Genomic DNA, 57,671 nt, shown 5'->3' with positions numbered 1-57,671 from the left:
TCGGTCGCGGTCAACCTGATCGCGGTGGGCGGGGCCGCGCCGACCGCGTGGCGGTGGCGGTTCGCACCGGTGACCCGCTGGGTGATCGCGGGGCTGGGCGTCGGCGTGCTGCTGGCGTGGGCGGGGCTGTTGCTGTTCTGACCCGGCCGGTCGGTCAGGACACCCGGTCGCGGCCGCGCAGCCAGCGCAGCAGACCGCGTTTGCCGTTGTCCTCGGCCCGCGGTTCCGGGATGAACTCGGGCCTGGGCGCCTCGCCCTTCGGGAACAGCGAGAAGCCGCACACCTCGATCAGGTCGGCGGTCAGGTCGTCCTCGGAAGCCTTGCCGCGATAGCGGAATCCGAGCCACTCCTGATTGGCGGCGTCGGCGAAATCGGGCGGATCGAAGGGCAGCAGCTGCGGATCGGGCAGTTCACCGGGCGCGAGTTCGATGGGATGCTCGCCCGCCCAGTACGTGAGCTCCCATACCCGCGGCATGCCCTCGTCCTCGAGGATATTGACCCGGGTGGCGCTGAAGGAGCGCCGGAATTCGCCGCGCTCCCATTCCGCGAACGCGCCCCAGCCCAGGGACAGGTCGTAGGAGACCAGGTAGGTGTGCTCGGAGGCGAGCGGGCGCACCAGCAACTCCGGCAGTTTGGTGGGGCGCGGCAGCGCGGCCTGATTCGAGCAGACGACGGTGACGCCGGGATAGCAGCCGATATAGACGGATTCGGGGTCGGGCCCGGCCCACACCTTCATGGTGCCCGAGGCCGCGGGCACCACGTCGCGATCCGGGTTGAGCTGTTTGGCCAGCGCGAAGGCGGCATCCGGATCGGGTCCGGGATGTTCGCGCAGCACCGCCACCGGATCGGGGGCGTCGACGTACCAGAGGGATGATACCGTGGACGGCACCGACGTCACCTCCCTAGTCATTGCACACAAGTCAGCTAATAATGAGCAATACTCGGCGGCCGAACGTCGGCGTCGACGCTGATCGGCCCGGCAATGACCGCCACCAGATAATGAATCTACCCCCGAGGCGGTCGAAATGTCGCTGTTGCCAACACCGTTTCCCGGCGTGCCGGAATGCGGAACGCCAGCGGGCCTAGCAACCCTCTAGCATCCTCGAAAATCGAGCGCCGGTCAGTGCGGCCAGAGAACTACTCAGTGACCTGAGCTGCGGACCCCCAGCAGCACGTCCTCCCAGGACGGCATCGGAGCCTTGCCGCCGCGCTTGGCCCGATTCGGCTTCTGCGCGTTCGGCTTCGCGGCGGGCTGCGCCGGGGCGGGTTCCGCGGCGGTCTCGGCGGCCGGTGCCTCCGGAGCGGGCGCGGGCGTCGCGGGGGCCGGAAGCGCCGGAGCGGCCTGCTCTTTCGCGGCCGGAGCCGGGGCGGGCGCGGGAGCGGCGGCCGTCACCGCGGGCACGGTGCCGTCACCGACCGCGGCGCGCTGCTCGAAGTAGTCCTCCGAACCGGCCTGCTTGGCGACCCGCGCGGGCGCGGAATCGTATTCGACACGCTCCTCGCGGGGTGCGGGCGCGGGGGCCGGGGCCTCCTCCACCGCGATGTCGTTCTGGTCCGGCAGGATGGTCGCCAGGCCGCGCAGGGCCCGGCCGAAGTCGGGATCGATGAGGTCCGAGGCCGGATCGTCGAGCGGCACCACCGAGCCGCCGTGTGCGTCGGGCTGGTAGCGCCAGTGCGCGGCGATCACCGAACGGCCCGCCTGCCACTGCAATTGGGCCACCCAGTAGCCCTTCTCGTCCTTCCAGGCGTCCCACTCGGCGACCTCGATATTGTGGCCGCGCTCGGCGAATGCGGCCGACACGATCTCGATCAGGGTCTCCACGGCCGGACCGTCATTGCGGACCGGGTGCGCCTTCTGCGCCAGCTCGGCGGCCCGGGCACGTTCCAGCAGAACGGGATACGCGAACCGCTCGACCCGCGAGAGCGGCATGCCGGATTCCTCGGTGACCTGCTCCACCGAAGCACCCGCGCGAATGCGGGCCTGGATATCGCGAGGACGCATCGTGGCTTCCGTTTCGATCTCGATTTGGCCGAATCGGGCAAGATCTCCGCGGGCAGCGGCGCGCAGTTTGTCATCGGCGGCGAGCCGATACTTCTGGCCGCTCTCGGTATCGATGCACACGATGTGCGTGGAGTCGGGCGTCAACCCGATTACTCGAAGTTCACGCACCGTTACCTCCTGTTCGCTGCGCAACTCACAGCTATAGCTAGGCTCGCGACACCGCCCACTTCTGGAACAGTAGTGCACTTCTGTTAATCATGGGGCAAGACACGCGGCGCGGAAGTCTGTTCACAGACCGCCGCGCCGCATACTCTTACCTGTTTTCGGTGTCGCCCGACACCGTTTTTCGGATCAGCCCAGCTGTCCGACAACCCAATCGATGCAGCGGGTCAGCTGCGAGACATCCTCGGGGTCGATGGCCGGGAACATGCCGATGCGCAACTGGTTACGGCCCAGCTTCCGGTACGGCTCGGTGTCAACGATGCCATTGGCGCGCAGCACCTTCGCGACCTGCGCCGCGTCCACCGAATCGGCGAAGTCGATGGTGCCGACCACCTGCGAGCGCAGCGCCGGGTTCTGCACGAAAGGCGTGGCGAATTCGCTGGTCTCGGCCCACGAGTACAGGCGCGAGGAGGAATCCGCGGTGCGCTTCACGGCCCAGTCCAGTCCGCCGTTGCCATTCAGCCATTCGATCTGGTTGGCGAACAGCAACAGGGTGGCGAGCGCCGGCGTGTTGTAGGTCTGGTCCTTGGTGGAGTTGTCGATCGCGATCGGCAGCGAAAGGAATTCGGGGGTCCAGCGACCCGAGTTCTTGATCTCCTCCACGCGCTCCAGGGCCTTGGGGCTCATCAGCGCGATCCACAGGCCGCCGTCGGAGGCGAAGCACTTCTGCGGGGCGAAGTAGTAGACGTCCGAGTCGGCGACATTCACCGGCAGACCGCCGGCGCCGGAGGTGGCGTCGATGGCGATCAGCGCGTGCTCGGAACCGGCCGGGCGCGAAACCGGAATGGCGACACCGGTGGAGGTCTCGTTGTGGGCCCAGCCGATCAGGTCGACCGACGGGTCGGAGGTCGGCTCGGGGGCGTCGCCCGGCTCCGACTTCACCACGATCGGGTCACCGATGAACGGGTTGCCCTTGGCGACCGAGGCGAACTTCGAGGAGAACTCGCCATTGCTCAGGTGCAGCGACTTCTCGCGGATCAGGCCGAAGGCGGCGGCATCCCAGAACGCGGTGGTGCCACCGTTGCCCAGCACGACCTCGTAACCGTCGGGCAGGGAGAACAATTCGCGCAGACCGGAGCGCACCCGGGCCACCACGTCCTTGACCGGCTTCTGCCGGTGGGAGGTGCCGAACACCGAAGCGCCGGTATTCACCAGGGACTGCAGCTGCTCGGGGCGGACCTTGGAAGGGCCGCAACCGAACCGTCCGTCGGCGGGCTTGAGATCGTCGGGGATGGTCGGGAACGCAGAGGTCATGGCGACAAGGGTAAAGGTGCTATCACCCGAGTTTGCAGGTGGGTCCGGGCCCGCAAAACCTTCCGACCCCCCACGTTTCGCGAACCTCGTTTTGCGATTCCGCAAACCGCGCGTATCGCTGTGGCACGAACCACACAAGCATTACGGTTTACCGCCATGGATATGGCCGCACACGAGCGACCGAACACCACCGGAGACCAGCCGCCCGCTGCCGCCTCCTCCACTCCCCCGGCAGCGTCGAATTCCGGACGGCCGCAACCTCGGCAAGCCCCCTTGCCACGCCTCGGCCTGCTGGCCCGCCTGTCCTCCCAATTCGGCTCCCGCGGCCTCACCCGCCGCGGCCCCGCCCTCGACGACGCCGCCCGCCGCGAGCTACTCCTACACGGCACCGAGGGCACCGCCACCATCCTCGGCATCACGACCGAGCCCGGACCGGAGTTCTGGGTGCGGGTTCAGCTCGAGGATCGGCATGCCTTCGAGACGCGGGTCGCGCAGCGGGTCAATGCCGCCGACCTGGAGTGGATGCAGCCGGGCGACATCGTGTGCTGCCGGGTCGATCCCGGGGACCACGATCGCGTCGTGCTGTATCTGCCCGCACCGGAGGAGACTTCGCGCACCGGCATCGCCAAGATCCTGGCCGACGGGCGGCGGGCCCGCGCCACCGTGCTGGCCGCCACGCCGGTCGCGGCCGACTACACCGGCCGCGACGATCCGGTCCTGCGACTGGATCTGGAGTTGCACGCGTGGGACGAGCCCGGGCCGTGGCGGGTCCGGGTGGTGCAGCCGGTTCCGCTGTCCGCCCTGGAGTTGGTCGATCTGGGCCGCCACCTCGAGGTCGCCTTCTTCACCGTCGATCGTGGCGAGTCGGTCGCCGTGGACTGGCTCGCGTCACGAGAGCTGTGAGCTCGAAACGCCGACGGTGATCTCGAAAAGCAGCGATCTCGAAAAGCTATGGCAGGTGCACGAATTGGAAGCCGTTGGACTTCAGGGCGGGGAGGGCGGCGAGCATGCCCGCGCCGGTTCCGGACTTGGGGCGGTGCATGTGGGCCAGGGAGATGCCGCCGGGTTTGGCGGCGGACATGGCCTGCTGGACCTGGGTGGCGGAGGCGGTCGCGCCGAAGTCGGCGTTGACCGAGTAGCCGAGCGGGGTTTCGCCAAGTTCCTTGACGATGGCCACGGCCACGTCGTCGTAGTGGGCGGTGCCGGGGCGGAAGAAACGCGGGGCGTGCCCGGTGAGGGCGGTGATGCGCTGGTGGTTGCCCCAGATCTCGTCCGCCGCGGCCTGCGCCGAGCCGGCGCCCTTGATCTCGTAGGCGGCGCGGCCGGTCACCGACAGCGGGCAGTGCGCGGTGCCGTGATTGCCGATCTCGAAGAGCGGATTGCCGGCCAGCTGGGTGGCGCGGGCCGGATTGGCGTCGATCCAGCGCGTGTTCAGGAACAGGGTGGCCGGGATCTGCTGGGCCTGCAGGAAGGCCAGCAGGTTCTCGTCGATGTCATTGTTGCCCGGACCGCCGCAGGCGTCGAAGGTGACCGCGAACTGCTTTCCGCCGGCATTGAATCCGGTCACGATCCCGTCCAGGTCCACACCCCAGCCCTGCGGCTGCCGACCGGCGAACTTGGCGGCCACCGCGTCGGGATCGACCCCCGACAGGGGTAACCGGGCGGGCGCGGTGCCCGGCTCCGCGGAACCGCGCGGCGGCTCCAGAATGCGGTCGGAGGAATTGCCGTTCGCCACACCGCATCCGGCGGTGAGGAGGCTCGCGGCCAGCGCCGCGCCCGCGGCGAAGAGGCCGCGCCTGGTCAGTCCTGCGTGGAGCACCGGTGCAGGTTATGTGAATCTGATCTCAACTGCCAGGACCTGAATCGGGATTACTTCAACCGTCGCGGTCTGGCAACCAGTTCGCCACCGCAGTTGGGGCAGACGTAATCCATTGTTCGACCGCAGGATTCACAGAAGCTGCACTCGTAGGAGCAGATCAGGGCGGCCCCGTCGGCGGGCAATTCCGCTACCTCGCAGCGCTCACAGCGGGTCCGCATCTCCCACGCCATCGCTACCTCCGTTTTCGCACCGTACCGATTTCGGGTTCATGCCACCGGCCGGATTGCCCCAGACTGTAGCCTGCCCGACCGAAACAACCCTGTTTGCAAGGAAGCACTTTGACATACCCGAACAACCCGTACCCGCAGCAGCAGCCCGGATACGGCTACCCGCCCGCAGATCAGCCCGCCCCGGGCTACGGCGCTCCGCAACCCGGCTACGGCGCGCCGCAGCAGCCCGCCTACGGCGCACCCCAACCTGCTTACGGCGCACCACAACCCGCGTATGACGCGCCCAAACCGGGGTACGACGCCCAGTCGCCCTACGGCGCGCCCCAGCAGCCCGTATACGGCGCACCACAGCCCGCATACGGCGCGCCCCAATCGCCCTACGGCGCACCGCAACCCGGCTACGGCGCACCCCAGCCCGGCTACGCTCCGTTCGGGGGATACGGAGCGGAGTACGCGAGCTGGGGCGCACGGGTGGGCGCGAGCCTGATCGACGGCCTGGTGATCTTCCTGCCCTTCACGCTGCTGTACGTCATCGCCTTCACCGCGGGCACGTCCGAGCCGACCTGCACGACCAGCGGGTACTACACCTCGTGCGATTCCGGCACCATGAACGCGCTGGGCGCGATCTGCATGCTGCTCGCCTTCGTGCTCATGGTCGGCGCCGGTCTGTTCTTCGCCTACCAGGAGGGCTCCACCGGCCAGACGCTCGGCAAGCGGGTGGTGGGCATCCGGGTGATCCGCGAGACCACCGGCCAGCCAATCGGTTTCGGCATGGCGATCGTGCGCAAGCTCGCCGAGTCGGTGAACAGCTTCGCCTGCTACCTGGGCTGGCTGTGGCCGCTGTGGGACGAGAAGAAGCAGACCCTGGGCGACAAGATCATGGGGACGATCGTCGTCAAAGCCTGATCTGTAAAGCAATGGCCCGTCGCGGTTTCCGCGACGGGCCATTGTTGTTTCGAGCGATCTACTTGTGCGACAGCAGATCCCAGCCCGGCACCGCCTCCGGCTGGCGCGGGGCCGGGCCGGTGTAGATGGCGGCCGGGCGGACCAGCTTGCCCAGCTTCTTCTGCTCCAGGATGTGCGCACACCAGCCGGCGGTGCGGCCGCAGGTGAACATGGCGGGCATCATGTGCGCCGGGACCTCGGCGAAGTCCAGGATCACCGCGGCCCAGAACTCGACATTGGTCTCGATGGCACGGTCGGGGCGGCGCTCGCGCAGCTCGGCCAGGGCGGCCTGCTCCAGCGCGGCGGCGACCTCGTAGCGCGGGGCGCCCAGGCGCTTGGCGGTGGCGCGCAGCACGCGGGCGCGGGGGTCCTCGGCGCGGTAGACGCGGTGCCCGAAGCCCATCAGCTTTTCCTTGCGGTCCAGGATGCCCTTGACCAGAGCCCGTGCGTCGCCGTCCTTTTCGACCGCCTCGATCATGGGCAGCACGCGGGCCGGGGCGCCGCCGTGCAGCGGGCCGGACATGGCGCCGATGGCGCCGGACAGCGAGGCCGCCACGTCCGCGCCGGTGGAGGCGATGACGCGGGCGGTGAAGGTGGAGGCGTTCATGCCGTGCTCGGCGGCGGACACCCAGTAGGCATCGATGGCCTCGACGTGGCGCGGGTCCGGGTCGCCCTTCCAGCGGGTCATGAACCGCTCGGTAATGGTGGCGGCCTCGTCGATCTTGGCCTGCGGCACGGCGGGCTGGTAGATGCCGCGGGCCGACTGGGCGACGTAGGACAGCGCCATGACCGAGGCGCGCGCGAGGTTCTCGCGGGCGGTGTCGTCGTCGATGTCCAGCAGCGGCTGGTAGCCCCAGATCGGGGCCAGCATGGCCAGGCCCGCCTGCACGTCGACGCGCACGTCGCCGGTGTGGATGGGCAGCGGGAACGGCTCGGCGGGCGGTAGGCCGCGGCCGAATTCGCCGTCCACGAGCAGGGCCCACACGTCGCCGAAGGTGACCCGGTTGGCGACCAGGTCCTCGATATCGACGCCGCGGTACCGGAGCGCACCGCCGTCCTTGTCGGGTTCGGCGATATCGGTGGTGAAGGCCACCACGCCCTCGAGACCGCTCACGAAGCCGTCGGGGACGACATTGGGTACCGCAGCGCTGGCAGTCATGTTGTGACTCTCCTTGCAAATCGGGCTGCCCGATCCCTGGGCGGCCACGCCGATCAATCTGGCGCTTAACGCGAGCATTACCGCGGAGTAACGTCTGCCCCATGGTTGACCAGGAGAAATTCGCCACTGCCGATGTCGACATCGCGGCCCTTCGGATCGAGTACGGAGTCGATCAGGGCGACAACCATCCGGGACCGGAAACCGACCTGGACGCGGACTGGCTGGGCGATGGCTGGGAGCCGTTGCTGCGCAATTGGATCGAGGACGCCACCAGCGCGGGCCTGCCCGACCCCAACGCCATGGTGCTGAGCACGGTCGAGATCACCGAGACCGGTCCGCGCCCCTCCTCGCGAACGGTCCTGTGCAAGGGGCTTTCTCCCGAAGGTGTGACTTTTTACACCAATTACGAATCGTTCAAGGGCCGCCAGCTCACCCAAACCCCCTACGCCTCGGCCACTTTCGTCTGGCCCGCGATGGGGCGGCAGGTGACGGTGCGCGGCCCGGTGCACCGCCTGCCGGCCCAGGCCACCGAGGTGTACTGGCAGTCCCGCCCGCGCGGGTCGCGCCTGGGCGCGTGGGCCTCGGAGCAGTCGCGGCCCGTCGCCTCCCGTGCCGACCTGGACCGGCAGATGGACGCGACGACCGCTCGCTTCGCCGACGTGGACGACGTTCCGGTGCCCCCGTTCTGGGGCGGCTTCCAGATCCAGCCGGAGACCGTCGAGTTCTGGCAGGGCCGCCGCAGCCGCATGCACAACCGCATCAAGGTGACCCTGGAACCCGGCAACACCGACGTCTCGGCCATGAAAGTCGAACGCCTGCAACCCTGATCGCGCTGTGGTGCTGAAAGGGGTTTCAGGGGAAGCCCCTGAGAGCTACGAGAGTTGGATATCTCACGTTCAAATGGTGGGATGATCCGCCCAAAACTCCTAGCCAAGCGCTGTTTCGCCTCGCTAATGTCAGATCGGTGAAGCTGCTCGCCGATATAACTCCATTGCGGGATCCTGACTACCGCCGGTTGTGGACCACCGGCATCGTCACCGTGATCGGCGCGCAGCTGTCCGTCGTAGCCGTCCCCAAACAGCTTTACGACATCACCCACAGCTCTTCGTATGTCGGCCTGGCCGGACTCTTCGGCCTGATCCCGCTCATCGTGTTCGGCCTGTGGGGCGGCGCGCTCGCCGACGCCATGGACCGCCGCAAGCTGCTGCTCATCACCAGCGCGGGCACCGGCCTGACCGCCCTCGCGTTCTGGGCCCAGGCCGCCGCCGGGCTGAACAATGTCTGGCTGGTGCTGATCCTGTTCTCGCTGCAGCAGGCGTTCTTCGCCATGAACCAGCCCGCCCGCAGCGCCATCTACCCGCGCCTGCTGCCGCCCGAGCAGCTCCCGGCCGCGCACTCGCTGTCCATGACCGTCATGCAGTTCGGCGCGATCGCCGGACCGGTCCTGGCGGGCATGCTGATTTCGCTCGCCGGTCTGTCCACGCTGTATCTGCTGGACTCGATCGCCCTGCTGGCCACCCTGTGGGCGGTCTGGAAGCTGCCGCCCATCCCGCCGCACGGCGAGACCGGCCGCGCTGGCCTGCGCGAGATGTTCGACGGTTTCGCCTATCTGGCCACCCAGAAGATCCTGCTGGCCTCCTTCGCGGTGGACGTGGTGGCCATGGTGTTCGGCATGCCGCGCGCCTTGTTCCCACAGATCGCCCAGGACAGCTTCGGCGACTCCGCTTCCGGCGGAACGGCTTTGGGCCTGCTGTTCGCGGCCATGTCGGTGGGCGCGGTGGTCGGCGGGGTGTTCTCGGGCTGGCTGTCGCGGGTGCGGCGGCAGGGCCTGGCCGTGGTGGTGTGCATCGTGCTGTGGGGCCTGGGCATGATCGGCTTCGGCCTGGCGGTGGGCCTGGTCGGGCACGGGCTGGGCATGACGCTCGCGCTCTGGATCGCCCTGGCCTGCCTGGCCTTCGGCGGCGCGGTGGACATGTTCTCCGCGGCCCTGCGCACCACCATGCTGCAGTCGGTGGCGACCGATGAGATGCGCGGGCGACTTCAGGGCGTGTTCATCGTCGTCGTGGCGGGTGGACCCCGCATCGGTGATGTTGCGCACGGTTTCGCGGCCGCCGCGGTGGGTACCGCTGTGGCAGCGGCGGGCGGTGGTTTCCTGGTCGTGATCGGCATGATGATCGCGGCCGTCGCGTTTCCGGCCTTCGTGCGCTACCGGGTGTCTCGCGCGCATTCGGAGGTGCAGCTCGCCTAGCCTTTTCGAGGTTGATGCACATAGCACATGACCGCCGCTCTCCTCACCTGCGAACGATGTGACTGTGAGGTAGCAAAGAGACACCCTCATTAGTCGGGCGTAGTGGACAGCGGCTAGCGTTGACTCAAGCGCATCGCGCGCCGACCGCGTCCGGTGCCTACGGTTACAAGCCTGAGAGGGATCCTTCCGTGCCCGCTGAGAACATCATCAACGTCGACGACGACGCCAAGCCGGTACTGCAATACCCGGGCGGCGAGTACCCGATGACCGTCGCCAAGGCCGTCGAGGGCAATGACGGGATCGACCTGGGCAAGCTGCTGGCCAGCACCGGGTACGTCACCTACGACCCCGGCTTCATGAACACGGCTTCGACCAAGTCGGCCATCACCTACATCGACGGTGAGGCGGGCATCCTGCGTTACCGCGGGATCCCGATCGAGCAGCTGGCGGGCAAGTCGACCTTCATCGAGGTCAGCTACCTGCTCATCTACGGCGAGCTGCCGACCCAGGCCCAGCTCGACGACTTCACCGACCGGATCCGCCGCCACACCCTGCTGCACGAGGACCTGAAGCGGTTCTTCGACGGCTTCCCGCGCAACGCGCACCCGATGCCGGTGCTGTCCTCCGCGGTCAACGCCCTCTCGGCCTACTACCAGGACTCGCTGGACCCGCGCGATCCCGAGCAGGTCGAGCTGTCCACCATCCGACTACTGGCCAAGCTGCCCACCATCGCGGCCTACGCCTACAAGAAGTCGGTCGGTCAGCCGTTCCTCTACCCGGACAACTCGCTGTCGCTGGTGGAGAACTTCCTGCGGATGACCTTCGGCTTCCCGGCCGAGCCCTACGAGGTCGACCCGGAGATCGCCGCCGCGCTGGACATGCTGCTCATCCTGCACGCCGACCACGAGCAGAACTGCTCGACTTCGACCGTGCGCCTGGTGGGTTCGTCGGACGCCAACCTGTTCACCTCCGTCTCCGGCGGCATCGACGCGCTGTGGGGCCCGCTGCACGGCGGCGCCAACCAGGCCGTGCTGGAGATGCTGGACGAGATCAAGGCCTCCGGCGGCGACGTCAAGGAGTTCGTCCGCAAGGTCAAGAACAAGGAAGACGGCGTGAAGCTGATGGGCTTCGGGCACCGCGTCTACCGCAACTACGACCCGCGCGCCACCCTGGTCAAGCAGGTCGCCGACGGCATCCTGGCCAAGATCGGCGGCGACGACCAACTGCTCGACATCGCCAAGGCCCTCGAAGAGGCCGCGCTCACCGATGATTACTTCATCGAGCGTCGCCTGTACCCGAACGTCGATTTCTACACCGGCGTCATCTACCGGGCCATGGGCTTCCCGACCCGCATGTTCACCGTGCTCTTCGCCATGGGCCGGCTCCCGGGCTGGATCGCGCACTGGCGCGAGATGCACCGCGAGCCACTGAAGATCGGCCGTCCGCGCCAGATCTACACCGGCTACGGCGAGCGCGACTACATCGAGATCACCGGTCGCTGACCGCCTTTCGGATCACCCCGCCGCAACGCATCGTTGCGGCGGGGTTTTTCGTTTACAAGGACTTGTTAAGGATCTTGCTGGGGTGAGGCGGCAATCTTGTTCCGGTAAGCGAGAAACGATCTCACCGAAACCGAAAGAGCATGTGCGACAGGCACATACGAGTTATCGAGGGGATCCGAACTCCGGGTGTCACCTGCCGCGGCGGGGGCGGCAGGTGACACCCGGAGAAAATCGGATGCGGCGGGCGGAAATTCGTGGGATGTTCGAGTCATGGCATCGACGAATGGTTTCACCGTGCGTTCGGCGCGAGCGGAGGAGCGAGCCGAGATCATCCGGCTGTCGGAGATCGCCTTCGGCATGCGGGTCAATCCGGCCGATACCGAATACGGCACCCAGGTCTTTCCCACCGACCGGGCACTGGTCGCGGTCGACGGCGATCAGATCGTCGGGCACGCGAACGACCGGGTCATGACCGTCACGGTTCCCGGCGAGCGCACCATCCAGGCCAGCGGCGTCACCAGCGTCGTGGTCGCGCCCACCCATCGGCGACGCGGCATACTGCGCGCGCTCTACACCGAACTGCATCGGCGCTCCGAATCCGAGGGGCTGCCGCTCACCATCTTCACCGCCAGCGAGGGCACCATCTACGGCCGCTTCGGCTACGGCCCGACCGTGGTGGCGAACGAAGTCTCGATTCGCGGCCGGAAGGCCGAATTCCGTTCCACCACACCGGATCCCGGCGGCGTCCGGATGGCCACCCGGGAACAGGCCGAGGCCGTGCTGCCCGAAATCTACGACCGCTGGCGGCGACTCGTCCCCGGCGCGCAGATCCGGCCGGAAGCTCGCTGGCAGCAGCGGGTTTTCGCCGATGCCGTGCAGAGCGAGGGCGGCTCACCACTGTTCTTCCTGGTCCATCCCGACGGTTACGCGGTCTTCCGTCGCGCCTGGAGCGACGAGGGCAAGAACACCGCGAGCATCCACGAATTGCGGGCCGTCACGCCGGAGGCGCACATCGCACTGTGGCGAGTGCTGCTGAGCATGGACCTGGTCGACAGCATCGAGGCCGAGCTCACCGACCACGATCCGCTCCCCTACCTGGTGACGAATCCGCGCCTGGTCAAGACCACCGGCCGCCACGACGCCCTGTGGGCCCGAATCATGGACGTCCCGGCCGCCCTGACGGCCCGCACCTACCAGCGGGACCTGGATGTCGTGCTGTCCGTGGACGATCCGTTCCGGGACGCGGGCGGCAGCTTCGCGCTGCGAATCCGCGACGGCATCGCCGAGTGCGAGCGCACCGACCGCACCCCCGACCTCGCACTCGGGATCGACGTGCTCGGCAGCATCTACTTCGGCGCGTACCGGGCCCGGGTCTTCGCCGCCGCCAACCGCGTCCAGGTCAAGGACCCGGCGGGCCTGCGCGCCTTCGACGAGGCCTTCGCCTCGGATCGGGATGCGGAACTGGGCTGTTTCTTCTGAGCCGAACGGGAACCCTGACCTCGAAAGTCAGGGTTTTCCCGGTGTTCGCGGCCGCGGACCGCTGGCATGCTGGGAGATGTGAAACCCATCCAGTTGATACTCAACGTCCTGTGGCTCGTGCTGGTCGGATTCTGGATGGCCATCGGCTACGTGATCGCCGGACTGATCTGCTGCGTGCTGATCGTGACCATCCCGTGGGGCATCGCGTCCTTCCGGATCGCCAACTTCGTGCTGTGGCCGTTCGGTCGCGAGGCCGTGGAGAAGCCGGACGCGGGCGTCGGCTCCATGCTCGGCAATATCGTCTGGATCATCGTGGCGGGCTGGTGGCTGGCGCTGGGTCACCTGATGACGAGCATCGCGCTCGCCCTCACCATCATCGGAATCCCGTTCGCCTGGGCCAATCTCAAGCTCATCCCGGTCTCCCTGCTCCCGCTGGGCCGCGAAATCGTCGACGCGGACCGGCGTTTCGGGTATTGACGGCTATTCGGACTCGTCCACGATCTGCTTCATGATGCCGACGGCCTCTTTGAGCACGGTGATCTGATCGGGCGTGAGCCCCGAGAGCTGATCGGTCATCCACGCCTCGCGGGCCTGGTTCTCATCGGCGACCAGGGCCCGCCCGGCGGTGGAGAGCGACACGATGATCTGCCGCCCGTCGGTCGGGTGCGGATTGCGTTCCACCAGATCCAGTTCCGACAGCGAGGCGATGACCCGCGTCATGGACGGCGGCTGCACCCGCTCCTTGGCGGCGAGCGCGCCCGGGGTCATGGCGCCTTCCCGATTCAGCGTGGCGAGTGCGGACAGCTGGGTCAGCGAAATCTGGGCATCGGCCCGGCGGCCCCGCAGATGCCGAGTCAAGCGCACCACCGCCAGCGAGAGTTCACCGGCAAGCGCTCGAATGTCGGAAGGCGTTGTCACAGAGGCAAACGATACGGGACCGCTCGCGTGGGAGTCGGCTGTTCGGGTGCCTAGCCACCGACGGCCCCGGCGCGCCACCCGAACCGCCCGCAGCCCTTAGTCTGGTTCGGTGACCACTCCCGTGCCGGAGATTCCCCCGCGCTTCACCGACCCGCGGCCCGTGCTGGCCGTGGGCACCATCGGATTCCTGATCGCGACCATCGCGGTATGGGCGAACGACGCCTGGGCCACCGCACGCCCGGTTTGTCTGATGGGCCTCGGGGTAGGACTGCTCGGCTACACCATCTTCGCGATTCAGCGGCGGGGCGCACGGCGCGGCGACAAAGGCGCGCAACTCGGCCTGGAATAGCGGACCAAACGACTGGTCAAGCGTCCAGGGAAGTCTCACGAAACGAACTTGCGGAGCGTGCGAATTGACTGCACGCGTCGCGGACGCTTAACTCCCTGGAGTGTCCTCCCGATTGAGCGTCGAAGAACGACGGGCCCACCTTATCGAGGCGGCCATCGGCCTTGCCGAAAAGAAGGGCGTGGCAGGAGTTACCACGCGCGATGTTGCCCAGGCAGCCGGTGTTTCCCTCGGTGTGGTGCATTACTGTTTCGAAAACAAAGATCAGCTGATGACCGAGCTGGTCAAGGCGCTCTCGATGGAATTGCGTGATTCCGTCGACGCCAACGAAACCGTATGGCAGGACGTCGGAACCGGAAAAGAAGCGCTTCAGAAATTGGTGCGCGCGGGTCTGGAACTCATGTGGCTCAACATAGAAGCCACACCCGAGCGCCAGCTACTCACCTACGAAACCACCACCTACGCCCTGCGCGAAGGTGAGCAGACGCCTGCCAAACTCGCCATCGCCCGCGAGCAGTACACCTTCAACGACTCCACCGTCGCCGATATCTGCGAGCACGCGCGCGAGGCCACCGGCACCCAGTGGACCGTTCCCGTCGGCACGCTGTCGCGCTTCATCCTCGCCACCATAGACGGCGTCGTGCTGCGCTGGCTGGTGGACAACGACAGTGCCGCCGTCCGTGACCAACTGGACGTTCTCGCCACCACCGTGGCAGCCCATTCGGCCTGACCCGGGCCCTCCCCCTTTCCGGCGCGGACACTCGAGGTGTCCGCGCCGGACCTGATTTCGCCCCCGGCCGGGCCGATGCTCAGCGGCGCGAGAGGTTCTGGGGCTGCGCCTGCACGTGGGTGACGCCGTCCTCGTGCCACCAGGCGACCTCGACGGTGGCCTCGTAGGCGCCGGTGAGCCGCACCCGCAGTTGGTCGTGGACCACGAGTTCCCCTGCGGGCGTGGTGAAATCGAACTGCATGCGCAGCAGGACGCCGAGCGGTTCGGCCGCCCAGGAGGTTTCGCGGCCCGCGCTCACCACCTCCGCGGTCACCGCCTCCGAGGCCAGCGGCAGATCCAGCAGGGTGGCAAGGGATTTCGCGGTGGCGATGTCTCCGACCACCAGGCGGTCCACCGGCAGCGCCGGGCCGAACCAGGAGCGATCCAGCACCAGGCCGTCCGCGGCCGGGATCACCTCGCCCGACAGCGCCCGCACCTGACCCGGCAGCACCACTTCCTCGAGATCCAGGCGGCCGGACTCCAGCGCCTCGGCCAGCAGCCGGTAGGTCTGCGAAATCGACTCGGGGGTGGGCCTTCTCGCCGGATCAGCGAGCGCGTCGAGCAGTTCCTCGGCCAGGGCGGTGGTCAGCACCTCCGGGTCGGCGAGGACACCGCGCAGCACCGCCAGATCCTCGGCGTCGAAGCCGGGCAGCTGCGGGAGCAGGCCCGCGAACAGGGTGTCGTCCGGGTGCCGGAGCAGGCCCAGCGGGATGCCGTCGAGGTGCGCGTGCCGGTGCAGCCACCAGGCGGTGTAGCCGTCGCGGTCGGCGAGCAGGGCGCGGGTGGAGCGGTCGGACAGCAACAGCCGCAGGGCCTCCGGCCACTCGCCGTCGTCCACCAGGTCCAGGTCGCGCACGGCGATCAGCTCGGCCGGATCGTCGGTCAGGCCCTCCCACCAGGTTTCCTCGTCGTCGAGGTGGTGGTCCGGGCCGGTCGGATCGGACTCGGTCACCAGAGTGAAGCCCCAGCCGACGCCGATGGCGCGCAAGGCTTCCGGGCCGTAGCGCTCGAGGACCTCCGGATCCACCGTCGAGAACGGCGAATCCGACACCAGCACCCGGCCCAGCGGCGCGTCGGGCAGCAGCAGCTCATCGGCGGGCAGCGAATCGCCATCCACATCCGGCAATTCGAGCAGGCCGAGCCAGGACGGCAGCGTGCCGGGCGCGGCGAGAGCGTGCGCGGCCAGGCTCAGCACCGCGTCCACGGTGTCCGGATCACTCGGATCGTCCTCCAGCACGGCCTGCAGACCCGGATCGTTCAGCAGATCCTCCGGCGTGGCGGGCCGCGCCCCCAGCCGCCCCAGCAGCTCGTGGGCCGCCTCCGGGTGCACCAGGCGCGCCCAGTGCACCGGTACCGCCGACTCCAGCCGGTCGTCCAGCACCACCGTGCGCGGGCCCGTCACCAGCCGCCCATCGGTCAGCGGCACCGCCAGCGCACCCAGCTCCTCCACCGACAGCGGATCCACCGCGAACGACTCCAGCGCGTCGTACAGCGAATACCACCACTGCGGTTCACGTTCCAGGCTGCTCGACAACTCCGCGATCCGCGCCAGCCCGACCCGATGCACATCCAGCACCGCCAGCGCGTCGGCATGCATCCGCCCGGACAACTCCGGAATCACCAGCGGCCCAACCATCTCCGCCAGCAGATCGGCCAATTCCGTAGTAACCCCGGTAAACACGCTGACCCGGCGCGGCGCGGCCACCGCGCCGCCGTACGAATCCACCGTCGCCCCGGCGCTTTCGGCCATCGGAGATTCATCCACAACGATCCCCAGGGCGGAGGCCGCCCCGCCGCTGTCAGCCGCCCCGGCCATGTCATCCGGCTCGGCCGGTGCGCCGAACTCCACGAGATCGCCCGATCCGGACGCCACCACGTCGTGCGGCCCGATCGCGTCATGGGGTTCGACTGCGCCGTAGGGCAATTCATCCTCGACCGGCAGCTCCCACAGCGGCAGCGTCTCGTGCTCCGCCGCCCGGAGCGTGGGGCTCTTGGCCGCCGGTGAACCGGCCGCCCGGTTCGTGACGGACGGGCCGCCCGGACCCACCCGATCGGTGCCACCCGACGTGGCCTCGGGATCACCCACCACCCCGGTGTCGCCTGTCGCCGAGGCGGATTCGCCCGTCACAGCGCCGAGAGCGGCCGGGGTGCCGAAGGCGGCGAAATCTGCTGGTGGGAGGGCGGATTCGGGAAGGGGGGACGAGTGGACGGTGCGGATGGGGAGCCATTCGTGGTCGCGGAGGTCGGCGATCAGGGCCTCGCGGAGCAGGCCGTCGGCCTCGCTGCGGGCGAAACCCGGGGTGGGGACCAGGACCAGGCGGTCTCGGGGCGGGAGGGCACGGACGAAATCGGCGTAGCCGGTGGCCAGGGCGGTCAGGTGGGCGCCGGGGAGCAGGCGGCGGCGGTCGGGCTGCATGGGGATGTCGGCGATGAGCAGGGCCGGGATGGACAGTTCCTCGTCCGAGCGGGTGGGGGCGCGCAGCACGTCCGGATGGGCGGCGACCGGGCGGCCGTCGCGCACCGGCAGCAGCCAGCGGGCCCGTTCGGCGCGGTACTGCCACCACGTCCGCACCTCGGAATCCGGGCCGGTGATGCGCAGTTCCGTCAGACCGTGGTCGAGTTCGCGCGCGGTGCTCGCGATCTCGTCGTCGCCGATGCGAATGCTGTGCAGCGCGGGCAGTTCCAGCAGCAGGTCGGCCGCTTCGGCCCGCATCTCGGCGAGCAGGGCCACGGTGTCGACACCCTCGCGCAGGCGCAGCACGATCTCGCTGTCGAACCCGGCGGCGGGCCGCTCCTCGATCGCCCAGGCCAGGCGCAGCGCGGGCGGCTCGAAACCGCCCGGCGCCTCCGGGATCTCGATGCCCTGCTCCCCCAGCAGCGCCCGGGTCCCGGTCCGCGAGAACCGCACCGACCCGCTGGTCGACCGCAATTCCACTTCGTCCGACACCGTCAGCACCGCGGTGAAGCCGACCCCGAACTTGCCGACCGGCGCGCTCCCGCCGGACGTGCCCTGGGTCATGCCGGATGCGTCCTGGGTCTTTCCCGACGCACGCAGTGCCGTCAACGCGTGCACACCCGAGACATCCAGCGCCGCGCCGCTATTGGCCACGTGCAGGGTCCGCCCGTCGAGCCAGACCGCGACCCGGCCGTCGACCCCGGCCTTCACCGCCGCGTCCGCCGCGTTCTGGGCCAGCTCGGTCAGCAGCCGATCCCGGTATCCGGCCCGCACCAGATCCGCCTCGGTGGCGGCATCCTCCCGCAACCGGGTCGGCGACCCCCGCCACGCGGCCAGCACCCCGGCCCGCAACTCCCCGGTCCCGAACGGATCCCCCAGATCGGTCGCGATCACGCCCTATACCCCTTCCCGCACAACGGTTTTATGGCACGCCAAAGCCAACCATCCGGTCATTTCACAGAATTCCGACAAGATCCGCCGGAAACCGGGTCCACCACACCACCCGAATCGTCCCGACGCAATTATTCGCCAGCCACCTCGACCGCCCGGCCGAGCACATCAAGCCATCCGGGCGGGGCGCTCAGCGCCAGCCGGCCGATACCCCGAGCCACCCGGCGGGAACTCCGAGCCACCCGCCGATCGACTCAGTGCGACTCCGAAGTCCCCGAATCAGGCTCCATCCGCACCGCATTCACGGCCCAGGCATCGTCATACACCGAATCCGGATCCGCCACCTCGAAGAGCCCGACCACGCCGGACTCGGCAGCGGCCTCGGGCGCGGCGGCAGTGGCTTCCGGCGACTCGGATTCGGCGACAACGGTTTCCGCCTCGGCGGCCGCGGCCTCCCGGGCGGCGGACAGCGCGTCCACGACCTCCACCACGCCGGATTCATCCTTTTCGCCGGTCTCGACCGATTCCGCCTCGGCTGCCGGGGCTTCCGGGCGCAGGTCCTCGGCGGGGATGAGTTCCACGGCGGCGTCGTCGTAGGCCTCGTAGAGCGGTGAGCCATTGCCGCTGGGCAGCACCACATCCGAGTGGGCGCCGCAGCCGTAGGCGACGTGGACGACGTGGCCGTCCGCGCCCATGGCATTGGCGCAGACGCCGAAGGCCGAGCGCAGCGCGCCCGCGAGGGGAACGTAGAAGCCGCACAGGCCGCAGGTGGAGGGTGCGGCGCGGGCCATGTCGGTGTCGGGACCGTATTCGGTGAACCAGCGGTCGGAGGCTTCCTCGCGGCCCTCGCGGGAGAGCGCCTGGGTGCGGCCGAGGCCGATCTCGAGGGCCACCTCGTCGACGGCCGGGTCGCCGGTGGCGACATAGCCGGGGACCAGGCGGGGGTCGCCGAGCGGCGGGGCCAGCAGATCGCCGGGGGCGAGATCGCCGGGGCGGATGCGCTGATCCCACGGAATGAAGTCGGGGGCGACCAGGGCGTCGGGGCCGGGCAGCAGCGCCGACTCGCTCACCGTGGCGACCGTGGCCGCCGGCGGGGCCGCCACCACGACCGCCCACTGCCAGCCGCGATAGCCGGGCAGGGTGGCCGCGAAGTGGTGGGTCGCCGAGGATTCGTCCTCGGCGGTCACGCCCAGATGCGCGCCCACCCCGATCGGCTCGAGATCCAGGAGCGCACGGCGGGCCAGCTCGACCGCCTCCGCCAGGATCGGCCGCACACCGGACTCCGAAACTCCAACTGCGCTCACGGTCTACATTTTGCCGCATGGAGCGCAAACGCCGTGCACCGGTAGTGACCGCCATGATCATGGCGTCCACCGCCCTGGCTCTGGCCGCGGCGCTCACGGCCTGCACCAGCAGGGACAACACGCCGAAGTGGCGGGTCGAGGTGGTCGCCACCCGCCCGCACGACACGCGCGCGTTCACCGAGGGCTTAGAAGTCGACGGGTCGGTTCTGTACGAGAGCACCGGTTTGCCCGGGCACTCGTACGTCAGCGCCACCGACCTGACCACCGGCGTCGAGACCGCCCGCGCCGAACTGCCCGAGCCGCTGTTCGGCGAGGGCATCACCCGCGCCGGCGATCTGCTCTGGCAGCTCACCTACAAGGACGGCATCGCCTTCGCGCGAGACCCGGCCACCCGCACCGAGATCCGCACCGCCCGCTTCGACGGCGAGGGCTGGGGCCTGTGCACCCGGGCGGATCGCGTGCTCATGAGCAACGGCAGCTCGACCCTCACCTTCCGCGATCCGCGAACCTTCGCGGTCACCGGCGCCATCGCGCTCACCAGCCATAAGAACGCGAAACTCAACGAACTCGACTGCGCCCCGGACGGTTCCGTCTACGCCAACAGCTGGCCCGGCGACACCATCCTGCGCATCAACCCCGACACCGGTGAGGTGCTGGCGAGTATCGACGCCTCCGGCCTGCTCCCCGACCACGCCCGCACCCCCGACACCGACGTCCTCAACGGCATCGCCCACCTCCCCGGCACCGACCGTTTCCTACTCACCGGCAAGAAGTGGCCGACGTCCTACGAAGTCCGCTTCGTACCCGCCTGATCACCCGTCGAGGGCGGCATACGACCGAAGATGTGGCGGCGCACACCGGCGGTAGTGCAGCCACCGGTCGGCGACACTGCAAGAATTGACGCGTGACTCCTCCCCGTGACCCCGGTGCCGACCCAGGTCGCTGGGGCGACGAGGACTCTCCCATGATCGAACGGCACCCGGGGTACGACCGCTATCCGCCCGCCAACCGCGCGGGCCGCCGACCCGTCCCCCCGCACGACGAGCCCGAAGTCCCGGAATTCCTCACCCGCCGCCCGCCCGCCGACCCGTCCTCCGGCGCCCGCGGCGAACCCCCGCGCGGGTCCCGCGACGAATCCGAAGGCCGGACCTCACGCTGGTCGCGCCGCCGCCACGAAAAGGCCGAGGCCCAGGACAAATCCGGAATCCGTGACCAGCCCGGCGACAACCCGCCGACGCGGCCGTACGAAACCCGGCCGCCCGACGGCACTCCGGACGATCCGCGAGCGTGGCAGCAGCCGCACGACTTCGGTACCGCCCGCAAGGTCCGCTACGACCCGGAGTCCGGAACCGGCCCGGAACCCAGGCACCCGCACCGCCACGGAGCCGACGCGGCGCCGCCCACCCGCCGGGATCCGGGCGACCACCCGACCCGGCCCGATACCGCGCGGCACTTCCACGACGAGGCGCGGTACCCGGAAACGGCCGCGGCGCAATCGCATGCGCCCGAGCCCGGCTCGCAGGACAGCAACGGCCTGCACAAGCCGCCGCGCAAGCTGACCGTCACCCGGGTCGCGGCGCGGCGCAGTATCGAGCTGACGCAGAGCGGATTCGCGACCTTCCAGCGCGCGGCCAAGGCCGACGGTGCGGAGGAATCCGGACTCACCGCGCTGATCTACGCCACCATGGCGAATTTCGCGACCGACGCGGCCATCGCGGTGGCGCTGGCCAACACGCTGTTCTTCGCGAGCGCCACGGCGGAATCCAAAACCAAAGTGGCGCTGTATCTCCTGATCACCATCGCGCCGTTCGCGGTGATCGCCCCGGTCATCGGCCCCATGCTGGACCGGCTGCAGCGCGGTCGCCGGGTGGCGCTGGCGGGGTCGTTCGGGCTGCGGGTGTTCATCGCCATGCTGCTCATCTTCAATATCGACAACTGGGCGCTGTACCCGCTGGCCCTGTGCATGATGATCCTGTCCAAGTCGTTCTCGGTGCTGAAATCCGCGGTCACCCCGCGCGTGCTGCCACCGGGAATGGACCTGGTGCGCACCAACTCCCGGCTCACCGTGTTCGGCCTGGTCGGCGGCACGCTGGGCGCGGGCGGCGTGGCCGCGCTGACCGCCAAGCTGACCGGCTACACCGGCGCGCTGCTGCTGGCCGCCGCGCTGGCCGCCGCCGGCGCGTATCTGAGCCTGCGCATCCCGTCCTGGGTGGAGGTCACCGAGGGCGAGGTCCCGGCCACCATCGGATATCACGGCAACGACGCCCGCACCGAGGTGCTGGATCCGAGCCAGGCCGACCGGGTGCAGCCGAGCAAACGCCGTCAGCCCCTGGGCCGTTCGGTGGTGACCGGGCTCTGGGGCAATGGCACCGTGCGCGTCCTGACCGGGTTCCTCACCTTCTACGGCGCGTTCGTGGCCAAGGCCACCGAACATCGCCCGGTGCAGCAGATCGCCATGCTGGGCGTGATCGGCGCGGCCGCCACCATCGGCAACTTCACCGGCAATGCCAGCGGCGCGCGCATGAAACTCGGCCGCCCGCAACTGATCGTGCTGAGCTGCACCATCGCCTGCGTCGCGGTGGCCGTGGTGGCGGCCCTGCTGGACAACCTGATGGGCGCGGCCATCGCGACCATGGTCGCGGCCTGCGCGAGCGCGCTGGCCAAGGTCTCGCTGGACGCCTCCATCCAGGACGACCTGCCGCCGGAATCCATCGCCTCGGGTTTCGGCCGCTCCGAGACCGTGCTGCAGCTGGCCTGGGTGATCGGCGGTTCGATGGGCGTGCTGCTGCCGCCGACCTGGTGGATCGGTTTCACCGCGGTCGCGTCGGTGATGGCGCTGGGCTTGATACAGACCGTGGTCAGCTACCGTGGTCATTCGCTACTGCCCGGTTTGGGCGGTAACCGCCCCCAGCACGCCAAGCAGGAGGTAGCGCACGGCGCGGGGGAACCCACCCCATGACGGACAGGACAACTCGGTGAGCCAATCCAAAACCCGCACGATCGCCGCCCTGGCCGGAGCGGCACTGCTGGTTTTCGTGGCAGCGGTGGCCGCCGTGGTCACGATCGCCGTTCGCCAGGCCGACAAACCGGACCCCGAGATCACCGCGTACGCGCACGGGAAGTCGGCATCGGTGAATCCGTTCCTCTACTGCGATCTGCAGATCTCCAAAGACCGTCTGGCCATGGGCAAATGCGACTCCAGCGGGGCCATCTCCGACCTGGACGTGCCGCCGGGCTCGACGGTGCAGCTGTCGCTGCCCAAGGAGATCGCCAACGCGCCTTGGGAACTGCTGATCGGCTACCGCCTGCCGGGCAACCGGGCCGACGGGGACATCCTCACCTCCAAGAACCCCTGGCGACTCTCGGGCAAGCCGGAGCGTGACAAGGACGCCAAGTGGGACAAGCCGCTCACCGTGACCATCAAGACCCCGGCCAACGAGCACGTGCGCCTGGCCATCATGGAACTGCACCTGCCGATCCCGGCCCGCGACGAGAAGGGCAACGAGGGCGTCATCAGCCGCGGCATCTGGGCCCTGCACACCCCCGAGTTCGATCCGGCGCTCTTCAGCTGAGATCGCGCCCGCCACAACGCGAGAACGGGCCCCGGTGATCGAATCACCGGGGCCCGTTGGCTTCTCGATACGACCTAATGGTCGAGCTCGCGGCCGACGCCGCGCACCACTTCGGCGATGCGCTGGGCGGTCTTGCGGTCGGGGTACTTGCCGCGCTGCAGATCCGGCTGGATCTTGGTCTCCAGCAGCGTGATCATGTCCTCGATGAGGCCGTGCAGCTCGTCCGGAGTCTTGCGGGTGACGGGGGCGTCGTGGTTGCGGCCGCCGCGACGATCACCGCGGTCCCCGCGCTCGCCCCGGCCGCCGCGCTCCTCGCGCAGGGACGGCGGGGTCTCCAGGAGCTTCAGCGAAAGCGCCTGCGGGCCACGGCGACCCGCGGCCATCCCGAACTCGACGCGCTGGCCCGGTTTGAGCGCCTCGACACCATCGGGCAGCGCCGACGATCGAACATAGACGTCCTCGCCCTCATCCTGGGAAAGGAAGCCGAAGCCCTTTTCGACGTCGTACCACTTCACCTTGCCGGTCGGCACTGCGCTCACCCGTTCGTCATTCAAGCCCGGGCAGCGCCGGGCACATTCGTGGTCACGGGCGCACGCGCCCGCGACCTTTCCGTTTGCGAAAAGAACGCGCCCCACAGCTATGCAGGACGCGATAGACACTGAGTCTACCCCGGTGTGAATAGCGCGAGCACATCAGTTTTACGGTCGAGAGGTGTCCGACACTTCTTCCAAGCGGGGTCCCCGCGGTTCCGCGAGCGCGCTGCTCTATATCGCCTTGAGTCTGTTCGCGATTGGATTGCTGGCTGTTTTCGCAATCTTCGGCGTCGCGGCGCTGACCGATGCCAAGCCGGGGGTGTGGCTGTATCTGGTGGCCATGTGCGCACCGCTCGGCTTCCTGCTCGCGCTGGTCTACGCGCTGTGGTCGGGTCGCCGCTCACGCTGACCGGGTCACTCGTCGCGCAGACCGGGCGACACCGGGATTGCCCACTTCGTTACCCGGGCATGCCTGTGATCTTCGTCACATAACGAGAAGGTCACAGAGCGGTGACAGACCCCTATCGGCCGAGACTCGCCGTGACCACCTGCGCAGAAGCCAACCGGAACCCTTTGCGCCGGTTGGTGACCCGGACAGACACGGCGGTTACCAAAAGGAGACTTTTGGCGGCGGTCGTCGTAATGTTCTCCACCAGCCGGGTCAGCCCGGCGCCACCGGCCCGCCGCACCGAACTTCGCCCCGCGGGTACGGACCCCCAACTGGAATCAGGGGCGAAGACGAGGAACAGCGCACCCAGTGCGCCGGGCCGGACGACCTCTCAGTTCGACCCCGGTAGTCGGCCTCGCAGGCGCGTACGAGAGGAAAGACCCGAAAATGAGTGGACGCCATCGCAAGCCGACCAACACCGGCCGCACCGTCGCCAAGGTTGCCCTGACGGGCATCGCTCTCGGCGGCGCGGGAGTGGCCATGGCAGGTAACGCCAGCGCGGCACCCGACTCCGACTGGGATCGCCTCGCACAGTGCGAAGCCGGCGGCAACTGGGCCATCAACACCGGCAACGGCTTCCAGGGCGGGCTGCAGTTCTCCCCCGGCACCTGGACCGCCCACGGCGGCGGCGAATACGCCCCCACCGCCAACCAGGCCACCCGTGAGCAGCAGATCGCGGTCGCCGAGAAGGTACTCGCCACCCAGGGTTGGGGTGCCTGGCCGTCCTGCTCCTCGAGCCTCGGCCTGCACAGCGGCTCCACCCCGCGCACCGCCCCCGCGCCCGCCGCCTCCGACACCCCGCAGTGGGCCCCGGCCCAGTCCGGCCCCGGCGCCGCCACCAACGGCACCCAGGAGGTCTTCCAGGCCGTCGATCGCGCCATCGCGGTCGCCCAGTCGCAGGGCATCAACATCCCCCAGCCCGCGCTGGACTTCCTCAATGCCACCAAGGCCAACGGGACCCAGCTGGACCCGACCGTTGTGAACTTCTTCGAGGCGAACAAGGGCCTGCTGCCGCAGTAGCGACCCGGCGTTCCCGCCCCCGAATGCCCCGCGTCAATGACGACGCGGGGCATTCGCCGTTTCGGTAGCTGCCGGAACGCCATGCCCGGGGCAAACTTCCGGGTGCCGGAGGGGGCGGTCTCGGGGGGCACATGCCAGAATGAGCGGCGTGGTGAACAAATCGAACAAACCCTATGTCGACAATGGCTGGCCCGAGATGGCCAATGGCGACCACGCGGTCACCGAACTCTCGTCGACCCGCTCCGGCGGTCTCTCCCCGTACGGCGAGGACATGGAGTTTCCGCTTCCGGTCGATCAGCTGCCCTACGTGCACCCGCACACCATCGTCAATCGCTGATCCGGCGCACGACCGACAACCATGCGGTTAACGGCGCTCGTTCCCGGGCGGCCGCCGCGCATACGACTCCGGGCCTCCTTGCCCGCCTGGTCTCCGCGGCGGTCGCTGAACCGCGTCCGCACTGTGTTCGAAAATCGCACGGTGTCTGAAAATCCTGCTGCCCGATGGAATCGGGTGAAGTGACCGAGACTCCTTCCCCCGCCGCCACCGGCAATGGGGCTTCCGCCATCCTTCCCGGCGATGCCGCCCTCGCCGACGATTCCGGCTCCGCCGCCGAATCCGGCACCGCCACTCCCGCCAAGAAGTCCAAATCCGCCGCCGCGCGCGCCGATGCGACTCTGGCCGAATGGCTTTCCAAGCGCACCGACCAGGACCTCGTCACGCTGCTGCAATTGCGCCCGGATCTGGCCGTCCCGCTGCCCGCCTCGATGGCGGTGCTGGCGGCGCGCACCGAACAGCGCGCCTCGGTGCTGCGCGCCGGCGACGAGCTGGACACCCTCGACTTCGCGATCATCGAAACCCTTGTGGTGCAAGGCGCCGCCGACGGCCGCCACGGCTCCCCGCTGCCCGCCAAGACCCTGCGCAAACTGCTGTCGGATCGGGTACCGGCGGCGACGGTCAACGCGGCGGTGGCGAAGCTGCGCGGCCGGGCCATCGTCTGGGGTCCCGATACCGCGCTGCGGGTGACGCCCGCGGCGCAGGAGGCCCTGCCGTGGCCGCTGGGCAGCACCACCGAGCTACCGGACACGCTCACCGAGCCCGAGATCACCGCGGCCCTGGCCGAATCCACGCCGCAGGAGCGGGCACTACTGGAGCAGCTGGCCACCACCGGCCCGCGCGGCCGCACCCGCGATGCCGCGCCCGGCACCCCGAGCGAGCGGCCGGTGCAGCGCCTGCTGGCGCGCCGCCTGCTGAACTGGGTGGACGAGGAGACCGTGGAGCTGCCGGTCGCGGTCGGCCAGCTGCTGCGCAACGAGCCGGTCACCGACCCGCACGCCCTCACGCCCCCGCATCCCGACGCCACCAAGCACGCCCCCGCCGACATCAATGCGGTGGCCGCGGGCGAGGTGGGAGAACTGTTGCGGCACAGCGCCTCCGTGCTCGAGGCGCTGGCCCGGACCCCCGCGCCGGTGCTGCGCTCCGGCGGCCTCGGGGTGCGCGAACTGCGCCGGGTCGCCAAGCAGACCGGCATCGACGAGACCCGCCTCGGCCTGCTGGCCGAGATCCTGGCCGCGGCCCGGCTCATCGACAAGGGCAACCCCGAGCCCGCGCCCGACGGCGACGGCACCGAGGACTACTGGACGCCCACCACCACCTCCGACGCCTGGCTCGCGGTGGTGCCGCCGCGCCGCTGGGTGGTGCTGGCCCAGGCCTGGCTGGAGCTGGACCGCTTCCCGTGGATGATCGGCCTGCGCGACGCCAATGACAAACCGCTGGCGGCGCTTTCGGCGGAGCTGCGCACCGTGCACGCCGTCCGCGACCGGCGCGCCGTCCTGGACCTGCTGGCCGAATTCCCGCCCGGCACCGAGGTTTCCGCCGCCGGACTGGGCCGCATCCTGGCCTGGCGGCAACCGCGCCGGCGGCGGCACTATCGGCTGGACGCGGTGGAAAGCACACTGGCGGAAGCGGAATCGCTGGGGCTGGTGGCACGCGGGGCCGTCACCTCGGCGGGCCGGGCGCTGCTGCACGGCAGCCCCGAGGACGCCGAATCCGAGATGGCGATCGCGCTGCCGGAACCGGTGGATCACGTGCTGGTGCAGGCCGATCTGACGGTGATCGCACCCGGCCCGCTCGTCCCGGAGCTGCGGGATCGGATCGAGATGGTCGCCGAGGTCGAATCGGCCGGTGCCGCAACGGTTTACCGCATCAGCGAGACCTCGGTGCGGCGCGCCCTGGACGCCGGTGCGACGGCCGCGGAACTGCACAATCTGTTCACCACGTACTCCCGCACCCCGGTGCCGCAGTCGCTGACCTATCTCATCGACGATGTGGCCCGCCGCCACGGCCGCCTGCGCGCGGGCATGGCCCAGAGCTTCCTGCGCAGTGAGGATCCGACCCTGCTGGCCGAGGTGCTGGCCGCGCCGGTGGCCGGGGAACTCGCCCTGCGCGCGATCGCCCCCACCGTCGCGATTTCCCAAGCGCCCCTGGGTGAAGTCCTCGAACGCCTGCGCGCCGCGGGTTTCAGCCCCGCCGGCGAGGACTCCTCCGGAGCCATCGTCGACCTGCGCCCGCGCGGCGCGCGCCTGCCCGCCCGCCAGCAGCCGCGCCAGCAGTGGCGACCCAACCCGCCCAGCATCGAGCAGCTGCAATCCCTGGTCACCGAGCTGCGCGCCAGCGAACGCGCCGCCAATGCCCGCCCCGGCCAGGCGATCCGCACCGACGGCTCCCGCACCAGCACCGCCGCCACCCTCAACCTGCTGCAACTGGCCGCCCGCACCCGCCGCCCCGTCCACATCGGCTACGTCGACGCCCAGGGCGTCGCCACCCAGCGCGTGGTCGAGCCGCTCAAAGTCGGTGGCGGCCAACTCGATGCCCTCGACCCGGTCACCGGCGCGGTCCGCCACTTCACCCTGCACCGCATCGCCTCGGTCGCCCTGGTGGAATAGCGGCCATATCGAAAAGGCCCGACGCACGGGTGGCATTCATTGCCACCCGTGAGCCGGGCCTATTCGAAAGTCGGTTTATCCCTTGGGGTTTCCCAGGCAGAAGGTGGTCTTCGGGTCCGGGACGAGGCGGAAGCCGATGGCCGTGGCGGTGTCGCACTGGAATTCGTCGGCCTGGCCGTCGATCCGCTTGATCACCTTGAAGGAGGCCTCGGGAGCCGTGCACGCCACGTACTTGTAGCCGGTGGCCTTGCTCTCGTTGTAGCAGGCCCCTTCCTTGAAGTTCGGGCTCAGGCACAGGAACGCGGTGGTGCCGCCATTGAGGGTTTCCTCGTAGGAGGTCTGCTCCTCCTGGCACTCGGTCTTCTTGTCGTAGACCGCGGCGACCCGGTAGACGGCCTTCTGGTCGGAGCACGCGACGGGCGCGGTCTTGGAGTCGGTGGCCGAACCCTCGATGACATTGATGCAGTCACCGACCTTCGACTTGGCCGTTTCGGACTTACTGGCGTCCTTCAGCATCGAACAGCCGGAAACGGCCAGCACGGCCACGGCCACCGCCACGAGGGCGAGTACGAGGCGCACCAGCGTCCTCGTTCCTGCGACCTTCACTAGCGAAAACCTTTCTCACCGAACAGTTCACGGCTGTGAACGCGGTGAGAATACCTGTGCGGCGGGCGCGGCCGCATCCGTCGTGCGGGTTATACCGAGACCGCATGACGGCGTCAGTGCAGCATGGACAGTCCGCGCATACCCAGCAGCGACAGGTTGATGAGCAGGGTGGGGAGCGTGCTGAGGAACTGCAGGCTGAGGGCGTTCACGGTGATACCTCTCGATCGGATCTATCTGTGCGTATGTCCAAAATGGTTCCGGGCGCTGTGTCGCTCCCCACCCGGGCGTCGTTACACAAGCAGGTCAACGGGTTTCAGTGCGCCGAGCCGGTGCCCGAACCGCTGTCCGCCGAGCCGAGCCCGGAGCCGCTGTCGGCCGAGCCCGACGCCGAACCGGTTCCGATCGGACCGGTGGGCACGGTAGCCCCCTTCGATCCGGGCCGGTTTATATGGACGGTCACCGGGGTCGAGGCGTCGGCCTCCACCGTCACCACGCGCGCCCCGGCCGCCGAGGTGACCCGGCCGCCGTCGACCCGCACCGCGTAGCCGTCCGGGTAATGCACGTCGGACACATAGATCTCGGTCGTCCCCGCCCGCGGCGTGTAGCGGTAGGCGAAGTCACCGGTGTCGGCATCGAAGATCATCCGCCCGGGCGTGCCCGCCGTCGCGCGCGGATACGTGCGCACCAGCTGTTTGCCGACATCCCCGGTGAACGGATCCGGCTTCGGCCCGCCCGCCCCGAATCGCGACGCGTAGTGCCAGTACTGCCAGCTCACGAACCGCTCGTCGGCGCGGATCAGGGTATTGCGCAGCACCGCCGCGTCACCGTCACCGAATTCGGTGACCAGCGTCGGCAGGTGGGTGCGAGCGGTGAAGGCGTCGATATTGCCCCAGGTCTTGCCCTGCTGCGGCGGGCACAGCCCACGCAGGAACGCGGGCAGCCCCATATAGATGGCGAGCTGACTCGGAATGCAGTAATCGTGCGGCGCGAAAGCGATGTCCGGCGCGGTGATCGGCGGATTCTGCCCCAGATTGGTGGGCATGGTCTCGTTCCAGGTGACATTGGGCTCCCACAGCACCATGAGCTCCCCGTTGCGCCCGCGCACCGCGTCGGTCAGCTTCTGCATGGCCGCTTGGTATTTCACATCGAAGCCCGGGCAGCCGTTCGGGTAGCAGGACAGGAACGCCGATCCGGGCCACGGCTCATTGAGGAGCTCGATCCCGAGCGCCCCCGGATGCCCGCTCACCCGCGCCGCGAGTGCCCCCAGCGCCTCGCCCAGGTAATCGAGCACCCCGTAGCTGTTGTTCCAGACCTCATCCCAGCCCTGATTCATGCTGGGCATCAGGTAGTAGAGCGGGAACCCGACATTCGGTTCCCCGCCCCCGGGCCGCGCGTGAATCGCCCACTCCGGAAACCCGTTGCCGCCCCACACCTTCGACAGCCCGTCCTGGTGATTGTCGAGCAGGGTGTGAATCCCGTACTGCGCCAGGACATCCACCACTCCCGCGATCCGATCGAGGTAGGCGGTGTCGACCACCCCCTTGGTCGGCATCAGCCCGTCGAACGAAACCCCCAGCCGCACCGTATTGAACCCGTGCCGCGCAAGCAGCGCCGCGTCATCGGCGGTGAGCGTCAGCCCATCCCCCGGCTCCACATAGGGCGGTTCCTTGTCCACATTGTTCACCCCGTGCAGCACCACGACCCGCCCGCTGTCGTCCACGAACCGAGCGCCATCGGTGTGTATCGGCCCGGTCCCGCCATCCGCCGGCACGGCCGATCCGCTGGCGGGCACGATCAGACTGCCCGCGAGTGCCGCCGCGACCATCGCCGCCACCAGCACTCCGCCGCGTCGCCATCGATTCCGAGTCGCTTTCCCGCGCATCGGCACCCCTGTTCAGATTAATCAGGTCAATCGTTCAAATGGACATCCGTCCAAGTTTCGGGTGATCCTAGCCACAGGAACTCGGGTCTTGACCGCTTTTCGCGGAATCCATCACCGCCCCACCGGCCCCAACCTCCGCCCTGAGCGAAAAGGGCGCAGGTCACGTGGTCTTGTCGGTGGGTTCCTGGAGAATGGACGAGGCTCATTCGGGCCCGGACAAGCCAGGAGGTGTGATGACCGACGGTCCTCTGATCGTGCAGAGCGACAAGACGCTGCTACTGGAGGTCGATCATGAGTCGGCCGATGCGGCGCGGCAGGCCATCGCGCCGTTCGCGGAACTGGAGCGGGCGCCGGAGCATGTGCACACCTATCGGGTGACGCCGCTGGCCCTGTGGAACGCGCGGGCCGCGGGGCACGACGCCGAGCAGGTGGTGGACGCGCTGGTGAGTTTCAGCCGGTACGCGGTGCCGCAGCCGCTGCTGGTGGACATCGTCGACACCATGGCGCGCTACGGCCGGCTGCAACTGGTGAAGCACCCCGCACACGGGCTGGTGCTGGTCAGCCTGGATCGGGCGGTGCTGGAGGAGATCCTGCGGCACAAGAAGATTCAGCCCATGCTGGGTGCGCGCCTCGATGACGACACGGTGATCGTGCACCCGTCCGAGCGCGGGCGGATCAAGCAGATGCTGCTCAAGGTCGGCTGGCCCGCCGAGGATCTGGCGGGCTACGTGGACGGCGAGGCACATCAGATCGACCTGGATTATCAGTCCAGCGACTGGCACCTGCGCGATTATCAAGAGCTGGCCGCGGATTCGTTCTGGGCGGGCGGGTCCGGCGTGGTGGTGCTGCCCTGTGGCGCGGGCAAGACCATGGTGGGCGCGGCGGCCATGGCCAAGGCCAAGGCGACCACGCTGATCCTGGTCACCAATACCGTGGCCGGGCGGCAGTGGCGGCGCGAGCTGCTGGCCCGGACCTCGCTGACCGAGGACGAGATCGGCGAATACTCCGGTGAGCGCAAGGAGATCCGCCCGGTCACCATTGCCACCTACCAGGTGATCACGCGTAAGACCAAGGGCGAGTACCGGCATCTGGAGCTGTTCGACAGCCGCGACTGGGGCCTGGTCATCTACGACGAGGTGCATCTGCTGCCCGCCCCGGTCTTCCGGATGACCGCGGACCTGCAATCGCGCCGGCGGCTGGGCCTGACCGCCACCCTGGTGCGCGAGGACGGCCGCGAGGGCGACGTGTTCTCGTTGATCGGCCCCAAACGCTATGACGCGCCGTGGAAGGACATCGAGTCGCAGGGCTGGATCGCGCCCGCCGACTGCGTCGAGGTGCGGGTCACCCTGACCGATGCCGAGCGTATGGCCTACGCCACCGCCGAGCCGGAGGAGCGCTACAAGCTGTGCTCCACCGCGCGCACCAAACTGCCGGTGGTGGAGGCGATCCTGGCCCAGCACAAGGACGCGCCGAGCCTGGTGATCGGGGCCTACCTCGATCAGCTCGACGAGCTGGGTGAGCATCTGAACGCCCCGATCATCCAGGGTTCCACCCGGACCAAGGAGCGCGAGGAGCTCTTCGACGCCTTCCGCCGCGGGGAGATTCCGGTGCTGGTGGTGTCGAAGGTCGCCAACTTCTCCATCGACCTACCGGAAGCCTCGGTGGCCGTTCAGGTTTCGGGCACCTTCGGGTCCCGGCAGGAGGAGGCGCAGCGGCTCGGGCGGCTGCTGCGGCCCAAACACGGTGGCGGCCAGGCTCACTTCTATTCCGTCGTCGCACGTGACACGCTGGACGCCGAATATGCCGCGCACCGGCAGCGTTTCCTTGCGGAGCAGGGGTATGCCTATCGCATCACCGATGCAGACGACCTGCTGGGGCCGACTATAGGATAAGTGGAGGAAGAGCCTCCATAAGGCGGGAGGGACGCACGTGCGGCGCTTCGAATTCGCGGTGGACCGCGAACATGCCCGGGCGGTCAACGAGGTCGTCGCGGACCTGCGCCGACTCCGGATCTGGGCGTACACGGCGGCCGTCGCGCTCGGGCTGGCGGTCGCGGTGCTGGTCTGGGTGAACCATCCGTGGTCGTGGCTGCTCGCGGTGGCGTTCCTGCTGGCCGCGGTCACCGCACTGTTCATCGGGTACTGGATGCCGCATCGCGGCCGCGTCGACAAGCTGTACGCCATGGGCGAGCTGGTGCCCGCGGTGGTGTCGGAGACCCACGGGAACGGGGCCACCCTGCTGGCCCTGGTCGATCTGGCCAAGCCGAGCGCGCAGGGTCCGCGCTACGCCCTGGTGACCCGCACGGTCCGCTCGCTACCCGGGCATCGGGCCCGCGCCGGGGAACGGGTGCCCTCGGTGACCGTGCGCGTCGACCGCGCGCCCGGCCCGGTCGGGGATCTGTGGCAGACGGTGAGCGCCATGCCCCTCGCGTGGGGCACCCGGGACCTCAACATCATCGAGCGCGCCCGGACCGCCATCAACGAGGTGGAGTGGAAGCTGCTCACCGACAATCTGGATCTGGCCGACAAGGTGCGCGGGGCCGACGCCAAGCGGCTGCTGCTGGATCCGCAGCAGCTGCCGGACGAGCTGCGGGGCTGAATTCTATTCGCGCGACATCTTTCGCCTCGCGAAATAGAATGATCCGATGATTCCCGCCGCGAACCTGCTGGCGTTTCTCGTCGCATCCATTGTCATTGTCATAATCCCCGGTCCCGGCGTGCTTTTCGTGATCGGCCGGGCGCTGACCTACGGCCGGCGCCCCGCCCTGCTCTCGGTGCTGGGCCATTCGATCGGCGTCATGGTGATCCTCGGGCTGGTGGCCGCGGGGCTCGGCACCATCCTCGCCGCGTCGGCCATCGCGCTCTCGGTGGTGAAGCTGGCCGGTGCCCTGTATCTGATCTACCTGGGTATTCAGGCCTTCCGCGAGCGGCGTTCGCTGCGCGAGGCCTTCGAGGCCAAGGTCGAGCCCATGGACAATCGCCGGGCCATGCGGCAGGCGGTGCTGGTGGGGCTCACCAACCCCAAGGCCATCATCTTCTTCTCGGCCGTGCTGCCACAGTTCGTCGAGCCTTCCGCGGGGGCGGTGCCGGTGCAGATGATGCTGCTGGGCCTGGTCTTCCTGGCGATCGCGCTGGTCTCCGACTCCGTCTACGCCCTGCTGGCCGGGACGGCGCGGAACTGGTTCGCGCGCTCGCCCAAGCGGCTGGAGGCGGTGGGCGGCGCGGGCGGCGTGATGATCATCGGGCTGGGCGCCAGCGTGGCCGTGTCGGGCAGCACCAACTGAGAGTCGAGCCGGTTAGCATCGGGCTGGTCGGGGCAGTGGCATCCGGCCGGCCGGGGTCATGAGCGCGGAAAGGGGCGGTAGTAGCGCATGAGACGGAACTGGCGGTACATGGCGGTGGGGGCGGTACTGCTGGCGGGCGCGAATGCGGCTCCAGCGCATGCTGATTCGGCTGATCCCACGGTGGGCTCGCCCGGCCTGGGCGATCCCTACTATCCCTTGGACGGCAATGGCGGCTATCACGCGAGCCATTACGACGTCACCATCTCCTACGATCCCCCGACGCATCAGCTGACCGGGTCCACCCGCATCGACGCGGTGGCCACCCAGGCCCTGCGGGTGTTCAACCTGGATTACAGCGGTCCGAAGATCTCGAAGGTGACGGTCAACAACCTGCCCGCCTGGTTCGACCGCACCGACGAGCACGAACTCGTGGTGACCCCGATGCTGCCGCTGCTGCCCGGCCTGCCGTTCACCGTGCAGGCCGAGTACGCGGGCCCGGTCGACGGCACCGACGGCGAGGGCTGGGTGTTCTCACCCAGCGGCGGAGCTTTCGTTGCGGGCGAACCGCATTCGGCCAGCAGCTGGTATCCGATCAATGACACCCCCTTGGACAAGGCGACTTTCACGCTGCATGCCACCGTGCCGCAGGAGTGGGAGGTGATGTCGGGCGGCGACAAGGTCTCCGACACCGTCCAGGGCGCCGATCGCACCGTCTCCTGAGAGATGCGCCAGCCGGTGATCGGCTATCTGACCACCATCGCCGTCGACAAGTTCGAATTCCTGGAACAGCGGCGCGCCAATGGAACTCCGCTGCTGAGCGCCTTCGCGCCGGATGCTCTGAAGGCCAGGGAAGTGGAGTCGCGGCTGCCGGAGATCCTGGACTTCCAGGAGGAGCTCTACGGCCCGTACCCGTTCGACACCGCGGGCGGCATCTACGTCGACACCGATCTGCAGTTCTCGCTGGAGACCCAGTCGCGACCCATCTACGCGCCCTGGACCGACCTGAACACCGTGGTGCACGAGATCACCCACCAGTGGTGGGGCGATTCGATGTCGGTGAAGCAGTGGTCCGACATCTGCCTGAACGAGTGCTTCGCCAGCTACACCGCCGACTACCTGTGGCCGGAGCGCAAGGAGGGCAAGGACGTCGACGCACAGTACCGCGAGACCGTCGCGAAATTCCGTGACGATCCCAAGTTCTGGGAGATCGCGCTGCAGAACCCCGGTAAGGACAAGGAATTCACCGCGGTCTACTACCGCGGCCCGCTGTTCCTGCATGCCCTGCGGCGCGTCATGGGTGATGACGCCTACTTCCCGGCCGTGCACGATTTCGTCATGGCGCACAAGTACGGCAATGCCTCGATGCCGGAGTTCCGCCAGTTCCTCCAGTCGCGCACCCCGCACGATCTGACGGGCTTCCTCGCCGCGTGGCTGGACCGCACCGACCGCCCGGCCGACGAATTCCTCTTCCCCGGATCGCTGCGGTCGTGACCGCCTCAGGCCGGTAGCGGCCGCGTCCGGTCATTCAGTACCAGCGCCGCCATGGCCCCGAGCACGGTGCCGGTGACGAAGCGCTGAGCGCGCAGCCAGAGCGGCCGTCCCGCAAGGAAAGTCGCGATCGCGCCCGCGCTCAGCACGATCAGTCCGTTCACCGTGATGGCGATGCTGATCTGCACCGCGCCCAGGCACAGGCTCTGCAGCCACACCCGCCCGGCGGCGGGCACCACGAACTGCGGAATCAGCGCCATGTACAGAATGGCGATCTTCGGATTCAGCAGATTGGTGACCAGCCCCATGGTGAACAGCCGCCGGGCCGGATCCGGCGGCAGCTCGGTCGGCGTGAACAGCGAAACCCCGCCCGGCCGCAACGTCTTCCAGGCCAGATACACCAGGTACACCGCCCCGGCCACCTTCAATGCCAGATACAGCGCGGGCACCATCGCGAACACCGCGGTGATCCCGGCCGTCGCCGCCGCGAGATACACCCCGAATCCCATCGCCACCCCGGCCAGCGACACCAGCCCGGCCCGCCGCCCCTGCGAAATGGTCCGCGACACCAGATACATCATGTTCGGCCCCGGCGTCAGCACCAGCCCGAGGGCCGCCGCCGCAACCCCCAGCACCGCAGTCGATTCGATCACACGCCCGATTCTGCTGCCCGCCCTCGATCGCTGTCGCGGGCCACTCACCACCAACTGGACCGCCGCGGGCCCGCTGCCGTCGGCCGCCGCCCGCACCGCCACCCCGGCCACGTCCTGACCGGGCCGCCAGCCGTCCGGCCGCCGCCGGATCAGGTTCAGCTCATCGTGATTGACGGCGAAGGCCGCACCTCGACGACCACCTCGTCCGGCCGCGCCTGCGGCTCGGGCAGATCGGTGGCGAGCCGCAGCCCGGCTGGTCCGGCGGGGTCGGTGAGGTAGCCGAGCATGGTGCGTCCGTTCGTCTCGGTGTGCGACAACGGCTCACAACCGTACGACCTGCCCGATCATTCCGCAGACCGGAGCATTCCGGGAGCTAGCGGACCACCTGGGCCGCGTGGCCCGCGCGCAGGCGGCGCACGCCTTCGGCGATTGTCTCCTCCTTTTTGCAGAAGGTGAAGCGGACCAGGTGGTTCCAGGCGGCCTTGTCGTCGGCGAACACGCTCACCGGTACGGCGGCGACGCCGAGGCGCTCGGGGAGTTCGCGGCAGAAGGCGTAGGCGTCGGTCCGCTCCGCCTCCCCGCGCTTGCCCAGCGGGGTGATGTCGGCGCACACGAAATAGGTGCCGTCGCTGCGCTTCACGCCGAATCCGGCCTCGGCGAGCGCGGAGGAGAGGCGAAGCCGCTTCTCCGACAGGGTTTCCCGCAGGGCCACCACCCACTGCTGCTCGTTGTTCAGGGCGTGCGCGACCGCGGGCTGGAACGGGCCGCCGCCCACGAAGGTGAGGAACTGCTTGGCGGCGAGCACCGCGTCCAGCAGCGGCGCGGGGGCGCAGGCCCAGCCGATCTTCCAACCGGTGACGCTGAAGGTCTTGGCGGCGCTGGAGATCACGACGGTGCGCTCGAACATGCCGGGCAGGGTGGACAGGCTGATGTGCTCGTGCCCGTCGAAGTACAGGTGCTCGTACGCCTCATCGGACATGACGTAGAGGTCGTGCTCGACGGCGAGCGCGGCGATCGCCGCCAGGTCGGCCCGCGACAGCACGGTCCCGGTCGGATTGTGCGGCGAATTCACCAGCAGCAGCCGGGTTTTCGGGGTGATGGCGGCGCGCAGGCTGTCCAGGTCGAGGGCGAATCTGTCGCCGTCGGGCACCAGCCGCGCGGTGCGCCGATTGGCCCCGGCCAGGGCGATGGCGGCCGCGTAGGAGTCGTAGTACGGCTCGATGAGCACGACGTCCTCACCCGGCTCGACGAGCCCGAGAACGGTCGCCGCGATGGCCTCGGTCGCCCCGACGGTGACCAGCACCTGGCTGTCCGGGTCGTAATGGGTCCCGTACCGCTTGGCCCGGTCCGCGGCGATGGCCTGCCGCAGCGCGGGCACGCCGCGCCCGGGCGGGTACTGGTTGAACCCGTCGGCGATGGCCTGGCGCGCCACGTCGAGCATGCCCGCCGGACCGTCGCTGTCGGGGAAGCCCTGCCCCAGGTTGACCGCACCGTGGCGCACGGCCAGTTCGGTCATCTCGGCGAAGATCGTCGAGGCGAAGGGCTGCAACCGGGCGACGGTCGGGATACGGGACGGCATTACCGGAGAATAATGAACCCGACTCTCCGGGACTCCGAGGGGCTCCGCTCAGTGCGGCACGCGGATGCCCTTCAGCTTGGCCGGGTTGACCACGTCGTAGACGCCCCACACCTTGCCGTCGCGCACGGTGAAGCCGTACACCCGCTCCGGGCTGCCCGGCACGCCGTCGTAGGAGGCTGTCTCGTGCGCCCGAATGCCCCACTGACCGTTGACCAGGACCGGTTCGAGCACGCGGGCGGGGCCGGTGTGCTCGGGGTCGAAGAGCCCGAACCTGCGCCACAGCCCCCGCCACAGCCGGACGTTCTTGTCCACGCCCGCAACGATATTGATGGCCGTGGACACCAGGCCGCCGCCGTCGCCGATGGTGCGCACGTCCGGATGCAGTGCCGCCACAACGGCATCCACATCGCCACCGGCCAGCGCCGTCAGCAGCCGTTGCACGGCGGCACCGTGCTCGTCGTCGGCGACCGGTTCGGGGGCCTGTGCCACGGCTTTTCGGGCCCGGGCGGCCAGTTGCCGCGCCGCTTCCGTGGAAATGCCGAGAATGTCGGCGATTTCGGCGAACGGTATCGAGAAGCCGTCGTGCAGTACGAAAGCCACGCGCTGGGGCGGGGTCAGGGTGTCCAGCACCACCATCGCGGCGAAGCGGAATTCCTGTTTGCGCACCACCGCCGCGAGCGGATCCGGGGTGCTGGAGGGCGTGATCGCGGTGACGATCGGCTCCGGAAGCCATTGCCCCACATACTTTTCCCGCCGGACCGCGGCGCTGCGCAGCCGGTCCAGGCAGATGCGGCCGACGACGGTGGTGAGCCACGCGCGCAGGTCCTCGATCTCGGATTGCCGGGCCACCGCGAGCCGTAGCCAACTCTCCTGCACCGCGTCCTCGGCATCGCTGACACTGCCGGTGAGCCGGTACGCCACCGAGAGCAGATGCGGCCGATTGGATTCGAACAAGTCGGCGAGTAGAGCGGCAACCATCGAATCGATGCTACGGCCGGTCCGTGACGCCGCCGCCACCGCCCCGGCCGCGGCCCGGGAAACACCGTGCGCCCGCACCCGATTCCGTGACAGCATGACCGGCATGGACGCGGAATTCCTCTCCGACGGCACGGTCTGGCTGTCGCCGCCCGCCGTCTCCGACATCGACGCCATCACCGCCCTGTGCCAGGAGCCGTCCATCGGCGCGTGGACCACCATGCCGGTCCCGTACCACCGCGCCGACGCCGAGAAGTTCATCTACGACATCGTGGGCCCCGGCTGGGCCACCCGCAGCCCCACCTGGGCGCTGCGCCCCGCCGCGAACGGCCCGGTCATCGGCATGATCGGCCTGAGCCCGCTCTATCCCCGCCGCGACGACAACACCGCAGAGATCGGCTTCTGGCTGACCCCCGCCGCCCGCGGCCGCGGCCTGGTCACCCGCGCCGCCCTGCTGGTCTCCGCCGTCGGCCTCGATCACACGGCCCTGGCCTTCGAACGCCTGGAGTGGCGCGCCTTCGTCGGCAATCATCCCTCCGCCGCCGTGGCCCGCCGCGCGGGCTACCACTACGAGGGCCTGATCCGCGGCGGCGGCATGCAGCGCGGCGCCCGCCGTGACATCTGGGTCGCGGGCCGCCTCCGCACCGATCCCGCACTCCCCAGCCCGAACTGGCCTCCGGGCGTCTGAGTCGCGCGGCCGTCCACCGCCCGCCCCGGCCCCGCCTTCATTCCGGCGCGCTTCTTGGCCCGAAATCCACCGAAACCCGCTGGAGCGCAGCGCGGATGGATCCCGGCCGAAACATGCCGGACGGCGGGTGGCGGGTAGGCCCGGATGGTCGTGCCCGGCGGAAGAGCCGCATAAATGTGTTCGGCGCACACCCGCCGGACTGGGTGTGCGCCGAACACAGTGTGCACGCCGGACTCGTTCCGCGCGAGGCGAACTCGCAACGAGTGGGTGCTGGTTAGGGGGACCGCGGTCAGCCGCGGGCCGCGCGGCGGGCGGTGACGGCGTCGGCCAGGCGGTCGAGCTGGCTCGCCGTGGTGTCCCAGTCGATGCAGGCGTCGGTGATGGACTGGCCGTAGGTGAGGTCCTCCGGGCTGCCGAGGGTGAGGTCCTGGCGGCCCGCCACGATGAAGGACTCCATCATCAGCCCGACCACGGTGTCCTCGCCGCCCGCGATGCGCTCGGCGATATCGGTGACGACATCGACCTGCCGGTTGTGGTCCTTGTTGGAGTTGCCGTGCGAGGCGTCCACCACCAGTCGCTGCGGCAGCGCCGACTTCTCCAGGCGCAGCAGCGCTTCCGCGCAGGAGGCGGCGTCGTAGTTGGTGCCGTTGGAGCCGCCGCGCAGGATGACGTGGCAGTCCGGGTTGCCCGCGGTGCGGATGAGCGCCGAGCGCCCGTCCAGGTCGGTGCCGGGGAACACGTGCGAGGCGGCCGCGGCGCGCACGCCGTCGACCGCGACCTGCACGTCGCCGTCGGTGCCGTTCTTGATGCCGACCGGCATGGACAGCGCCGAGGACAGCTGCCGGTGCACCTGGCTGGCCGCGGTGCGCGCGCCGATCGCGCCGTAGGCGACCAGGTCGGCGATGTACTGCGGGGTGATCGGATCGAGGAACTCGCAGGCCACCGGCAGTCCCAGCGCGGTGATGTCGACCAGCAGGCGGCGGCCCAGGTCCAGCCCGGTGTTGATGTCGAAGGTGCCGTCCAGGTGCGGGTCGTTGATCAGACCCTTCCAGCCCAGCGTGGTGCGCGGCTTCTCGAAGTACACCCGCATCACCACGTGCAGCCGATCCTCCACTTCGGCGGCCTTAGCGGCGAGGCGGCGCGCGTAGTCCATGGCGGCCTCGGGATCGTGCACCGAGCACGGGCCGACGATCACCATCAGGCGGTCGTCGGCGCCGTTCAGCACGTCGACGGTGGCCTTGCGGCCCGCGCGCACGGTGTCGGCGAGGGTGTCGTCGATCGGATGGGCGGCACGGATCTCGCGGGGCGAGCTCAGCGGGCTCACGCTCAGCGTGCGCTGGTCGTCCAGATCGGCATGCCGTTCGAGATCGGCGGTAGTCATCGTGGGTTTCCTTGTCCCAGGCCGACCCACGGAGAGTTGTACGAAACCCCTTGGAGCCGGTCTGTTTTCGTCCGGCTCGGGGTGGAGGATGTCAGCGCAGGTCAGCGCCGCACGACCCACCCGGGGCCGGCTGACTAAACCAGAAATACACACGCTGCATACCCGGCACAGTACCAGAGATCGCGAATCGCGCGTGTGGCGTGCGCCACGATCCATGGGAACCGCGTCCCGAGGATTGGGATGCCCCCGGTCAGCGCAGGATGTAGTGCAGGATCACGTCGTGCACGTGGCGCGTCTTCTCGTCGCCGCGGAACTCCACCTCGTAGGTGTGATGTCCCGTGCTGATGGCGATCTGCCCGGAGGAGAACCACTGTCCCGCGAACGACTTGTTGGTCAGGATGCTGACGCTCGAGATCCGCGAGTACGGGATGCTCGTGATGGCGATCTTCTTCCCGACGAACGAGTTGTCCTGGATGAAGACGCGCCGATCGGTGAGCCCGAGGAATCCGGTGCCCACCCCGATGGCGTCGTACACGGCCAGGATCTGCTCGCCGGGCAGCAGCCCCTGCTGGATCTTGTCGAACTGATCGCGCCGGTCGAATGGAACGCTCATGTCTCCCGGCCCCGATTCACTTTCGCACGAAGGGATAGTTGACCTTGGTGAGCTGTTCGGACAGCTCCCACAGCCGCCGCGCCGTCACCTCGTCCTTGGAGGCGGCCGTCGAGGTGCTCGGCCCGGGATAGCCCCGCATGCCGCGCAGCCCGGTCGGCCCGTAGAAGCCGCCCGGCTCGACCTCCGCGGTCGCCGCGAACAGCGTTGGCAGCGCGCCCATTTCGGCGCTCTGCGCGAAGATCCTGTTGCCGATCGACATCAGCGTGTCGTACAGCGACTCGGTGTGCCCCTGCAGTTCGGTGGCGGCATAGCCCGGATGCGCGGCCACCGACACCTTGCTCGAACCGGCGGCGGTCAAGCGCCGCTGCAGTTCCCGCGCGAACATGAGATTGGCCAGCTTGGACTGCCCGTAGGCGGCCCAGCGCTGATACGAGCGCCGCTCCCAGTTCAGGTCCTCGAGATCGATGCGGCCGACGGCGTGCATGCCGCTGGTCAGCGTGACCACCCGGTCCCGGATCTTGTCCAGCAGCAGGCCGGTCAGCGCGAAGTGACCGAGATGGTTGGTGCCGACCTGCATTTCGAATCCGTCGGCGGTGCGCTTGAGCGGCACCGCCATCACGCCCGCATTGTTGATCAGCACGTCGGCGCCGTCGATCGCGTCGGCGAACTCGTGGATCGAGCTCAGATCGGCCAGGTCCAGCCGCCGCACCGCGGTATTGGGGCCGATCTCGGAGGCGACGGCCCGGCCCTTGAGTTCATTGCGGCACGCCATGATCACGCGCGCCCCGGCACCCGCGAGCGCCCGCGCGGTGACCGCGCCCAGCCCGCTATTGGCTCCGGTCACGATGACGGTACGACCCGCTTGATCGGGGATGTCGGAGATGTCCCAACCGCTCACGCCTCCACCTCGCTGCGCTCGGCTTCGGCGTGCGCGGAGCGCCCTGTGTCTCTGGCTCGCTCGCTACGCTCGCTCACGGGGTCGAGTCTAGGGGCGCGGGGGCGCGCCCGTCCGCCGTGGGCGGGAACCGGTCGCATTCCAGAAATATGCCGGTGCGTACGAGGGGTGTGCACGCGCGGCGTGCCCGGCTCGCCTTGAACGGCTTCGAACTGCGCAAGCGGTAGCGTCACGACCATGGATACATTGATACTCGCGGGTTTGCTGGTGGTTCTGATCCTGATCTGGAAACAGGGGCCGAGGCGGCGCGCGCCGGCCGCCTGGTGGATCGTGGCCCTGCTCTGCGCCGGGCTCGTGAAGTATCACATCACCGGCGGCCTCGGGCTGGGGCTGACATGGTGACGGCCACCGGCGCCGAAACCACCGAGACCGTCAGCGGCGGTGGGGTACTCGGCCAGGTGCAGTACTGGCTGGCGGTCGTCTTCATCGTCGGCTGGACCGCGGTGGTGTGCGGCGGCCTCGGCGTCCAGTTCGGCACATGGGACTACCCGTGCCCGCTGTGCATGCTGCAGCGCTACTTCATGATGCTGGCCGCGCTCGGCGGCACGTACATCGTGCGCAAGGGCCTGACCGGGACCATCGTGCGGCGCGACTACATGGTCGGCTGGGGGCTGGCCATCGTGGCCTGCTTCGGCGGCGGGTTCACCGCCTGGCGGCAGACCATGCTGCACATCCTGCCCGGCGACCAGGGTTACGGCGGCGCGGTGCTGGGCCTGCACCTGTATGTGTGGGCGTTCGTGCTGTTCGTCGCCGCCATCACGACAATCGGTGTGGTGCTGTCGTTTTCGTACGAGACGGCCGCGGAGACGATTCCGACGACGGGACCGCATCGCACCCTCGGCCTGGCGGCCATCGGCTTCCTCGCCGTCGTCATCGTCATCAATCTGGTGGCGACGTTCTTCCTGGAGGGCTTCCACCCGGTGCTGCCGGACGATCCGTCGTGCTACCGGCTGTTGCACGACATCGGCATCCTGCACGGCGGCTGCACCCTGCCCGCCCCGCACTGAGCTCGACCGCCGATCCCCGCGCCCGGCGAAAAGGGTTCGGGGATCGCGCTTTTCAGGAGAGGGCGAGGATCTCCTCGTCCGACAGCGCGGCCACCTCCAGGTAGAGGCGGGCCACCTCATCGAGCCGCCCGGCGACCCCGGCCCGCCGCTCGCGCTCCACCAGCCGCCGGCTCAGGCCCTCGACCGTACGGGCGGCGAAGAAGTCGGCGACCACGGTGTCCGGCGAGTCGAGCCAGTCCCGCACCCGCGCGATGACGGCGGTGGCCAGCACCGAATCGCCGCCGAGCGCGAAGAAATCGTCGGTCACGCCGACCCGCTCCCGGCCCAGGACGGTGGCGACGATATCGGCGACGGCGCGCTCGACATCGGTTCGGGGTGCGACGAATTCGCCATCCCCCTCCCCCGCGGCCAGCAGCGACGCGATGGCCTTGCGGTCCGGTTTGCCGTTCGAGGTGAAGGGCAGTTCGGCGAGCAGTTCCACCCGGCCGGGAATCATGTAGGCGGGCAACAGGTCCGCGGCGGCGTCGAGCAGCGCGGGCACCTCGAGGGCGGCCCCCGCGTCGGCCACCACGACCGCCGTGAGTTTCGGTGCGGCCGAACCGATCACCGCCGCGATGGCGTGCCGCACCCCCGGCAGGGTGCGCAGCGCGCTCTCCACCTCCCCGAGTTCCACCCGATAGCCGCGGATCTTGACCTGGTGGTCGGCCCGCCCGAGGAACTCCAGGCAGCCGTCCGGCAGATACCGCGCAAGGTCTCCGGTGCGGTACCAGCGCAGGCCCTTGTGGGTGACGAACCGGTCCGCGGTGCGCTCGGCATCGCCCCGGTACCCGGCCGCCACGCCCGCCCCGCCGATCCACAGTTCGCCGGTGACCCAGTCCGGGCAGTCCTGCCCCGACGGCCCGACCACCCGGCAGCGCACATTGCGCAGCGGCGTCCCGTACGGAACGGCCGACCATTCCTCCGGCACTTCGGCATTCACCACCTCGCGAATGGTGGAGTGAATGGCCGTCTCGGTCGCGCCGCCCAGCCCCGCGAAGCGGCAGCCCGGGGCCACCGCCGCCAGCCGCCCGGGCAGCGCCACATCGACCCAGTCACCGCCGAGAATGACCATGCGCAAACTATCCACAGGCTTCCCGGCGGCGGCCTCCAACAGCATGTCCAGCAGGCTCGGGACACAGTTCACCACTGAAATCCCGAGCCGCCGGATCATCTCGACCCACCGCCCCGGTTCGCCGCGCTGTCCCTCATCCAGCGCGACCACCGCACTCCCGGCGCTCAACAGCCCGAAGATGTCGTACACGGAAAGGTCGAATTCCAACGCGGACAGGGCGAGTGCCCGGTCCGCCGCCCCGATCCCGAAGCGCTCGTTCAGGTCGTCGATGGTGTTCATGGCCGCCCGGTGCGGCACCTCGACACCCTTCGGCTTGCCGGTAGACCCCGACGTGAAGAGCACGTAGGCGATGGCTTCCGGATCCGGAACGACGGCTTCCGCCAACGGTTCCGGATACACCCGCGCCTCGCTCAGCACCAGGGTCGGCACCTCCGGCACGCGCGCCCCGGCGGTCACCGCCGCCACGACGGCACCGGTCCGCAGAATCTCGGCCCGTCGCGCCGCGGGCTGATCGAACCCGATCGGCACGTACACCCCGCCCGCGGCCAACACCCCGGCGGTGGCCACGATCTGATCCGGCCCCTTCGGCAACTGCACCGCGACGGCGTCGCCCGGCCCGACACCCGCCGCCCGCAGCGCACCGGCCACCGCCAGCGCCTGGCCCGCCAGCTCGGCATAGCTCAACACTCGTGTCGAGGAAGCGGACTGCTGCGCTACCTCCTCGGCGGGCGATGCGGTGACGACACCGTCGGTCCGGTCGGATTCCCAGATCACGGCCGGCGCGCCGGGATTCGTGGCGGCGAACTCGAACAGCCCGCTGTGCAGAGCACGCCCGCTCACCGCACCGTCGGTGGCATTCACGCGCGCCCGAACCACCGCCTGCTCCACCGGAATTCGCACCGCCGCCTCCGCATCCCACCCCGCGGCGCGGACCTCGGCACCACCGGCCTCCGCGCGCGCGGATACGACCGACTTCGGCCGCGGCCCGACCGCGACGCGATCGGGACCCGAAGGATCCGGCGCGCAATCCGCCCCGGAGGACACAGCGGCGGTGAGTCCATGTCCGGCATCGGGATTCGCGACCGGCGCACCGATGTCTCGTGCGGCGTCGTCGCGGAGGGTGCCGGGCTCGTCCGCAGCGGACCCGTCGCCGCCCGCGAGGCGGAGGATCGCGTCGATGTAGCGGGTGAACATCGTCTCGACCATGTTCGCGGGGAAGGCGTCGGCGCGGATGTCCCAGTTCAGCAGCAGGCCGCCGCGGACCTCGGTGACCTGCGCGTCCAGCAGCACCTGGGGGCCTTGGGAAATGATCCAGACCGGGTCGCCGAAGGTGGCCGTGACCTGGTCGGCGAAGAGCTCGCCCAGGTTGATGGCGCTGGTGTAGACGATCGGGGCCAGCACGGGTTCGGCGCGCAGGCGGCCCAGATCGCGCAGCACCTCGAGGCCGGTATAGCCGGAATGAGCTCCGGCGGCGTGCAATTCGCGTTGCAGAGCGCGGGCGCGCTCGGTGACGGTGACGGGCTCGGTGACATCGACCTCCAGCAGCACCGAGGAGGTGAAGTCGCCGACCACCCCGTCCACCCGCGGATGCACCGGCTCCCGATGGAACAGCGGCAGATTCAGCAGGAACCGCCGCTGCGCCGACCACCCGCCGATGGTCTCCGCGAACACCGACGCCAGCGCCATGGCCGGGGTGATCCCGCGCGCGTGCGCCGCGGCGAACATCCGCCCCTTGGCCTCCGGAGACAGCCAGTGATGCAGTCGCACCGTCCGCGCCACCCGTTCCCCGCCCGCCTCGCCCGGGCCACGGCCCGAATGCACCGGAGGGCCCGAATGCGCTGCGGCTTCCGAGTATGCTGCGGCTTCCGAATGCACGGGGGCTCCCGAACGCGCTGCGGCTCCGGAGTTCACTGCGGCTTCCGGGGCGCGCGGCAACTCGGGCGCACCGGGCAAGTTCGCCAGTCGCCCCTGCCACCACTCCCGGTCGGCCGCGTGTTCCTGCGCGGGACCGGCATGTTCGGCCAGGTACTGCCGGAAGGTGTAGTCCTGCACCGGCAACTGCTCACCGTGGTACAGCCGCGCCAGATCCGCCACCAGAATCCGATAGCTCATGGCATCGGCCGCGAGCATGTCCACATCCAGGTGCAGCCGCGTCCGCCCCTGCGGCAACAGCGTCAAGGCGATGTCGACGACCTGCCCCTCCGCGACCGCCATAAGCTGATGAGTCCGCCTGTCGCGCAACTCCTCCAGCACCCGTTCGGCCGCATCGGCGCCGGCGCCCCGCAGATCGGTGACGCTCCACACCTCCCGGCCCGGCCGCTCCAGCGTCTGCTGCGTCCCGTCCGGCAGGAATCGCGTCCGCAGCATCGGATGCCGCCGCACCAGCCCCTCGACCGCCGCTCCCAACCGCTCGGGATCCACTCCGGCCCCGTCGAATTCGACGTACAGATGCGCCGCGACCGCCCCCAACTCCTGCCCCTCGGCCCGCCCGACCCAATACGCGTGCTGCATGGGCGCGAGCGCGAAGGGACTCCCATCGTCGACGACCGGGTCCCCTCCGTCCGCCACCGGGGTGACGGCGGCCGCCGTGGACTCCGCCGCGGCAGACCCGAGGTCGCGCGAATCATCCTGGACCGCCATGTGATTCATCGCCCCGGCAAGCCCGGTTCCCGCCGGGACGTCCATCTCTGCGCCGCCGAGGATCCGGTGCCAGGCGGCGAGCGTCGGTTCGGCGGCGAGTTGGGCGAAGTTGACCGGGAGGCCGCGTTTGCGCCAGGCGCCGGCGAGTTTCATGGTGCGGATGGAGTCCAGGCCGAGCTGGATGAGGTCGTCGTGGTCGCCGATGGCGGACGGATCCAGGCCGAGGTGGGTGGCGATGGCGGTGCGGACCTCGTCCCGGGCGATGCTCGCCGACGGCCCCTGGGGTGACTCCATTTCCGCTGGTACTCCTTGTTCGAGGGGTGGGGCTAGGTGCTGCCGATCCGGGATTCGGATGTCGTTGGACAGCAGCGTAGCTCATTGAGATAGGGTTGCCTAACCTATGCAAGGCCATCCTAACTAGCCAGAGGTCAGAGCTGTGACGTCGACCGCATCCGCAGAGACACCGCCCGGATCCACCACGGATCACCGCGACGGTTTCGTTCCGTTCCCAGCCGAACTCGCCGAGCGGTATCGGGCTGCCGGGTACTGGGCAGGTCGGCCATTGGGCGAACTGCTGCGCGACGCGGCCCGGCAATGGCCCGAGCGGCCCGCATTGCTGGGTGACACCTCGACCACCTACGCGGAGCTGGATCGCGCGGCCGACCGGATGGCCCACGGACTGTTGGGGCTCGGCATCCGGCCGGGCGATCGGGTCGTCGTGCAGCTGCCCAATGTGCCCGAGTTCATCGAGATCCTGTTCGGCCTGCTGCGCGCCGGAATCATCCCGGTCCTCACCCTGCCCGCGCATCGCCGCGCGGAAATCGAGCACCTGGCAAGGCTTTCCGGTGCGGTCGCCTATATCGCCGCCGAACGCCTCGGTGACTTCGACTATCGAACCCTCGCCGCCGAGGTGAGCGCGCCCAGCCTCGTGCACATCCTGATCCTGGGCGACGCCGGTCCTTTCACTGCGCTGAATTCCATTCCGGTCGACGGCGATTCACTCCCCGATATCGACCCCTCCGACATCGCCCTGATGCTGGTCTCCGGCGGCACCACCGGCCTGCCCAAGCTCATCGCCCGCACCCACGACGACTACGTCTACAACGCCCGGGCCAGCGCCGAGGTCTGCGAGCTCGGCCCGGACGACGTGTACCTCGCGACACTCCCTGTCGCCCACAACTTCCCGCTGGCCTGCCCGGGCGTGCTCGGGAGCATTGCCACCGGCGCGGCCATGGCGTTCGTGACCGATCCCAGTCCGGAGAACTCCTTCGCCGCCATCGAACGCCACCGCGTCACCGTCACCGCCGTGGTGCCGCCGCTGGCCCAACTGTGGTGCGCGGCAGTCGAATGGGAGGAGGCGGACCTGTCCTCGCTGCGCCTGCTCCAGGTGGGCGGCGCGAAGCTGGCCGAGGTGAACGCGCGCGCGGTCGCCCCGGCCCTGGGCGTGCGCCTGCAGCAGGTGTTCGGCATGGCCGAGGGCCTGCTCAACTACACCCGGGCCGAGGACGCCGACGATCTCGTCTGCACCACCCAGGGCCGTCCCCTCTCCCCCGCCGACGAGGTCCGGGTGGTCGACGAGCACGGCGACGACGTCCCCGACGGCGCGGAGGGCGAGCTCCTCACCCGCGGCCCGTACACGCTGCGCGGCTACTACCGTGCCCCCGAACACAATTCCCGCGCCTTCACCCCGGACGGGTTCTACCGCAGCGGCGACCTGGTCCGCCGCCTGCCCAGCGGTCACCTCGTCGTCTCCGGCCGCATCAAGGACGTCATCAACCGCGGCGGCGAGAACATCTCCTGCGACGAACTCGAGGAGCACCTGCTCGCCTATCCGGGCGTCCGCCATGCCGCCGCCGTCGGCCTGCCCGATCCGGCGCTGGGTGAGAAGGTCTGCGTGGTCCTGGTGACCACCGGCGAGCTGCCCGCCCTGCCCGATGTCAAGGCGTTCCTGACGGCTCGCGGTCTGGCCACCTACAAACAGCCGGATGTCTTGCGGCAGGCCGATTCCCTGCCCGTCACCGCCGTCGGCAAGATCGACAAGAAGGCCCTCGCCGCCGCGCTGTGATGCCCGGCCACCCAGCACCGATCCGGCCGGTCCGCAACCCGGGCGCCGCCGATCGGCACGGGGATCGGTGTGGATTTCCTCACCGCGGTTCGCCGCGACGGGATACCCGCCGCGTCATAGAGTTCATCTATGGGTGGGTGGAACACAGCGAATATTCCGGACCAGACCGGCCGGATCATCATCGTCACCGGAGCCACCAGCGGCCTCGGCGAGGCCACCGCGCGCGCCCTGGCCGCCGCCGGGGCACAGGTGATCCTGGCCTGCCGCAATGAGATCAAGGCGCAGGCGGTGGCCCGGACCATGCCCGGGGACGTGCAGATCCGCCAGCTGGATCTGGCCGATCTGGCCTCGGTGCGCGCCTTCGCCGACACCGTGGACCGGGCCGACGTGCTCATCAACAACGCGGGCGTGATGGCGGTGCCCAAGCGCAAAACCGCCGACGGCTTCGAATTGCAGATCGGCACCAACTATCTCGGCCACTTCGCCCTGACCGGCCTACTGCTGGACCGGATTTCGGAGCGGGTAGTGAACACCTCCAGCATCACTCACTTCATCGGCCGCATCGACCTCGACGACCTGAACTGGGAGCACCGCGCCTACTCCCGATTCGGCGCGTACGCGCAATCCAAACTGGCGCTGCTGCTGTTCACCTACGAACTCCAGCGGCGACTCGGTCTCATCGGCTCACCGAAGCTCTCGGTGGCCGCGCACCCCGGCTACGCGGCCACCGAGATCAGCTCCGAGACCCAGAACCTGCTCGAGCAGATCGTCGGCCTCGGCAATCGGCTGGTGGCGCAGAGCGCCGAAATGGGCGCGCTGCCAACGCTGTACGCCGCCACCGCCGAGGTCGAACCGGGCGGCTACTACGGTCCCGACTGGTTCAACTGGCGGGGCTATCCGCCCGAGGTGCACTCCAATGCCGCCTCGCACGACGAGAAAACCGCCCGGCAGCTCTGGGAGCTGGCCGAGCGGTTGACCGGCGTGGAGTTCCGCGTCTGACCCCACCCCGGGGCTTCCCGGCGCATCAGGCCCGCACCGCGGGGTCGGATCAGGCCCGCACCGCGGTGTCGGCCTTGACCACGTAGGGCGCGACGCTGCCCAGCTTCTCGCAGGTCTCCTCGAATTCGCGCTCCGGCCGCGACTGCCCGACCACGCCCGCGCCCGCGCGCAGCCAAGCCCCGGCCCCGCTCTGGTAGACCGCGCGCAGCACCAGCGTCGCCTCCAGCTCGCCCTCGGGCGAAACCGTCACCACGGCACCGGAATACAGCCCGCGCGGATCGTGGTCGAGCCGGAAGACCGCGTCGACGCCCTCGGCCTTGGGAATGCCGGAGGCGGTGACGGACGGGAACAGCGTTTCGAGGGCGTCCCACGGGCTGCGGCCCGCCGCCAGCGTGCCGCGCACCGTGGACGCCAGGTGCTGCACGCTGCCGCGCTCGCGCACCGCCATGAAGTCGGAGACCGCGGTGGTGTCGGGCTCGGCGACGGCCGCGATCTCGGCGAAGGAGGTCTGCACCGAAATGGCGTGCTCGACAATCTCCTTGGGGTCGCGGATCAGTTCCGCGCGGGCCGCCAGATCCAGGTCGTCACCGCGGCCGAAGGCGCGCGTCCCGGCCAGCGGCTCGGTGGTGACCACCCGGTCGCGGTCCACCGACGCCACCAGTTCGGGACTGAAACCAGCGGCCTCGAGCCCGCCCAGTCGCAGCAGGAACGAGCGCGCCGGGGTGTTGTTCATGCGGCCCAGCCGATAGGTGGCCGGAATGTCGACCGCGAAGGGCAGCTCCACCTTCCGCGACAGAATCACCTTCTGGTACCTGCCATCCGCGATCTCGGCGACGCCGGCGGCCACCCGGTCCCGGTACCCGGTCGGATCCCCGGTGACGTCCACCGGGTGGGCCACCGGCGGCGCGGTCCGCTGCGCGGTGGTGATCAACTCGTGGATGTCCCCGGTCTCGGCGGGCGTCGCGCCGGACACCCGCACCCCGGTGGCGTCGATGCGGACCTCGATGCGCGGAATCATCAAGTGCGCCAGCGTCGCCCGCGGATGCACGTGCTCGATCGCGCCGAGCGACCAGGCGCAGAACTCGAATCCGATCCAGCCGAAGGCATTCCGTCCCGCCGACGGCAGCCCGGCCAGGGCGCGGTCGACGGCCTGCGCGGGGCTCCCGGTCCACGGTCCGGCGGTGGTGCGCCCGTCCCAGCTCACCCGGAGTTCGTCGGCGTCCAACTCGACCCCGCCGATCGGGTCGGCCGCGAACACCCATTCGCCGGGCCGCTCGTAGACCACGTATTCGCCGAAAAGTTCCGCCGCCGCCAGCGCGGATACCGCCGCGGCCGGATCGGTGACGTGTTCGCCCCACCGCTGCTCCCCCGTGACCCGTACCCGTTCGTCAGCGACCGACACCAGACCTCCAAGGTTATGCTTACCTAACTTGCCGAGTGAGGTTAGCATTGCCTTCCTAAAAGTGGGGAGGGCTCGTGCGCGACCTCGATCACGCCGGGGTCCGCCTGCCACCGAAACCCCGCTCCCGACCGGGCAATTACCCGACCTGCCAACCCGGCGCGCCCGTTTGGGCTTCAATGGATCGCAGCGGCTCAGGTGGAGGGACAACGAAAATGCTCGATCATGACAGCCGGCTCCCCGAGGCCGCGCTCACCGCTCCACAGTCCGTGGTCGCCCTGGTCGACGCCGCCTCCCCGGTGGAACGCGAACTCATCGGGCACTGGCTCGCCGAGGGCGGCATCACCCAGGAATTCGGCACCTCCGCACCGGTCACCCAGATCGATCTGGACCCCACCGCGGTCACCGATCGATTGGTCGGCCGCGGCGACGACCCACTGGTGGTTCCGGTGCGGGTGCTGTGGCTGCCGCCGGAGCGAGACGGCGTGCGGCGCACCACCTTCAGCGATCTGATCACCCTCACCAACCCGCGCAAACCCCATCGGTTCATGCAGCGGCGGCTGCTCAGCAAGGCACCCGACCGGCACCTGGTGCTGACCGGGCAGCCCGCCCGGCTCAGCGAGCTGCGCGCCAACAATCCCGGATCCGCCGGCGTCCCGGACGCTTTCGGCCGGGCCATCGTGCGCGCGGGCATCGTCGCCCTGGAACGCGCCGAGCGCGCGGTCATCGGCGACCGGTACAAGGTGCCGCGGCTGGTGGTCGAGGAGATCCTCGACTCGCCGGAATTCCTGCGCCGGCTCGACGGCATCGCCGAGGCGGCCGGGCTGCCGTCCCGCGAGGTGTACCGCCGGGCCGAGAAGGGGCTGCGCGAACTCGTCGCGGCCCAGTCCCGCCTGGTATCGGACCTGTTCACCCAGGCCATGCGCCCGGTGCACGCCTCCACCTGGAAGGTCGACTCCGACGAGTCCGGCCTGGACGGACTGCGCACCCTGAACCGGCGCTACCCGCTGGTCTTCCTGCCCTCACACCGCTCCTACGTGGACGCCTTCGTGCTCGGGGACATCCTGGCCCGCAACGACTTCCCGCCCAACCACGTGGTCGGCGGGGCCAACCTCAAGTTCTGGCCGATCGGCCCGATCGCCCGGCGCACCGGAGCCGTGTTCATCCGCCGCAGTTTCGGCGACGACGAGGTCTACAAGGCCGTCGTCGAGGAGTACTTCGCCTATCTGCTGAACAAGCGCTTCAATCTGGAGTGGTACTTCGAGGGCGGCCGCACCCGCACCGGCAAACTCCGCCCACCCCGCTACGGACTGCTGAACTACCTTGCGGCGGCACTGCGTTCGAAACGCATCGACGACGTCATGCTGGTGCCGGTCTCCATCACCTACGAGCGGCTCAACGAGATCGGGGCCATCGCCGACGAACAGACCGGCGGCAGCAAGCAACCCGAGGGCCTGGCCTGGCTGGCCCGCTACGTGCGCAGCCAGCAGCACTCCGCCGGGCACGTGTACGTGCGCTTCGGCACCCCGCTCTCGGCGCGCGGCCGGCTGGCCGTGCACGGGGATCCGCTGGCGGCACACCCGGATCCGGCCCCGGCGCCGATGCTCGAACTCGAGCACCGCGCGGTGCAGCGGCTGGCCTTCGAGGTCGCGGTCGGCATCAACGAGGTCACCCCCATCACCGTCAACGCCCTCACCACCCTGGTGCTGCTGGGCGTGCACGAGCGCGCCCTCACCCGCAGCGAACTGCGCGCCGCCATCGCGCCCGTGCTCGGCTACATCGAGAATCGCGGCCTGCCGCGCGGCGAACTCGCCACGCTGCGTGACGATCACCGGCTGGCCGTGGTGCTCGAACAGCTCGCCATCGCGGGGGTGGTGACCGTGTACCGCGGCGGGCTGGAATCGGTGTACGCCATTCACGCCGGGGCCCACCTGGAGGCCGCGTTCTATCGCAACAGCGCGGTGCACTGGTTCGTCAACCGCGCCATTCTCGAACTGGCCGTCCTCACCGCGATGGAGGCGCCCGAAGGCGATCAGCTCCGGGTCGGCTGGGAGGCCGCCTACCGGCTGCGGGACCTGCTCAAATTCGAGTTCTTCTTCCCCGAGCGCGCCGAATTCACCAGCCAGCTCACCGCGGAGATGCTGCGGGTGGACCCGGAATGGCACCACCGCACGGCCGCGGGCACCGTCGGATCCGACATCCTGGCCCAGCTGACCGATTCCGGATTCATGATGGCGCACCGCGTATTGCGCTCCTTCTTCGACGCGCAACTCGTGGTGGCCGAACGACTCGCCGCGCGCGATCCCGCCCTCGAGGTCGACCGGAAGGACTTCGTCGACGAGTGCCTGCAGGTCGGCAAACAGATGCTGCTGCAACAGCGCCTGCACAGCCCCGAATCGGTGTCCTCCGAATTGTTCGGCAGTGCAATCAAACTCGCCGACAATCACGGCCTGCTCACCCCCGCCGAGGATCCCGCCGAGCTGGCCGCCCGCCGCACCCGCTTCGCCGGGGAACTGCGCGCCATCGGCGCGCGCATCTCCCGCGCCGCCACCCTCGACCCCTCCAACCGGCTGGACACGCTATGACGAGCCGGGTCCGGGGGATCGCCGCGGGCAGGCCCTCACTTCCGCTGCGGCCCGGTGTCGGCGTCACCCAACGACCGGTCGGCGCAACCGATCTCGCGCAGGCCCTGGAAGCGGTCCGGACCGGGCCGCGGGGCCCGCACATCGCGGCCGTCTTCGATTTCGGCGGGACCGTGGTGAGCGGCTTCAATCCGCCGCCGTTGCCGCGACGGCTGCTGCGGCGCGGCAGCACCCGCGGCGCACTCACCGCAGGACTGCTCGGCAGCATCCGCGGCGCGCGCAGCGAGGGCGAATACGAGCGCTTCCTCCAGTACGCCATATACGGCTGGGCCGGGGTGCCCGAGACCGAGCTGGCGGAGGCCGGCCGGGAGATCTTCGCGCGCAACGTCTACGGGCACATCTACCCCGAGGCATGGCGGCTGGTCCGCGAGCACGAGGCCGCCGGGCACACGCTGGTGCTGGTCAGCTCCGTCACCCGCTACCAGGTCGAGCCGGTGGCCGAGGAACTCGGCATTCCGCACGTGCTGTGCACCGCCATGGCCGTGCAGGACGGCGTGCTGACCGGGCACGTGGAGGGAAAACCGCTGTGGCGCAATGGCAAGGCCGACGCCGTGCGCCGCTTCGCCATCGCCGACGACATCGATCTCGCGCACAGCTGGGCCTACGCCGACAGCGCCGCCGACCTGCCACTGCTACAGGCCGCCGGGCACCCGGTCGCGGTGAACCCGGATCCGCGCGTGGTCATGGCGGCCGCCGAAAAGGATTGGCCGGTCCTGCATTTCCGGCCCCGGCAAGCGCCCCGGGCCACCGACTACGTCCGCACGCTGGCCGGTTTCACCGGGCTGCTGGGCGGGGCCCTGTTCGGTGTCGCCGCCAAGGCGCACACCACACAGCGTCGCCAGATGGCGGATTCGATGATGACCTACGCCGCGGACTCGACGCTGCGGAGCACCGGGGTGAAGGTCCGGGTCACCGGGGCCGAGCATGCCCGGGCCCCGCGCCCGGCGGTGTTCATCTTCAATCACCAGAGCCAGTTCGACATCGTGGTGATGGCCGAGGTGCTGGGCACCGGATTCACCGGGGTGGCCAAGCGGGAGATCACCAAGAACCCGATCTTCGGGCCGCTCATGCGATTCGTGGAGGTGACCTTCATCGACCGCGCGAACACCGCCGTCGCCAAGGCCGAACTGGAACCGGTGGTCGACACCCTGCGCGGCGGGCTGTCGGTGGTGATCGCGCCGGAGGGCACCCGTTCACTGACCCCGCGCGTGGGCCCCTTCAAGAAGGGCGCGTTCCACATCGCCATCCGGGCCGGAGTTCCCGTCATCCCGGTGGTGATCCGCAATGCCGGTGAAATCGCCTGGCGCAATTCGGCCGTCGTGCGCAAAGGCGTCGTGGATGTGGCGGTGCTACCGCCGATCGATGTCGGCGGCTGGGATCCGAACCATATGGATACCGAGGTGGAGCGAGTGCGTCAGCTGTTCGTGGACACCCTGCTCCACTGGCCGGAGAACTAGACCTGCTTGCCGAACAACAGCTTCCACGGCATGGCCGCGGACTCCAGCTGCACCTTCAGGCTCATCTTGGACGCGCCCTTGGTGCGCTCCTCGAAGCGGATCGGCACCTCGGCGATGGCGATGCCCTTCTTGACCGTCCGGTAGTTCATCTCCACCTGGAACGAGTAGCCGTTCGACTTGATCGAGGCCACGTCGATGGCGCGCAGGGTGTCGGCCTTCCACGCCTTGAAACCGGCCGTCGCGTCCTTGACGCCCAGGCGCAGAATCAGATTCACGTAGAAGTTGGCCCACGCGGAGAGCGCCTTGCGGTACCACTTCCACTCCGCGGCGGTGGAACCGCCGGGGACATAACGGGATCCGAGCACCACGCCGGCGTCGGTGGTGGCCAGCTTGTCCAGCATGGCGGGGAGGACCTCGGCGGGATGGGACAGGTCGGCGTCCATCTGGATGACGACGTCCGCGCCCTCGTCCAACGCCTTGGTGATGCCGGCGATGTACGCGCGGCCCAGGCCGTCCTTCTCGGTGCGGTGCAGCACGCTCACCACGTTCGGCAGGTCGGCGGCCAGCTTGTCGGCCACCTCACCGGTGCCGTCGGGCGAATTGTCGTCCACCACCAGCACGTGCAGGTCGGCCACCGGTAGGGCGGTCAGCCGCTCCACCGCCACCGGCAGGTTCTCCCGCTCGTTGTAGGTCGGCACCACCACGGTGACCTTCAAGATTTACCCTCCCGCTTGGTCGTTTCTGGCTACGAAACCGTACCTGGTCGACCTGAGTGCCTCGTGAGCGCACCGCGTGGCCACGCTCACCCCCATCACCCAGGCGTCAGGAATCTTCTTCGTCCGAGCACCTATTTCGTTCTCGCACAATATCCAACGCCCGCTCGGCTGTCGCCTTGTCCGGGTAAGGACCCATCCGCTCCGCGAACCAGTGCTGCTTGCCCGGCTCGGCCCGATGATGCTTGAGGCAGTAATACCACTGATCGTCAGCCATGAACCCAGCATGGCACCAAGATCAGAAGGAAACTCCCGGAAACACGCGAAGAATCCCGGAACGCCGAAAGACCCCGTCCATTGGACGGGGTCTCCCAGATCTGGTGGCCAAGGCCGGGATCGAACCGGCGACCTTCCGCTTTTCAGGCGGACGCTCGTACCAACTGAGCTACCTGGCCGAAAGGCACCCGATACGAATGCCAAGCTTTGTGTCTTGCGACCCTGACGGGACTCGAACCCGCGACCTCCGCCGTGACAGGGCGGCGCGCTAACCAACTGCGCCACAGGGCCTTGCTACTTGCTCCGACAACCATGTTTCCATGGTTGTACCCCCTACGGGATTCGAACCCGCGCTACCGCCTTGAAAGGGCGGCGTCCTAGGCCGCTAGACGAAGGGGGCCCGCCGGATCTCTCCGGACCGTTTGCTCAACGGCTTCCGTTGGGAGCGGAGATAGCTTATGACAGGCTCCGCATTATTCCCAAATCAGCTGGTCAGAGTCCCAAGTTGAGATCTTCCAGCTTTGCGGACACCCGCCAGCCGGTGCGGCGGAACTCCTCGATCCACTCCGGTGTCGCGGTGGCGTCCACGATCACCTCGAGCGCCTCGGCGAACCGGGCCCGCAGATCCACCGGACCCGCCAGCACATCGGCGATATAACGCTGACCCGCCAGCGCGGCCGCCAAGGTGCGGGTGAAGCGGTCCGGGTCGGCGTCCGGGCGCAATTGCTTGTGCTCGGTGGCGCGCACCGCGAGCTGCCGGATGGAGCGCCCGAGGATGCGGCCCCCGCCGGCCTGGATGTCGCGGTAGAACTCCGGCTCGATGATGAGCCGGAACTCGGCCTGGATGATGATGTCGTTCTCCAGCCGCAGCGCGATCTCGTCGATCATGCCGTGTAGCACGTCGAGCGGGCCGAGATCGGTTCTGGCGAGCCACCTTTCGGTCGATACCCGATAGCGGTCGACCGCCGCCTCGCGTACCGCGCGTGCCAGGTCCTCCTTGGAGTCGAAGTGAAAGTACATGGCCCCCTTGATCGCCCGGGAACCTTCCAATATGCGGTTGAGCGATGCAGCGGCATAGCCGCTCTTCCCGAACTCAACGGCGGCGGACCTGATGATCGCCGCGCGTGTCCGGCGGGCCCGCTCTTGCTGCCGTGCCATGCTCGAAACGCCTCCGAAGCTAGTGTCCTGAATCGTAAGTTA

Annotated in this window: 53 protein-coding genes and 3 tRNA genes (1 of these 56 running past the window's edge); 29 read left to right on the top strand and 27 right to left on the bottom strand. The window is 69.1% G+C overall.

Annotation, left to right across the window (positions count from 1 at the left end):
- Positions 1-141, top strand: partial view of a DUF2537 domain-containing protein gene (locus NS2_RS03070; RefSeq protein WP_228102614.1) — the end only. 153 nt of this gene lie to the left of the window's left edge; the window shows 141 of its 294 coding nt (coding positions 154-294); its start codon lies off the left edge, out of view; its stop codon occupies positions 139-141.
- Positions 142-154: 13 nt separating this feature from the next.
- Here the strand turns inward: NS2_RS03070 and NS2_RS03065 are convergent, their stop codons facing one another.
- The 3 genes from NS2_RS03065 to serC all read right to left on the bottom strand — a co-directional run bounded on the left by NS2_RS03065 (position 155) and on the right by serC (position 3,478).
- Positions 155-889, bottom strand: a complete 735-nt coding sequence (locus NS2_RS03065) for a DUF6928 family protein (protein ID WP_228102613.1) — start codon at positions 887-889, stop codon at positions 155-157.
- Positions 890-1,141: 252 nt separating this feature from the next.
- Complete coding sequence (gene sepH / locus NS2_RS03060; RefSeq protein WP_033085550.1) at positions 1,142-2,170, bottom strand: septation protein SepH; 1,029 nt, start codon at positions 2,168-2,170, stop codon at positions 1,142-1,144.
- A 183-nt stretch (positions 2,171-2,353) separates the two neighbouring features.
- Positions 2,354-3,478, bottom strand: coding sequence for a phosphoserine transaminase (gene serC / locus NS2_RS03055; RefSeq protein WP_033085495.1), 1,125 nt, complete (start codon positions 3,476-3,478; stop codon positions 2,354-2,356).
- 156 nt (positions 3,479-3,634) lie between these two features.
- On the opposite strand from serC, the gene NS2_RS03050 reads away from it, so the two are divergent.
- Positions 3,635-4,381: a hypothetical protein gene (locus NS2_RS03050; RefSeq protein ID WP_228102612.1), complete on the top strand. Its 747-nt coding sequence runs from the start codon at positions 3,635-3,637 to the stop codon at positions 4,379-4,381.
- Between the two features lie 46 nt (positions 4,382-4,427).
- Here the strand turns inward: NS2_RS03050 and NS2_RS03045 are convergent, their stop codons facing one another.
- Both NS2_RS03045 and NS2_RS03040 read right to left on the bottom strand, forming a co-directional pair.
- Entirely contained in the window at positions 4,428-5,297 is an 870-nt protein-coding gene (locus tag NS2_RS03045) for a polysaccharide deacetylase family protein (protein WP_231992968.1), read from the bottom strand.
- Positions 5,298-5,347: 50 nt separating this feature from the next.
- The gene (locus NS2_RS03040) at positions 5,348-5,515 is read right to left on the bottom strand and encodes a DUF1272 domain-containing protein (RefSeq protein WP_197707934.1); all 168 of its coding nucleotides are present in this window, start codon (positions 5,513-5,515) and stop codon (positions 5,348-5,350) included.
- Positions 5,516-5,635: 120 nt separating this feature from the next.
- On the opposite strand from NS2_RS03040, the gene NS2_RS03035 reads away from it, so the two are divergent.
- Positions 5,636-6,433 carry an RDD family protein gene (locus NS2_RS03035; RefSeq protein WP_033085494.1) on the top strand — a complete coding sequence of 266 codons (798 nt, stop codon included), beginning with the start codon at positions 5,636-5,638 and terminating at the stop codon, positions 6,431-6,433.
- Positions 6,434-6,491: 58 nt separating this feature from the next.
- Here NS2_RS03035 and NS2_RS03030 read toward each other — a convergent pair whose 3' ends face one another.
- Positions 6,492-7,631 carry a citrate synthase 2 gene (locus NS2_RS03030; RefSeq protein ID WP_033085493.1) on the bottom strand — a complete coding sequence of 380 codons (1,140 nt, stop codon included), beginning with the start codon at positions 7,629-7,631 and terminating at the stop codon, positions 6,492-6,494.
- A gap of 101 nt (positions 7,632-7,732) precedes the next feature.
- Here NS2_RS03030 and pdxH point away from each other — a divergent pair, with 101 nt between their 5' ends.
- The 5 genes from pdxH to NS2_RS03005 all read left to right on the top strand — a co-directional run bounded on the left by pdxH (position 7,733) and on the right by NS2_RS03005 (position 13,337).
- Positions 7,733-8,458 carry a pyridoxamine 5'-phosphate oxidase gene (pdxH, locus tag NS2_RS03025; RefSeq protein WP_033085492.1) on the top strand — a complete coding sequence of 242 codons (726 nt, stop codon included), beginning with the start codon at positions 7,733-7,735 and terminating at the stop codon, positions 8,456-8,458.
- A 137-nt stretch (positions 8,459-8,595) separates the two neighbouring features.
- Positions 8,596-9,879: an MFS transporter gene (locus NS2_RS03020; RefSeq protein WP_033085491.1), complete on the top strand. Its 1,284-nt coding sequence runs from the start codon at positions 8,596-8,598 to the stop codon at positions 9,877-9,879.
- A gap of 188 nt (positions 9,880-10,067) precedes the next feature.
- Entirely contained in the window at positions 10,068-11,381 is a 1,314-nt protein-coding gene (locus NS2_RS03015) for a citrate synthase (protein ID WP_081985601.1), read from the top strand.
- A gap of 270 nt (positions 11,382-11,651) precedes the next feature.
- Positions 11,652-12,860 carry a GNAT family N-acetyltransferase gene (locus tag NS2_RS03010; RefSeq protein WP_033085490.1) on the top strand — a complete coding sequence of 403 codons (1,209 nt, stop codon included), beginning with the start codon at positions 11,652-11,654 and terminating at the stop codon, positions 12,858-12,860.
- Between the two features lie 66 nt (positions 12,861-12,926).
- Positions 12,927-13,337, top strand: coding sequence for a YccF domain-containing protein (locus NS2_RS03005; RefSeq protein ID WP_155240020.1), 411 nt, complete (start codon positions 12,927-12,929; stop codon positions 13,335-13,337).
- A gap of 3 nt (positions 13,338-13,340) precedes the next feature.
- Here NS2_RS03005 and NS2_RS03000 read toward each other — a convergent pair whose 3' ends face one another.
- Positions 13,341-13,778, bottom strand: a complete 438-nt coding sequence (locus tag NS2_RS03000; RefSeq protein ID WP_033085489.1) for a MarR family winged helix-turn-helix transcriptional regulator — start codon at positions 13,776-13,778, stop codon at positions 13,341-13,343.
- A 109-nt stretch (positions 13,779-13,887) separates the two neighbouring features.
- On the opposite strand from NS2_RS03000, the gene NS2_RS02995 reads away from it, so the two are divergent.
- Positions 13,888-14,127: a DUF2530 domain-containing protein gene (locus NS2_RS02995; RefSeq protein WP_045435853.1), complete on the top strand. Its 240-nt coding sequence runs from the start codon at positions 13,888-13,890 to the stop codon at positions 14,125-14,127.
- A gap of 112 nt (positions 14,128-14,239) precedes the next feature.
- Positions 14,240-14,854 (top strand): TetR/AcrR family transcriptional regulator, encoded by a 615-nt coding sequence (locus tag NS2_RS02990; RefSeq protein WP_155240021.1) that lies wholly within the window; start codon positions 14,240-14,242, stop codon positions 14,852-14,854.
- A 79-nt stretch (positions 14,855-14,933) separates the two neighbouring features.
- Here NS2_RS02990 and NS2_RS37125 read toward each other — a convergent pair whose 3' ends face one another.
- Together NS2_RS37125 and NS2_RS02980 are read right to left on the bottom strand one after the other, a co-directional pair.
- Positions 14,934-18,242: a sacsin N-terminal ATP-binding-like domain-containing protein gene (locus tag NS2_RS37125; RefSeq protein ID WP_425575460.1), complete on the bottom strand. Its 3,309-nt coding sequence runs from the start codon at positions 18,240-18,242 to the stop codon at positions 14,934-14,936.
- Between the two features lie 251 nt (positions 18,243-18,493).
- Positions 18,494-19,543 (bottom strand): DUF3027 domain-containing protein, encoded by a 1,050-nt coding sequence (locus NS2_RS02980; RefSeq protein WP_081985600.1) that lies wholly within the window; start codon positions 19,541-19,543, stop codon positions 18,494-18,496.
- Between the two features lie 17 nt (positions 19,544-19,560).
- On the opposite strand from NS2_RS02980, the gene NS2_RS02975 reads away from it, so the two are divergent.
- The 3 genes from NS2_RS02975 (at position 19,561) to NS2_RS02965 (ending at position 23,115) form a co-directional block, all read left to right on the top strand.
- Complete coding sequence (locus NS2_RS02975) at positions 19,561-20,355, top strand: glutaminyl-peptide cyclotransferase (RefSeq protein ID WP_071812183.1); 795 nt, start codon at positions 19,561-19,563, stop codon at positions 20,353-20,355.
- 152 nt (positions 20,356-20,507) lie between these two features.
- A complete protein-coding gene (locus NS2_RS02970) occupies positions 20,508-22,502 on the top strand; it encodes an MFS transporter (protein ID WP_222594860.1) in 1,995 nt (664 codons plus the stop codon).
- 16 nt (positions 22,503-22,518) lie between these two features.
- Entirely contained in the window at positions 22,519-23,115 is a 597-nt protein-coding gene (locus NS2_RS02965; protein WP_052085958.1) for a DUF2771 family protein, read from the top strand.
- 74 nt (positions 23,116-23,189) lie between these two features.
- Here NS2_RS02965 and NS2_RS02960 read toward each other — a convergent pair whose 3' ends face one another.
- The gene (locus NS2_RS02960; protein WP_033085486.1) at positions 23,190-23,645 is read right to left on the bottom strand and encodes a cold-shock protein; all 456 of its coding nucleotides are present in this window, start codon (positions 23,643-23,645) and stop codon (positions 23,190-23,192) included.
- 181 nt (positions 23,646-23,826) lie between these two features.
- Between NS2_RS02960 and NS2_RS02955 the strand changes: the two genes are divergently transcribed.
- From NS2_RS02955 to NS2_RS02940, 4 genes are all read left to right on the top strand, one after another.
- Positions 23,827-24,057: a hypothetical protein gene (locus tag NS2_RS02955; RefSeq protein WP_033085485.1), complete on the top strand. Its 231-nt coding sequence runs from the start codon at positions 23,827-23,829 to the stop codon at positions 24,055-24,057.
- Between the two features lie 426 nt (positions 24,058-24,483).
- A complete protein-coding gene (locus tag NS2_RS02950) occupies positions 24,484-25,116 on the top strand; it encodes a transglycosylase family protein (RefSeq protein ID WP_033085484.1) in 633 nt (210 codons plus the stop codon).
- Positions 25,117-25,255: 139 nt separating this feature from the next.
- Complete coding sequence (locus NS2_RS02945) at positions 25,256-25,453, top strand: hypothetical protein (protein WP_155240032.1); 198 nt, start codon at positions 25,256-25,258, stop codon at positions 25,451-25,453.
- Positions 25,454-25,791: 338 nt separating this feature from the next.
- Complete coding sequence (locus NS2_RS02940) at positions 25,792-28,059, top strand: helicase-associated domain-containing protein (RefSeq protein ID WP_033085539.1); 2,268 nt, start codon at positions 25,792-25,794, stop codon at positions 28,057-28,059.
- 75 nt (positions 28,060-28,134) lie between these two features.
- Here the strand turns inward: NS2_RS02940 and NS2_RS02935 are convergent, their stop codons facing one another.
- Positions 28,135-28,665: an LppU/SCO3897 family protein gene (locus tag NS2_RS02935; protein WP_033085483.1), complete on the bottom strand. Its 531-nt coding sequence runs from the start codon at positions 28,663-28,665 to the stop codon at positions 28,135-28,137.
- A gap of 313 nt (positions 28,666-28,978) precedes the next feature.
- Complete coding sequence (locus NS2_RS02930; protein WP_096490786.1) at positions 28,979-30,490, bottom strand: endoglycoceramidase I; 1,512 nt, start codon at positions 30,488-30,490, stop codon at positions 28,979-28,981.
- A gap of 290 nt (positions 30,491-30,780) precedes the next feature.
- Between NS2_RS02930 and NS2_RS02925 the strand changes: the two genes are divergently transcribed.
- From NS2_RS02925 to NS2_RS37115, 5 genes are all read left to right on the top strand, one after another.
- A complete protein-coding gene (locus tag NS2_RS02925; RefSeq protein WP_033085482.1) occupies positions 30,781-32,439 on the top strand; it encodes a DNA repair helicase XPB in 1,659 nt (552 codons plus the stop codon).
- Positions 32,440-32,476: 37 nt separating this feature from the next.
- A complete protein-coding gene (locus tag NS2_RS02920; protein WP_045435859.1) occupies positions 32,477-33,145 on the top strand; it encodes a DUF3239 domain-containing protein in 669 nt (222 codons plus the stop codon).
- 46 nt (positions 33,146-33,191) lie between these two features.
- Positions 33,192-33,830 carry a LysE family translocator gene (locus tag NS2_RS02915; protein WP_033085481.1) on the top strand — a complete coding sequence of 213 codons (639 nt, stop codon included), beginning with the start codon at positions 33,192-33,194 and terminating at the stop codon, positions 33,828-33,830.
- An 87-nt stretch (positions 33,831-33,917) separates the two neighbouring features.
- Positions 33,918-34,550 carry a gluzincin family metallopeptidase gene (locus NS2_RS37120; protein ID WP_228102609.1) on the top strand — a complete coding sequence of 211 codons (633 nt, stop codon included), beginning with the start codon at positions 33,918-33,920 and terminating at the stop codon, positions 34,548-34,550.
- 3 nt (positions 34,551-34,553) lie between these two features.
- Entirely contained in the window at positions 34,554-35,321 is a 768-nt protein-coding gene (locus NS2_RS37115; protein ID WP_228102608.1) for a M1 family aminopeptidase, read from the top strand.
- 5 nt (positions 35,322-35,326) lie between these two features.
- Here the strand turns inward: NS2_RS37115 and NS2_RS02905 are convergent, their stop codons facing one another.
- The 4 genes from NS2_RS02905 to sigJ all read right to left on the bottom strand — a co-directional run bounded on the left by NS2_RS02905 (position 35,327) and on the right by sigJ (position 38,528).
- Positions 35,327-35,971 carry a LysE family translocator gene (locus NS2_RS02905; RefSeq protein ID WP_036547273.1) on the bottom strand — a complete coding sequence of 215 codons (645 nt, stop codon included), beginning with the start codon at positions 35,969-35,971 and terminating at the stop codon, positions 35,327-35,329.
- Between the two features lie 155 nt (positions 35,972-36,126).
- A complete protein-coding gene (locus NS2_RS35780; protein ID WP_155240033.1) occupies positions 36,127-36,288 on the bottom strand; it encodes a hypothetical protein in 162 nt (53 codons plus the stop codon).
- Between the two features lie 56 nt (positions 36,289-36,344).
- Entirely contained in the window at positions 36,345-37,550 is a 1,206-nt protein-coding gene (locus NS2_RS02900; protein ID WP_033085479.1) for a pyridoxal phosphate-dependent aminotransferase, read from the bottom strand.
- Positions 37,551-37,598: 48 nt separating this feature from the next.
- Positions 37,599-38,528, bottom strand: coding sequence for an RNA polymerase sigma factor SigJ (sigJ, locus tag NS2_RS02895; RefSeq protein ID WP_033085478.1), 930 nt, complete (start codon positions 38,526-38,528; stop codon positions 37,599-37,601).
- Positions 38,529-38,535: 7 nt separating this feature from the next.
- Here sigJ and NS2_RS02890 point away from each other — a divergent pair, with 7 nt between their 5' ends.
- On the top strand, positions 38,536-39,213 hold the full coding sequence (locus tag NS2_RS02890) for a GNAT family N-acetyltransferase (RefSeq protein WP_370737264.1): 678 nt from the start codon (positions 38,536-38,538) through the stop codon (positions 39,211-39,213).
- Between the two features lie 289 nt (positions 39,214-39,502).
- Here NS2_RS02890 and NS2_RS02885 read toward each other — a convergent pair whose 3' ends face one another.
- From NS2_RS02885 to NS2_RS02875, 3 genes are all read right to left on the bottom strand, one after another.
- Positions 39,503-40,594, bottom strand: coding sequence for a 3-deoxy-7-phosphoheptulonate synthase (locus NS2_RS02885; protein WP_071344684.1), 1,092 nt, complete (start codon positions 40,592-40,594; stop codon positions 39,503-39,505).
- Positions 40,595-40,844: 250 nt separating this feature from the next.
- Positions 40,845-41,207 (bottom strand): PH domain-containing protein, encoded by a 363-nt coding sequence (locus tag NS2_RS02880; RefSeq protein WP_147207068.1) that lies wholly within the window; start codon positions 41,205-41,207, stop codon positions 40,845-40,847.
- Between the two features lie 16 nt (positions 41,208-41,223).
- Entirely contained in the window at positions 41,224-42,105 is an 882-nt protein-coding gene (locus NS2_RS02875; RefSeq protein WP_033085475.1) for an oxidoreductase, read from the bottom strand.
- 234 nt (positions 42,106-42,339) lie between these two features.
- Here NS2_RS02875 and NS2_RS35775 point away from each other — a divergent pair, with 234 nt between their 5' ends.
- Positions 42,340-42,504 carry a DUF5993 family protein gene (locus tag NS2_RS35775; RefSeq protein ID WP_155240034.1) on the top strand — a complete coding sequence of 55 codons (165 nt, stop codon included), beginning with the start codon at positions 42,340-42,342 and terminating at the stop codon, positions 42,502-42,504.
- Positions 42,501-43,169: a disulfide bond formation protein B gene (locus tag NS2_RS02870; RefSeq protein ID WP_081985618.1), complete on the top strand. Its 669-nt coding sequence runs from the start codon at positions 42,501-42,503 to the stop codon at positions 43,167-43,169. The genes NS2_RS35775 and NS2_RS02870 overlap by 4 nt, the downstream gene beginning before the upstream one ends.
- 52 nt (positions 43,170-43,221) lie before the next feature.
- On the opposite strand, the gene NS2_RS37110 is transcribed toward NS2_RS02870, so the two are convergent.
- Positions 43,222-47,214: a non-ribosomal peptide synthetase gene (locus NS2_RS37110; protein WP_261772256.1), complete on the bottom strand. Its 3,993-nt coding sequence runs from the start codon at positions 47,212-47,214 to the stop codon at positions 43,222-43,224.
- A 142-nt stretch (positions 47,215-47,356) separates the two neighbouring features.
- On the opposite strand from NS2_RS37110, the gene NS2_RS02855 reads away from it, so the two are divergent.
- Both NS2_RS02855 and NS2_RS02850 read left to right on the top strand, forming a co-directional pair.
- Complete coding sequence (locus NS2_RS02855) at positions 47,357-48,985, top strand: (2,3-dihydroxybenzoyl)adenylate synthase (protein WP_033085472.1); 1,629 nt, start codon at positions 47,357-47,359, stop codon at positions 48,983-48,985.
- A gap of 129 nt (positions 48,986-49,114) precedes the next feature.
- Positions 49,115-49,984 carry an oxidoreductase gene (locus tag NS2_RS02850; protein WP_033085471.1) on the top strand — a complete coding sequence of 290 codons (870 nt, stop codon included), beginning with the start codon at positions 49,115-49,117 and terminating at the stop codon, positions 49,982-49,984.
- Positions 49,985-50,033: 49 nt separating this feature from the next.
- On the opposite strand, the gene NS2_RS02845 is transcribed toward NS2_RS02850, so the two are convergent.
- Positions 50,034-51,386 (bottom strand): salicylate synthase, encoded by a 1,353-nt coding sequence (locus tag NS2_RS02845; RefSeq protein ID WP_033085470.1) that lies wholly within the window; start codon positions 51,384-51,386, stop codon positions 50,034-50,036.
- Positions 51,387-51,598: 212 nt separating this feature from the next.
- On the opposite strand from NS2_RS02845, the gene NS2_RS02840 reads away from it, so the two are divergent.
- Both NS2_RS02840 and NS2_RS02835 read left to right on the top strand, forming a co-directional pair.
- A complete protein-coding gene (locus NS2_RS02840; protein WP_033085469.1) occupies positions 51,599-53,968 on the top strand; it encodes a glycerol-3-phosphate 1-O-acyltransferase in 2,370 nt (789 codons plus the stop codon).
- Positions 53,965-55,482 (top strand): HAD-IB family hydrolase, encoded by a 1,518-nt coding sequence (locus NS2_RS02835; RefSeq protein WP_147207067.1) that lies wholly within the window; start codon positions 53,965-53,967, stop codon positions 55,480-55,482. The genes NS2_RS02840 and NS2_RS02835 overlap by 4 nt, the downstream gene beginning before the upstream one ends.
- On the opposite strand, the gene NS2_RS02830 is transcribed toward NS2_RS02835, so the two are convergent.
- The 6 genes from NS2_RS02830 to NS2_RS02810 form a co-directional block, all read right to left on the bottom strand.
- Positions 55,479-56,180: a polyprenol monophosphomannose synthase gene (locus NS2_RS02830; protein WP_036552452.1), complete on the bottom strand. Its 702-nt coding sequence runs from the start codon at positions 56,178-56,180 to the stop codon at positions 55,479-55,481. The two genes, NS2_RS02835 and NS2_RS02830, sit on opposite strands and share 4 nt — an antisense overlap.
- Positions 56,181-56,304: 124 nt before the next feature.
- Positions 56,305-56,472, bottom strand: a complete 168-nt coding sequence (locus NS2_RS35770) for a hypothetical protein (protein ID WP_162836596.1) — start codon at positions 56,470-56,472, stop codon at positions 56,305-56,307.
- A 101-nt stretch (positions 56,473-56,573) separates the two neighbouring features.
- A tRNA-Phe gene (locus NS2_RS02825) sits at positions 56,574-56,650 on the bottom strand.
- Between the two features lie 38 nt (positions 56,651-56,688).
- Positions 56,689-56,762: transfer RNA gene (locus NS2_RS02820), tRNA-Asp, on the bottom strand.
- A 36-nt stretch (positions 56,763-56,798) separates the two neighbouring features.
- Positions 56,799-56,871, bottom strand: a tRNA-Glu gene (locus NS2_RS02815).
- A gap of 92 nt (positions 56,872-56,963) precedes the next feature.
- On the bottom strand, positions 56,964-57,629 hold the full coding sequence (locus tag NS2_RS02810) for a TetR family transcriptional regulator (RefSeq protein WP_033085468.1): 666 nt from the start codon (positions 57,627-57,629) through the stop codon (positions 56,964-56,966).
- Between the last annotated feature and the right edge of the window lie 42 nt (positions 57,630-57,671).

The organism is Nocardia seriolae NBRC 15557 (genome assembly GCF_007990715.1).
Lineage (GTDB): Bacteria > Actinomycetota > Actinomycetes > Mycobacteriales > Mycobacteriaceae > Nocardia > Nocardia seriolae.
This window is presented reverse-complemented; position numbering and strand designations above follow the sequence as displayed.

Bases quoted from the DNA above. Each gene is read 5' to 3' on its own strand.
- NS2_RS03010 (WP_033085490.1), top strand. From the start codon at position 11,652: ATGGCATCGACGAATGGTTTCACCGTGCGTTCGGCGCGAGCGGAGGAG.
- NS2_RS37110 (WP_261772256.1), bottom strand. From the start codon at position 47,214: ATGGAGTCACCCCAGGGGCCGTCGGCGAGCATCGCCCGGGACGAGGTC.
- NS2_RS02975 (WP_071812183.1), top strand. From the start codon at position 19,561: ATGGAGCGCAAACGCCGTGCACCGGTAGTGACCGCCATGATCATGGCG.
- NS2_RS03050 (WP_228102612.1), top strand. From the start codon at position 3,635: ATGGATATGGCCGCACACGAGCGACCGAACACCACCGGAGACCAGCCG.
- NS2_RS02915 (WP_033085481.1), top strand. From the start codon at position 33,192: ATGATTCCCGCCGCGAACCTGCTGGCGTTTCTCGTCGCATCCATTGTC.
- NS2_RS02900 (WP_033085479.1), bottom strand. From the start codon at position 37,550: ATGCCGTCCCGTATCCCGACCGTCGCCCGGTTGCAGCCCTTCGCCTCG.
- NS2_RS03005 (WP_155240020.1), top strand. From the start codon at position 12,927: ATGCTGGGAGATGTGAAACCCATCCAGTTGATACTCAACGTCCTGTGG.
- NS2_RS02810 (WP_033085468.1), bottom strand. From the start codon at position 57,629: ATGGCACGGCAGCAAGAGCGGGCCCGCCGGACACGCGCGGCGATCATC.
- NS2_RS35770 (WP_162836596.1), bottom strand. From the start codon at position 56,472: ATGGCTGACGATCAGTGGTATTACTGCCTCAAGCATCATCGGGCCGAG.
- serC (WP_033085495.1), bottom strand. From the start codon at position 3,478: ATGACCTCTGCGTTCCCGACCATCCCCGACGATCTCAAGCCCGCCGAC.
- NS2_RS02890 (WP_370737264.1), top strand. From the start codon at position 38,536: ATGCTACGGCCGGTCCGTGACGCCGCCGCCACCGCCCCGGCCGCGGCC.
- NS2_RS02835 (WP_147207067.1), top strand. From the start codon at position 53,965: ATGACGAGCCGGGTCCGGGGGATCGCCGCGGGCAGGCCCTCACTTCCG.
- NS2_RS02885 (WP_071344684.1), bottom strand. From the start codon at position 40,594: ATGACTACCGCCGATCTCGAACGGCATGCCGATCTGGACGACCAGCGC.
- sigJ (WP_033085478.1), bottom strand. From the start codon at position 38,528: ATGGTTGCCGCTCTACTCGCCGACTTGTTCGAATCCAATCGGCCGCAT.
- NS2_RS02840 (WP_033085469.1), top strand. From the start codon at position 51,599: ATGCTCGATCATGACAGCCGGCTCCCCGAGGCCGCGCTCACCGCTCCA.
- NS2_RS35775 (WP_155240034.1), top strand. From the start codon at position 42,340: ATGGATACATTGATACTCGCGGGTTTGCTGGTGGTTCTGATCCTGATC.
- NS2_RS03030 (WP_033085493.1), bottom strand. From the start codon at position 7,631: ATGACTGCCAGCGCTGCGGTACCCAATGTCGTCCCCGACGGCTTCGTG.
- NS2_RS02880 (WP_147207068.1), bottom strand. From the start codon at position 41,207: ATGAGCGTTCCATTCGACCGGCGCGATCAGTTCGACAAGATCCAGCAG.
- NS2_RS37120 (WP_228102609.1), top strand. From the start codon at position 33,918: ATGAGACGGAACTGGCGGTACATGGCGGTGGGGGCGGTACTGCTGGCG.
- NS2_RS02925 (WP_033085482.1), top strand. From the start codon at position 30,781: ATGACCGACGGTCCTCTGATCGTGCAGAGCGACAAGACGCTGCTACTG.
- NS2_RS02850 (WP_033085471.1), top strand. From the start codon at position 49,115: ATGGGTGGGTGGAACACAGCGAATATTCCGGACCAGACCGGCCGGATC.
- NS2_RS37115 (WP_228102608.1), top strand. From the start codon at position 34,554: ATGCGCCAGCCGGTGATCGGCTATCTGACCACCATCGCCGTCGACAAG.
- NS2_RS02945 (WP_155240032.1), top strand. From the start codon at position 25,256: ATGAGCGGCGTGGTGAACAAATCGAACAAACCCTATGTCGACAATGGC.
- NS2_RS02930 (WP_096490786.1), bottom strand. From the start codon at position 30,490: ATGGTCGCGGCGGCACTCGCGGGCAGTCTGATCGTGCCCGCCAGCGGA.
- NS2_RS02950 (WP_033085484.1), top strand. From the start codon at position 24,484: ATGAGTGGACGCCATCGCAAGCCGACCAACACCGGCCGCACCGTCGCC.
- pdxH (WP_033085492.1), top strand. From the start codon at position 7,733: ATGGTTGACCAGGAGAAATTCGCCACTGCCGATGTCGACATCGCGGCC.
- NS2_RS03040 (WP_197707934.1), bottom strand. From the start codon at position 5,515: ATGCGGACCCGCTGTGAGCGCTGCGAGGTAGCGGAATTGCCCGCCGAC.
- NS2_RS02970 (WP_222594860.1), top strand. From the start codon at position 20,508: ATGATCGAACGGCACCCGGGGTACGACCGCTATCCGCCCGCCAACCGC.